64 protein-coding genes, 14 tRNA genes, 2 riboswitches and 1 other annotated feature are annotated in these 51,077 nt (G+C 42.1%); of the genes, 62 read left to right on the top strand and 16 right to left on the bottom strand.

The window, feature by feature from the left end:
- Positions 1-22: 22 nt before the first annotated feature.
- From JI665_RS24765 to JI665_RS24665, 21 genes are all read left to right on the top strand, one after another.
- Positions 23-99, top strand: a tRNA-Pro gene (locus JI665_RS24765).
- A gap of 21 nt (positions 100-120) precedes the next feature.
- Positions 121-196, top strand: a tRNA-Ala gene (locus JI665_RS24760).
- A gap of 18 nt (positions 197-214) precedes the next feature.
- Positions 215-291: transfer RNA gene (locus JI665_RS24755), tRNA-Met, on the top strand.
- A 23-nt stretch (positions 292-314) separates the two neighbouring features.
- Positions 315-407: transfer RNA gene (locus tag JI665_RS24750), tRNA-Ser, on the top strand.
- Between the two features lie 185 nt (positions 408-592).
- Positions 593-666 (top strand) — tRNA-Met (locus JI665_RS24745).
- 3 nt (positions 667-669) lie between these two features.
- A tRNA-Asp gene (locus JI665_RS24740) sits at positions 670-746 on the top strand.
- Positions 747-916: 170 nt separating this feature from the next.
- A tRNA-Phe gene (locus tag JI665_RS24735) sits at positions 917-992 on the top strand.
- Positions 993-1,014: 22 nt separating this feature from the next.
- Positions 1,015-1,098, top strand: a tRNA-Tyr gene (locus JI665_RS24730).
- 7 nt (positions 1,099-1,105) lie between these two features.
- Positions 1,106-1,179 (top strand) — tRNA-Trp (locus JI665_RS24725).
- Between the two features lie 11 nt (positions 1,180-1,190).
- A tRNA-His gene (locus tag JI665_RS24720) sits at positions 1,191-1,266 on the top strand.
- A gap of 28 nt (positions 1,267-1,294) precedes the next feature.
- A tRNA-Gln gene (locus JI665_RS24715) sits at positions 1,295-1,369 on the top strand.
- A gap of 7 nt (positions 1,370-1,376) precedes the next feature.
- Positions 1,377-1,450 (top strand) — tRNA-Cys (locus tag JI665_RS24710).
- A gap of 14 nt (positions 1,451-1,464) precedes the next feature.
- Positions 1,465-1,538 (top strand) — tRNA-Gly (locus tag JI665_RS24705).
- Positions 1,539-1,544: 6 nt separating this feature from the next.
- Positions 1,545-1,621: transfer RNA gene (locus tag JI665_RS24700), tRNA-Ile, on the top strand.
- Between the two features lie 354 nt (positions 1,622-1,975).
- Positions 1,976-2,116, top strand: coding sequence for a cytochrome c oxidase subunit 2A (locus tag JI665_RS24695; RefSeq protein ID WP_206845226.1), 141 nt, complete (start codon positions 1,976-1,978; stop codon positions 2,114-2,116).
- A 12-nt stretch (positions 2,117-2,128) separates the two neighbouring features.
- Positions 2,129-2,593 (top strand): cytochrome c oxidase subunit II, encoded by a 465-nt coding sequence (locus JI665_RS24690; RefSeq protein ID WP_206845224.1) that lies wholly within the window; start codon positions 2,129-2,131, stop codon positions 2,591-2,593.
- Positions 2,594-2,604: 11 nt separating this feature from the next.
- Positions 2,605-4,302 carry a cbb3-type cytochrome c oxidase subunit I gene (locus tag JI665_RS24685; RefSeq protein ID WP_206845221.1) on the top strand — a complete coding sequence of 566 codons (1,698 nt, stop codon included), beginning with the start codon at positions 2,605-2,607 and terminating at the stop codon, positions 4,300-4,302.
- Positions 4,303-4,361: 59 nt separating this feature from the next.
- A complete protein-coding gene (locus JI665_RS24680; RefSeq protein WP_206845219.1) occupies positions 4,362-4,994 on the top strand; it encodes an SCO family protein in 633 nt (210 codons plus the stop codon).
- A complete protein-coding gene (locus JI665_RS24675; protein WP_206845216.1) occupies positions 4,991-5,551 on the top strand; it encodes a hypothetical protein in 561 nt (186 codons plus the stop codon). The genes JI665_RS24680 and JI665_RS24675 overlap by 4 nt, the downstream gene beginning before the upstream one ends.
- 131 nt (positions 5,552-5,682) lie before the next feature.
- Complete coding sequence (locus JI665_RS24670) at positions 5,683-6,471, top strand: DUF2935 domain-containing protein (protein WP_206845213.1); 789 nt, start codon at positions 5,683-5,685, stop codon at positions 6,469-6,471.
- Positions 6,472-6,703: 232 nt separating this feature from the next.
- Positions 6,704-7,573 (top strand): cation diffusion facilitator family transporter, encoded by an 870-nt coding sequence (locus JI665_RS24665; RefSeq protein WP_206845212.1) that lies wholly within the window; start codon positions 6,704-6,706, stop codon positions 7,571-7,573.
- 37 nt (positions 7,574-7,610) lie between these two features.
- Here the strand turns inward: JI665_RS24665 and JI665_RS24660 are convergent, their stop codons facing one another.
- Entirely contained in the window at positions 7,611-8,030 is a 420-nt protein-coding gene (locus tag JI665_RS24660) for a hypothetical protein (RefSeq protein WP_206845209.1), read from the bottom strand.
- A gap of 228 nt (positions 8,031-8,258) precedes the next feature.
- Between JI665_RS24660 and JI665_RS24655 the strand changes: the two genes are divergently transcribed.
- Positions 8,259-8,795, top strand: coding sequence for a DUF3267 domain-containing protein (locus JI665_RS24655; RefSeq protein WP_206845207.1), 537 nt, complete (start codon positions 8,259-8,261; stop codon positions 8,793-8,795).
- A gap of 358 nt (positions 8,796-9,153) precedes the next feature.
- Here JI665_RS24655 and JI665_RS24650 read toward each other — a convergent pair whose 3' ends face one another.
- Positions 9,154-10,788: a bifunctional metallophosphatase/5'-nucleotidase gene (locus JI665_RS24650; RefSeq protein WP_206845205.1), complete on the bottom strand. Its 1,635-nt coding sequence runs from the start codon at positions 10,786-10,788 to the stop codon at positions 9,154-9,156.
- A 153-nt stretch (positions 10,789-10,941) separates the two neighbouring features.
- Here JI665_RS24650 and JI665_RS24645 point away from each other — a divergent pair, with 153 nt between their 5' ends.
- The 8 genes from JI665_RS24645 to JI665_RS24610 all read left to right on the top strand — a co-directional run bounded on the left by JI665_RS24645 (position 10,942) and on the right by JI665_RS24610 (position 18,010).
- Positions 10,942-11,226: a hypothetical protein gene (locus tag JI665_RS24645; RefSeq protein ID WP_206845203.1), complete on the top strand. Its 285-nt coding sequence runs from the start codon at positions 10,942-10,944 to the stop codon at positions 11,224-11,226.
- 188 nt (positions 11,227-11,414) lie between these two features.
- Positions 11,415-11,529, top strand: a riboswitch (TPP riboswitch).
- 127 nt (positions 11,530-11,656) lie between these two features.
- Positions 11,657-13,441, top strand: a complete 1,785-nt coding sequence (gene thiC / locus JI665_RS24640; protein WP_206845202.1) for a phosphomethylpyrimidine synthase ThiC — start codon at positions 11,657-11,659, stop codon at positions 13,439-13,441.
- A gap of 23 nt (positions 13,442-13,464) precedes the next feature.
- Positions 13,465-13,571: riboswitch (TPP riboswitch) on the top strand.
- 88 nt (positions 13,572-13,659) lie between these two features.
- Positions 13,660-14,268 carry a thiamine phosphate synthase gene (locus tag JI665_RS24635; RefSeq protein ID WP_206845201.1) on the top strand — a complete coding sequence of 203 codons (609 nt, stop codon included), beginning with the start codon at positions 13,660-13,662 and terminating at the stop codon, positions 14,266-14,268.
- Positions 14,268-15,407, top strand: a complete 1,140-nt coding sequence (thiO, locus tag JI665_RS24630) for a glycine oxidase ThiO (RefSeq protein ID WP_206845243.1) — start codon at positions 14,268-14,270, stop codon at positions 15,405-15,407. Before JI665_RS24635 ends, thiO begins: the two co-directional genes overlap by 1 nt.
- Complete coding sequence (gene thiS, locus JI665_RS24625; protein ID WP_206845199.1) at positions 15,404-15,607, top strand: sulfur carrier protein ThiS; 204 nt, start codon at positions 15,404-15,406, stop codon at positions 15,605-15,607. Before thiO ends, thiS begins: the two co-directional genes overlap by 4 nt.
- A gap of 1 nt (position 15,608) precedes the next feature.
- On the top strand, positions 15,609-16,376 hold the full coding sequence (locus JI665_RS24620; protein WP_206845197.1) for a thiazole synthase: 768 nt from the start codon (positions 15,609-15,611) through the stop codon (positions 16,374-16,376).
- Entirely contained in the window at positions 16,373-17,392 is a 1,020-nt protein-coding gene (locus JI665_RS24615; protein WP_206845195.1) for a MoeB/ThiF family adenylyltransferase, read from the top strand. Before JI665_RS24620 ends, JI665_RS24615 begins: the two co-directional genes overlap by 4 nt.
- 114 nt (positions 17,393-17,506) lie before the next feature.
- On the top strand, positions 17,507-18,010 hold the full coding sequence (locus JI665_RS24610; protein WP_206845192.1) for a VOC family protein: 504 nt from the start codon (positions 17,507-17,509) through the stop codon (positions 18,008-18,010).
- A gap of 50 nt (positions 18,011-18,060) precedes the next feature.
- Here the strand turns inward: JI665_RS24610 and JI665_RS24605 are convergent, their stop codons facing one another.
- Positions 18,061-18,438, bottom strand: coding sequence for a VOC family protein (locus JI665_RS24605; protein ID WP_206845189.1), 378 nt, complete (start codon positions 18,436-18,438; stop codon positions 18,061-18,063).
- Between the two features lie 142 nt (positions 18,439-18,580).
- On the opposite strand from JI665_RS24605, the gene JI665_RS24600 reads away from it, so the two are divergent.
- A complete protein-coding gene (locus JI665_RS24600; RefSeq protein ID WP_206845180.1) occupies positions 18,581-18,940 on the top strand; it encodes a hypothetical protein in 360 nt (119 codons plus the stop codon).
- A gap of 25 nt (positions 18,941-18,965) precedes the next feature.
- On the opposite strand, the gene JI665_RS29050 is transcribed toward JI665_RS24600, so the two are convergent.
- A complete protein-coding gene (locus tag JI665_RS29050; protein ID WP_280516127.1) occupies positions 18,966-19,097 on the bottom strand; it encodes a hypothetical protein in 132 nt (43 codons plus the stop codon).
- 246 nt (positions 19,098-19,343) lie between these two features.
- On the opposite strand from JI665_RS29050, the gene JI665_RS24595 reads away from it, so the two are divergent.
- Positions 19,344-20,399: a serine hydrolase gene (locus JI665_RS24595; RefSeq protein ID WP_244671316.1), complete on the top strand. Its 1,056-nt coding sequence runs from the start codon at positions 19,344-19,346 to the stop codon at positions 20,397-20,399.
- 115 nt (positions 20,400-20,514) lie between these two features.
- Here the strand turns inward: JI665_RS24595 and JI665_RS24590 are convergent, their stop codons facing one another.
- Positions 20,515-20,709 (bottom strand): hypothetical protein, encoded by a 195-nt coding sequence (locus tag JI665_RS24590; protein WP_206845178.1) that lies wholly within the window; start codon positions 20,707-20,709, stop codon positions 20,515-20,517.
- Positions 20,710-20,942: 233 nt separating this feature from the next.
- On the opposite strand from JI665_RS24590, the gene JI665_RS24585 reads away from it, so the two are divergent.
- From JI665_RS24585 to JI665_RS24525, 13 genes are all read left to right on the top strand, one after another.
- On the top strand, positions 20,943-21,611 hold the full coding sequence (locus JI665_RS24585; protein ID WP_206845176.1) for a response regulator transcription factor: 669 nt from the start codon (positions 20,943-20,945) through the stop codon (positions 21,609-21,611).
- Positions 21,608-22,972 carry a sensor histidine kinase gene (locus JI665_RS24580; protein ID WP_206845175.1) on the top strand — a complete coding sequence of 455 codons (1,365 nt, stop codon included), beginning with the start codon at positions 21,608-21,610 and terminating at the stop codon, positions 22,970-22,972. The genes JI665_RS24585 and JI665_RS24580 overlap by 4 nt, the downstream gene beginning before the upstream one ends.
- 324 nt (positions 22,973-23,296) lie before the next feature.
- Entirely contained in the window at positions 23,297-24,208 is a 912-nt protein-coding gene (locus tag JI665_RS24575; RefSeq protein ID WP_206845174.1) for an ABC transporter ATP-binding protein, read from the top strand.
- Positions 24,205-24,915, top strand: a complete 711-nt coding sequence (locus JI665_RS24570; RefSeq protein WP_206845173.1) for an ABC transporter permease — start codon at positions 24,205-24,207, stop codon at positions 24,913-24,915. The genes JI665_RS24575 and JI665_RS24570 overlap by 4 nt, the downstream gene beginning before the upstream one ends.
- The gene (locus JI665_RS24565; RefSeq protein WP_206845172.1) at positions 24,916-25,647 is read left to right on the top strand and encodes an ABC transporter permease; all 732 of its coding nucleotides are present in this window, start codon (positions 24,916-24,918) and stop codon (positions 25,645-25,647) included. It abuts the gene before it with no gap.
- A gap of 124 nt (positions 25,648-25,771) precedes the next feature.
- Entirely contained in the window at positions 25,772-26,437 is a 666-nt protein-coding gene (locus tag JI665_RS24560) for a Yip1 family protein (protein WP_206845170.1), read from the top strand.
- Positions 26,438-27,556 (top strand): efflux RND transporter periplasmic adaptor subunit, encoded by a 1,119-nt coding sequence (locus JI665_RS24555; protein ID WP_206845168.1) that lies wholly within the window; start codon positions 26,438-26,440, stop codon positions 27,554-27,556.
- A complete protein-coding gene (locus tag JI665_RS24550; protein ID WP_206845166.1) occupies positions 27,553-28,245 on the top strand; it encodes an ABC transporter ATP-binding protein in 693 nt (230 codons plus the stop codon). Before JI665_RS24555 ends, JI665_RS24550 begins: the two co-directional genes overlap by 4 nt.
- Positions 28,242-29,435: an ABC transporter permease gene (locus tag JI665_RS24545; protein ID WP_206845164.1), complete on the top strand. Its 1,194-nt coding sequence runs from the start codon at positions 28,242-28,244 to the stop codon at positions 29,433-29,435. Before JI665_RS24550 ends, JI665_RS24545 begins: the two co-directional genes overlap by 4 nt.
- Before the next feature lie 142 nt (positions 29,436-29,577).
- Positions 29,578-29,748: an EAL domain-containing protein gene (locus JI665_RS24540; protein WP_206845163.1), complete on the top strand. Its 171-nt coding sequence runs from the start codon at positions 29,578-29,580 to the stop codon at positions 29,746-29,748.
- Positions 29,749-30,093: 345 nt separating this feature from the next.
- Positions 30,094-30,321, top strand: coding sequence for a hypothetical protein (locus tag JI665_RS24535; RefSeq protein ID WP_206845161.1), 228 nt, complete (start codon positions 30,094-30,096; stop codon positions 30,319-30,321).
- Positions 30,322-30,642: 321 nt separating this feature from the next.
- A complete protein-coding gene (locus tag JI665_RS24530) occupies positions 30,643-31,161 on the top strand; it encodes a GNAT family N-acetyltransferase (protein WP_206845160.1) in 519 nt (172 codons plus the stop codon).
- A gap of 59 nt (positions 31,162-31,220) precedes the next feature.
- Positions 31,221-31,376 (top strand): DUF1540 domain-containing protein, encoded by a 156-nt coding sequence (locus JI665_RS24525; RefSeq protein WP_206845159.1) that lies wholly within the window; start codon positions 31,221-31,223, stop codon positions 31,374-31,376.
- Between the two features lie 74 nt (positions 31,377-31,450).
- Here JI665_RS24525 and JI665_RS24520 read toward each other — a convergent pair whose 3' ends face one another.
- Positions 31,451-31,720 carry a hypothetical protein gene (locus JI665_RS24520; RefSeq protein WP_206845158.1) on the bottom strand — a complete coding sequence of 90 codons (270 nt, stop codon included), beginning with the start codon at positions 31,718-31,720 and terminating at the stop codon, positions 31,451-31,453.
- A 254-nt stretch (positions 31,721-31,974) separates the two neighbouring features.
- Here JI665_RS24520 and JI665_RS24515 point away from each other — a divergent pair, with 254 nt between their 5' ends.
- From JI665_RS24515 to JI665_RS24500, 4 genes are all read left to right on the top strand, one after another.
- Positions 31,975-32,427: a GNAT family N-acetyltransferase gene (locus JI665_RS24515; RefSeq protein WP_206845156.1), complete on the top strand. Its 453-nt coding sequence runs from the start codon at positions 31,975-31,977 to the stop codon at positions 32,425-32,427.
- 21 nt (positions 32,428-32,448) lie between these two features.
- Complete coding sequence (locus JI665_RS24510) at positions 32,449-32,622, top strand: hypothetical protein (protein WP_206845154.1); 174 nt, start codon at positions 32,449-32,451, stop codon at positions 32,620-32,622.
- Positions 32,622-32,783 (top strand): hypothetical protein, encoded by a 162-nt coding sequence (locus tag JI665_RS24505; RefSeq protein WP_206845150.1) that lies wholly within the window; start codon positions 32,622-32,624, stop codon positions 32,781-32,783. The genes JI665_RS24510 and JI665_RS24505 overlap by 1 nt, the downstream gene beginning before the upstream one ends.
- 82 nt (positions 32,784-32,865) lie before the next feature.
- Positions 32,866-33,006 carry a hypothetical protein gene (locus tag JI665_RS24500; RefSeq protein WP_206845149.1) on the top strand — a complete coding sequence of 47 codons (141 nt, stop codon included), beginning with the start codon at positions 32,866-32,868 and terminating at the stop codon, positions 33,004-33,006.
- 102 nt (positions 33,007-33,108) lie between these two features.
- On the opposite strand, the gene JI665_RS24495 is transcribed toward JI665_RS24500, so the two are convergent.
- The 4 genes from JI665_RS24495 to JI665_RS24480 all read right to left on the bottom strand — a co-directional run bounded on the left by JI665_RS24495 (position 33,109) and on the right by JI665_RS24480 (position 35,324).
- On the bottom strand, positions 33,109-33,405 hold the full coding sequence (locus JI665_RS24495; protein WP_206845148.1) for a putative quinol monooxygenase: 297 nt from the start codon (positions 33,403-33,405) through the stop codon (positions 33,109-33,111).
- A gap of 21 nt (positions 33,406-33,426) precedes the next feature.
- The gene (locus JI665_RS24490) at positions 33,427-34,062 is read right to left on the bottom strand and encodes a nitroreductase family protein (protein WP_206845147.1); all 636 of its coding nucleotides are present in this window, start codon (positions 34,060-34,062) and stop codon (positions 33,427-33,429) included.
- Between the two features lie 36 nt (positions 34,063-34,098).
- Complete coding sequence (locus JI665_RS24485; protein WP_206845146.1) at positions 34,099-34,527, bottom strand: MarR family winged helix-turn-helix transcriptional regulator; 429 nt, start codon at positions 34,525-34,527, stop codon at positions 34,099-34,101.
- Between the two features lie 161 nt (positions 34,528-34,688).
- The gene (locus tag JI665_RS24480; RefSeq protein ID WP_206845145.1) at positions 34,689-35,324 is read right to left on the bottom strand and encodes a class I SAM-dependent DNA methyltransferase; all 636 of its coding nucleotides are present in this window, start codon (positions 35,322-35,324) and stop codon (positions 34,689-34,691) included.
- 248 nt (positions 35,325-35,572) lie between these two features.
- On the opposite strand from JI665_RS24480, the gene JI665_RS24475 reads away from it, so the two are divergent.
- Positions 35,573-36,499, top strand: a complete 927-nt coding sequence (locus tag JI665_RS24475) for a PLP-dependent cysteine synthase family protein (RefSeq protein ID WP_206845144.1) — start codon at positions 35,573-35,575, stop codon at positions 36,497-36,499.
- The gene (locus tag JI665_RS24470; RefSeq protein ID WP_206845143.1) at positions 36,496-37,623 is read left to right on the top strand and encodes a bifunctional cystathionine gamma-lyase/homocysteine desulfhydrase; all 1,128 of its coding nucleotides are present in this window, start codon (positions 36,496-36,498) and stop codon (positions 37,621-37,623) included. The genes JI665_RS24475 and JI665_RS24470 overlap by 4 nt, the downstream gene beginning before the upstream one ends.
- Positions 37,624-37,683: 60 nt before the next feature.
- Here the strand turns inward: JI665_RS24470 and JI665_RS24465 are convergent, their stop codons facing one another.
- Complete coding sequence (locus JI665_RS24465) at positions 37,684-38,070, bottom strand: DUF1259 domain-containing protein (protein ID WP_206845141.1); 387 nt, start codon at positions 38,068-38,070, stop codon at positions 37,684-37,686.
- A gap of 363 nt (positions 38,071-38,433) precedes the next feature.
- On the opposite strand from JI665_RS24465, the gene JI665_RS24460 reads away from it, so the two are divergent.
- Complete coding sequence (locus tag JI665_RS24460; protein WP_206845138.1) at positions 38,434-38,811, top strand: hypothetical protein; 378 nt, start codon at positions 38,434-38,436, stop codon at positions 38,809-38,811.
- Between the two features lie 31 nt (positions 38,812-38,842).
- On the opposite strand, the gene JI665_RS24455 is transcribed toward JI665_RS24460, so the two are convergent.
- The 3 genes from JI665_RS24455 to JI665_RS24445 form a co-directional block, all read right to left on the bottom strand.
- Positions 38,843-39,139 (bottom strand): 4a-hydroxytetrahydrobiopterin dehydratase, encoded by a 297-nt coding sequence (locus tag JI665_RS24455; RefSeq protein WP_206845137.1) that lies wholly within the window; start codon positions 39,137-39,139, stop codon positions 38,843-38,845.
- Positions 39,136-40,866 carry an aromatic amino acid hydroxylase gene (locus tag JI665_RS24450; RefSeq protein ID WP_206845135.1) on the bottom strand — a complete coding sequence of 577 codons (1,731 nt, stop codon included), beginning with the start codon at positions 40,864-40,866 and terminating at the stop codon, positions 39,136-39,138. The genes JI665_RS24455 and JI665_RS24450 overlap by 4 nt, the downstream gene beginning before the upstream one ends.
- A 91-nt stretch (positions 40,867-40,957) precedes the next feature.
- Positions 40,958-41,165: a binding site (T-box leader), on the bottom strand.
- A gap of 100 nt (positions 41,166-41,265) precedes the next feature.
- A complete protein-coding gene (locus JI665_RS24445) occupies positions 41,266-41,520 on the bottom strand; it encodes a YiaA/YiaB family inner membrane protein (protein WP_009335475.1) in 255 nt (84 codons plus the stop codon).
- Between the two features lie 304 nt (positions 41,521-41,824).
- Here JI665_RS24445 and JI665_RS24440 point away from each other — a divergent pair, with 304 nt between their 5' ends.
- The 4 genes from JI665_RS24440 to JI665_RS24425 all read left to right on the top strand — a co-directional run bounded on the left by JI665_RS24440 (position 41,825) and on the right by JI665_RS24425 (position 44,852).
- Positions 41,825-41,977: a hypothetical protein gene (locus JI665_RS24440; RefSeq protein WP_206845133.1), complete on the top strand. Its 153-nt coding sequence runs from the start codon at positions 41,825-41,827 to the stop codon at positions 41,975-41,977.
- Between the two features lie 374 nt (positions 41,978-42,351).
- The gene (locus tag JI665_RS24435; RefSeq protein ID WP_244671312.1) at positions 42,352-43,314 is read left to right on the top strand and encodes a DUF2268 domain-containing putative Zn-dependent protease; all 963 of its coding nucleotides are present in this window, start codon (positions 42,352-42,354) and stop codon (positions 43,312-43,314) included.
- Positions 43,315-43,332: 18 nt separating this feature from the next.
- Positions 43,333-43,932, top strand: a complete 600-nt coding sequence (locus JI665_RS24430; RefSeq protein WP_206845132.1) for a hypothetical protein — start codon at positions 43,333-43,335, stop codon at positions 43,930-43,932.
- Between the two features lie 212 nt (positions 43,933-44,144).
- Positions 44,145-44,852: a DNA alkylation repair protein gene (locus JI665_RS24425; protein WP_206845131.1), complete on the top strand. Its 708-nt coding sequence runs from the start codon at positions 44,145-44,147 to the stop codon at positions 44,850-44,852.
- A 47-nt stretch (positions 44,853-44,899) separates the two neighbouring features.
- Here the strand turns inward: JI665_RS24425 and JI665_RS24420 are convergent, their stop codons facing one another.
- Positions 44,900-45,511 carry a cupin domain-containing protein gene (locus JI665_RS24420; RefSeq protein WP_206845130.1) on the bottom strand — a complete coding sequence of 204 codons (612 nt, stop codon included), beginning with the start codon at positions 45,509-45,511 and terminating at the stop codon, positions 44,900-44,902.
- A gap of 474 nt (positions 45,512-45,985) precedes the next feature.
- Between JI665_RS24420 and JI665_RS24415 the strand changes: the two genes are divergently transcribed.
- Positions 45,986-47,437: a serine hydrolase domain-containing protein gene (locus tag JI665_RS24415; protein WP_206845129.1), complete on the top strand. Its 1,452-nt coding sequence runs from the start codon at positions 45,986-45,988 to the stop codon at positions 47,435-47,437.
- A 37-nt stretch (positions 47,438-47,474) separates the two neighbouring features.
- Here JI665_RS24415 and JI665_RS24410 read toward each other — a convergent pair whose 3' ends face one another.
- A complete protein-coding gene (locus tag JI665_RS24410) occupies positions 47,475-47,951 on the bottom strand; it encodes a VanZ family protein (protein ID WP_206845127.1) in 477 nt (158 codons plus the stop codon).
- A gap of 369 nt (positions 47,952-48,320) precedes the next feature.
- On the opposite strand from JI665_RS24410, the gene JI665_RS24405 reads away from it, so the two are divergent.
- The 5 genes from JI665_RS24405 (at position 48,321) to JI665_RS24385 (ending at position 50,945) form a co-directional block, all read left to right on the top strand.
- Complete coding sequence (locus JI665_RS24405) at positions 48,321-48,512, top strand: hypothetical protein (RefSeq protein ID WP_206845126.1); 192 nt, start codon at positions 48,321-48,323, stop codon at positions 48,510-48,512.
- A 22-nt stretch (positions 48,513-48,534) separates the two neighbouring features.
- Complete coding sequence (locus tag JI665_RS24400; protein WP_206845124.1) at positions 48,535-48,972, top strand: YfmQ family protein; 438 nt, start codon at positions 48,535-48,537, stop codon at positions 48,970-48,972.
- Positions 48,973-49,155: 183 nt separating this feature from the next.
- Positions 49,156-49,614, top strand: a complete 459-nt coding sequence (locus JI665_RS24395) for a LytTR family DNA-binding domain-containing protein (protein ID WP_206845122.1) — start codon at positions 49,156-49,158, stop codon at positions 49,612-49,614.
- Entirely contained in the window at positions 49,611-50,024 is a 414-nt protein-coding gene (locus tag JI665_RS24390) for a DUF3021 domain-containing protein (RefSeq protein WP_206845121.1), read from the top strand. The genes JI665_RS24395 and JI665_RS24390 overlap by 4 nt, the downstream gene beginning before the upstream one ends.
- Before the next feature lie 123 nt (positions 50,025-50,147).
- Entirely contained in the window at positions 50,148-50,945 is a 798-nt protein-coding gene (locus JI665_RS24385) for a hypothetical protein (RefSeq protein WP_206845120.1), read from the top strand.
- Positions 50,946-51,077 lie beyond the last annotated feature (132 nt).

Genomic DNA, 51,077 nt, shown 5'->3' with positions numbered 1-51,077 from the left:
TCCTCTCGGGCGCGCCATATTACGGGGAGTAGCTCAGCTTGGTAGAGCACTTGGTTTGGGACCAAGGGGTCGCAGGTTCGAATCCTGTCTTCCCGACCAGAGACACTTCTATTATTACATGGGGCCTTAGCTCAGCTGGGAGAGCGCCTGCTTTGCACGCAGGAGGTCAGCGGTTCGATCCCGCTAGGCTCCACCATAAATATATAATCATTTCGGCGGTGTAGCTCAGCTGGCTAGAGCGTACGGTTCATACCCGTGAGGTCGGGGGTTCGATCCCCTCCGCCGCTACCAATATGATTATTTTTTATTACATCGGAGGAATACCCAAGTCCGGCTGAAGGGATCGGTCTTGAAAACCGACAGGCGGGTCAAACCGCGCAGGGGTTCGAATCCCCTTTCCTCCTCCATATTTCATTTAATAATACTATCGCGGGGTGGAGCACGCCCGAATAAACTTCGAAGGAATTACTTCAGCGCACCGATTGAGCTGCTGCTTGAATAATCTTTCTGAAATCGGGGCGGTACTTCATTGAATAAGCTGCGAGATAAAATGCTAGATGTGAGCATGGAAAAATCACATTAATAATACTATCGCGGGGTGGAGCAGTCCGGTAGCTCGTCGGGCTCATAACCCGAAGGTCGCAGGTTCAAATCCTGCCCCCGCAATCTGGTCCGGTAGTTCAGTTGGTTAGAATGCCTGCCTGTCACGCAGGAGGTCGCGGGTTCGAGTCCCGTCCGGACCGCCATTTTTAAAAAATTAAAAATATATTGCTCAGTAGCTCAGTCGGTAGAGGATTTTAAAAGAAGGCAGCTGCGAAGCTTCAACATCATCGAATAGCATGCTTTTAAAATCTGCAACAAAGAACGCAGGGCTTTGAAGCACATGTATTTAGCTTTAGGGAAAAAAATATTATATGGCTCAGTAGCTCAGTCGGTAGAGCAAAGGACTGAAAATCCTTGTGTCGGCGGTTCGATTCCGTCCTGAGCCACCATTTCCTAAGTCTTTTCAGACTTGGAGGGGTAGCGAAGTGGCTAAACGCGGCGGACTGTAAATCCGCTCCTTCGGGTTCGGCAGTTCGAATCTGCCCCCCTCCACCATTTATATAGGGGTATAGTTTAATGGTAAAACGAAGGTCTCCAAAACCTTTGATGTGGGTTCGATTCCTACTACCCCTGCCAGTAGGATAGTGGCGGTTGTGGCGAAGTGGTTAACGCATCGGATTGTGGCTCCGACACTCGTGGGTTCGATTCCCATCAATCGCCCCATTATTCTTTTGACAGCATTATTTATTATTGGGCTATAGCCAAGCGGTAAGGCACCGGACTTTGACTCCGTCACTCGCAGGTTCGAATCCTGCTAGCCCAGCCATTTTTAAGGCAGCATAGCCAAGTGGTAAGGCAGAGGTCTGCAAAACCTCCATCCCCGGTTCAAATCCGGGTGTTGCCTCCAAACCATATTCATATGCGGGTGTAGTTTAGTGGTAAAACCTCAGCCTTCCAAGCTGATGATGAGGGTTCGATTCCCTTCACCCGCTCCAACATATGGGCCTATAGCTCAGCTGGTTAGAGCGCACGCCTGATAAGCGTGAGGTCGATGGTTCGAGTCCATTTAGGCCCACCATTATACATACCATTTTCAAACTAATTCCAATAGGAATTAGTTTTTTTTGTGTTTGATAACCCCTTTATAGAACCGTTATTGGATCAATTTATATATATTACATTTATATCTTTAAAGCCAGATTTAAGAGGATTGCGTGATTTTCTAAATCAGGTGAGTTTATGTGAACTATTTGTGAATCGTTATGCTTGCCAGTACAGAATTCAATGGAAGAAAGCCTTGATATTACTATGTTTTTGCTAGTATTTCAGCATTTTGCCTGCGAGATATTTAAAATTAGTGTGATTCATTTCACTTTTATGAAAACCCTTCTCAACTATGATGTAGGTAACAAAGCTAAGGAGCTGATGGAAGGTGGAAACGCGAAAAGTGGGCCAAAGCAGTTTAAAGGAACATAACTCTCTAAGGGGTACGTTCTTTTCAGTTACAGTTGTGGGACTTGGGATCTTTGTTACTTATTTAATTGTGTATGGTCTTTACATGGCCAGATTATAGGGGGGATAAAAAATGATGCATCGGTCGGAGAAGATATGGCTGATATTAAGCTTTGGAATGATTATTGGATTCATGCTGATTACGGGCTATCAGACATTCGCCCTGGAGATGGGGCCGCCAAGCTATGGAGAGCGAATTGATCCTCAAAAAGTGGATGAGACAGAGCCGTTTAATAATCCCGGGATTAAGAAGATAGGCGACAATGAGTATGAAGTGGTTATGACCCTTCAGGTATTCAGCTTTACCCCAAATGAAATTGAAGTGCCTGCAGGATCAACGGTTCATTTTACTATGACATCAAAAGATGTCGTGCATGGCTTTCAGGTTGCCGACACGAACTTAAATACAATGGTTGTGCCTGGCTATGTACAAAAGATCACTCAGAAATTTGATAAGCCAGGTGAATATTTGGTTCTTTGCAATGAGTACTGCGGTGCGGGCCATCAGATGATGAGCACCACCATTACGGTGAAATAAAGGGGGGATAGATGGTGGAAACTGTTATTAAGCAAACAGGAAAAACACAAGCTTTTAAGGATAAAGCAAATAAAGTTATGGGAATTAGCCTGGAGGATGCAAAAATAACGAAATCATATTTATCTGTTGCTTTCTTAGCCATCCTGCTGGGGGGAATACTTGGACTTTTGCAAGGGATGAACCGGGCTGGAATGCTGGAATTGCCGGCATGGCTGAACTATTATCAGGTTCTTACAGCTCACGGTCTGCTTCTGGTAGTCGTACTGTCGGCTTTCTTCACAATTGGTTACTTTTATGCTGGATTATCGCATACGCTGGGAGGACTGCTTCCTAAGGTAAGAATGATGGCCTGGATTGGCTTCTGGATGAAGATTTTCGGATTTGTCCTAGCTGTGATTCCGATTTTAATGAATGAAGCATCTGTTATGTATACTTTTTATCCGCCAATGGCTGCTTCACCTATTTTCTATATCGGCTTAGTCTTCATTGTATTGGGTGTATGGATGTGCGCCTTTGGTGCCTTTATTAATGTGGCTAGCTGGCGAAAGAGGAATCCCGGCCAGCATGTCCCTATTCTTTCTTTCTTTGCTACCGGTGTATTTGTTCTCTTATTCTTTGGCAGCATACCTGTAGCCATTGAGGTGTTTACCATTATCCCTTGGGCTTTTGGATGGATGGAGACAATAAATGTCATGGTTGCACGCACGCTGTTCTGGGCGTTCGGCCATACGCTGGTTAACATCTGGTATTTAACCGCGGTCTCTGCCTGGTATGTCATAGTGCCGAAGGTTATTGGCGGCCGAAGATGGAATGACCTTTTAACAAGAATTGTAGTTATTGCACTAGTAATTATGAATATTACCGGCGGTTTCCATCATCAGATTATTGATCCTGGTATTTCTGAACCTGTGAAATACATGCACGTGTTTATGAGTTTGGCGATTGGTTTTCCTTCATTAATGACTGCTTATGCTATGTTTGCGGTATTTGAGCGTACAGCGAGAAAGAAAGGAGGAAGAGGTCTTGTCGGCTGGTATAAGAAACTTCCATGGGGAGATGTTCGGTTTCTCGCGCCATTTATCGCGATGGCTGCTTTTATTCCTGCCGGAGCGGGTGGAATAGTACAAAGCACAAACCAATTGAACCAGGTTGTTCATAACACAATGTGGATTGTCGGTCATTTCCACTTAACACTTGGCATGTCTGTGGTCATGACGTTCTTCGGCATCAGCTACTGGCTCATTCCTTATGTATCAAAAAGAGTGCTTACACCGCAGATCAATAAACTTGGGGTTATACAAACGATCATATGGACGCTCGGTATGATCATCATGTCCGGAGCGATGCATTGGGTGGGTCTGCTGGGTTCTCCAAGAAGAACTTCCTATTCAACATACTTTGACAATGCGACTGCTTTAAGCTGGGATCCTTATCTGTTCTTCCTGGCTATCGGTGGTAGCCTTCTTATGATCGGTGTACTTATGCAGGTATATGCTGTATTCTACCTCATGTTCTTTGCACCAAAAGGAAACACAGAATTCCCTGTTGCGGAAGTGGAAGAGGATGAAGCGCCAACACCTAGATGGACAGAGCGCTGGGGATTATGGATTGTGTGTATGTTTGTCCTTGTCGGCATGGCTTACGTCATTCCATTGGTCGATTTTATAGTCAATGCACCTCCAGGTTCACCTCCATATAAAACCTGGTAAGGGTAGAGTGATAGCTCGGCTGCTGGGCTGTCTCTTTCTTTAAAAGGAAGTGAGGAATCATGTTTCCAAAAAATAGAACGGTGCTTTCAAGCTTGCTGATACTGGTGTTTGGTGTGGTCCTGTTTTACATTGGCACAGATGGGTTTCAGGCTTTCACTGCCGAAACAGCCAGAATTAATCAGTTAATGGATGATAAGCCTCAATTCCCGGATGTAACACTTGAAGATAATAACGGGAGGATCTTTTCTTTCTCAGAATTCGAAGAGAAATATGTGTTTATTACCTTTTTATATACTTCATGCGGTACTGTTTGTCCTGAACTGGAGGTTAATATGTCTGAAGTATATAAACGGACTCCGGAAGAGTACATCGGAAATGATATTCAGTTTCTGAGCATCAGTTTTGATCCGGAGAGGGATGATCCGGAAACATTGGATACTTACCGGAAGGCCTTTGGAAGTGACGGAGAAACCTGGAGAATGGCCAGGATTCCGGATCAGCAGGAACTTAAGTCTTTACTGGACGGATTTGGAGTCGTTGTCATTCCAGATGAATACGGCAATTTTGCACATAACTCGGCTTTTTATCTGGTGAATCCAAAAGGACAGTTAGTAGAAGTTATGGATTACACACTGATTGAAGAGGCGGCTGATCGGGTAACAGAGATTCTGCAAAGTGGAGGGGAAAAATGATGAAGCCATCAGTATATGGATTCCTGCTGCTTCTAACACTGATTCTCCCGCCAGTAGCTAATTTGCTGGAGTCCATTATGATTACCCATATGCATATGCAAATGCCTCTACTGGTGATCTCGGGTTTATTCATGGCGAAATTCTTTCAAAATCGCTTTCAGAAATTCTTTTCAAATTGGAATGAAAATGGAGTCCCTGGTATTTTGCTGTTTTCGATCATTATGGTTTATTGGTCTCTGCCCAGGACAATGGATGAAGCCTTGACGCTTACAAGTATTGAAGCTTTTAAATTTATTTCGCTTCCTTTTTTGGCTGGGGTTCCATTGCGGGACAGCTGGCCAAAGCTAAGTCCATTTTGGAAGCATGCTCTCATTATTTTCTTTACTATCTTATTTTTAGCCCTGGGATGGCTATATATCTGGTCCCCTGTACAGCTTTGCAATAATTATTTGGTCATCGAGCAGATTACGCTGGGATGGGGTTTTATCTCAACCGCGTTTGCAATGGTTATTTACTTGATTTATAGCTATTTCATGGATTTTTCAAAATATGAGTAATAGAATGACTGCTGGCGTCTTGGAAGCAGTTCGTACAATTTCAGCTGGTTTACCTGCTTCAATAAAATAGAATAAAGGCAGAAGATCATAAATATATATGAGAAGGAGTGAGTAATTGGGGAGGGGATGACATGGCGGATCCAATAGTCGTTAGATCGCTGGATGAAATTAAATTTTGGTCCAGGATTATGAAAGAACATGCACTATTTTTAAGTTTAGGGTTTACCTATGAACAAAAACAATTAATCGCCGAAGCACAGCAATTTATCGCTCTATTTGAAAGAATCGAGGAAAAGCTGGCCAGATTTACAATCAACTCAGAACTAAGCCAGGTTCGAGCATTTAATAACGAGGTTTATCAAGCAGCTGCTGCCATCTGGAGCTATAAGAGGAAAGTGCTGGGGCTGACACTAAGATGCGAAATCCGTTCAAATAATTTTCCATTATTGATTGACCATATCAGCAGAGAAGCTGCATACTTTGCAAATCGATTAAAAGACCTAAACTCAGGGATACTCGCACCAAAACCTGAAGCCATTATAGAAGAAAATGTATTCTTTCTCAGGATCATGGCAGATCATGCTAAGTTTATTGGCCATTTACTAGATCCTTCGGAAAGAAAGCTGGTAGAACAGGCAAGAGAGTTTAGTCATGATTTTGACCAATTGGTCTTTCAAGCTGTTGATCTTGACTCTATGCAGCCTGAATCAGAAACGAAACCAATACTTAGCCATTTTTTAAATGAGAATAAGGTATCAGTTGCTTCATTAAGGGACTTTAAGAAAACAGCCAGAGAATTAATAGAGGCGTGCCGGATCAAAAGCAATATTCATCCTCTTCTGGCAGACCATACGTTTAGAGAAGCAGAGAGATTTTTGGAAATTATCGATTTGTTTGAAGCGAGTCTTAAGAGGGCTTAGATTTTCTTGGAGGAAGGGCCGTTTCTTTCAGGTTGTTCAAATTTCTGTTATTCCCTTATGCACATTAAAATGATACAAATCAAGCCAGCCTATTTCAGGGCTGGCTTAAATTTTCACTAGTCCAACTTAATTGCACTTTGCTTATTTATTTAATAATAGACAAAAAGATTGCTCTAGACCCACCCGAATTCCGCTTGGTAATATAAGCAAGGGTAAAGTAGGAGGCTAGGGCATGGAAGAGGAAAAGTATCAAAACCTTAAGTTGGGTGAGCGTGCTGCGTTTATTAGTATTGCAGCTTATATATGTCTTTCTGTACTAAAATTAACAATTGGATATGTGAGTGATTCTGCTGCTTTGAAAGCGGATGGATTGAATAATACAACGGATATTATTGCTTCAATTGCAGTGCTTATAGGTCTTAGGATTTCCCAGCGTCCGCCGGATAAAAATCATGGGTATGGCCATTGGAAAAGTGAAACCATCGCTTCCATGGTAGCGTCCTTTATTATGGCTGCTGTGGGCATTCAAGTTCTGCTGAATGCTGTTTCATCTATGTTTGAAGGAGTTAATGAATCTCCTGATATCTTTGCGGCATATACGGGAGTTTTTTCTGGAGCGGTAATGTACTTTGTGTACCGCTACAACAAAAAATTAGCCATTAAAATTAACAGCAAGGCCGTTATGGCAACGGCTAAGGATAATATCTCAGACGCCTGGGTGAGTATAGGCACAGCCATCGGAATTTTTGGATCACAACTGAACATGCCATGGCTTGATCCGTTAACAGCCATTATTGTCGGGATATTAATATGTAAAACGGCATGGGATATTTTTGTACAAGCCTCCCATGAGCTTTCAGATGGATTTGATGAAAAAAAGATTAATCATTATCAGGATGTCATCAAAAAAGTAGATGGGGTAAAAGGCATAAAAGATATTAAAGGCAGAAGCTATGGAAACAATGAAGTTATCGATGTGGTCATTCTCGTTAATTCCACACTGGATATTAAGGAAGCCCATGATATTGCGACACATGTTGAGAAAGTGATGATGCAGGATTATGGGGTATATGATGTTCATGTCCATGTGGAGCCGAATTAAAAAAGAAATGCGTCTCTTGATGAGGCGCATTTTTTTTCTAGCTGAACATTTTATCCAATTCCCGTAAATGATCATAGGCATTTACGAGGTGTTCAGGAACTATTTTTCTTCCATAATCCCAGGAGTTTTTTTCTATTTCAGACATGAGCTGTTCTTTCTCGTCATCTTCTCCATACATTAGGGTTCTTATATCATGTTTGTTTTTCTTGAAATCCAGATAATAGCCTATTTCATGGTATAGCATCAATTTCAACAGGTTCTCATCGGGTTCTTTAATTTTAAAGTTGATTTTGGCTATGTAGCCGTTCACTTTCAGATAGTTAAACTTAATTGTATTCGTTGAGACGTTGTAGCTCATAGGTGCAGTAAGTGTATTGCTGAACTCGTAATTTATATTGAGGCGGTGTTCGTTTAATGTATGTAAAATAATCTTTTCAATATCCCAGATATATAGCACTTCCCTTATCACAGTCCTTTCACAGTGTTCTTGAATTGATTATACAAGGCTATTGATGCCGGTAACAGTGTTTTCGGGTACATTAGGTCCATTTGGGCACAATCGGTAAAAGTGAGAATTTGAGAATGAGGCAAAAGAAGGAGAGTAAAAGAATGGAAACATCTGAAACTTTTTAACTTTTTCTCCGTACATTTGTATATGGTCTTATTTCTTGAGGGGATGAGAAAGTTGGATAATAGAAAACAAACGGTTGTTTCCATTTCAATGATGAAATTGCAGATTTATTTATTCATTGCAACGATTGTGCTGGTATTTGGGGTGCTCTTTTTACATGCAGTGATTTATGGAGGAGGGGAAATGTCTTTTGATCTTATCGGTATGCTATTATTTTTAGCTGGTATGGTTGTTATAGTTGTTTTGCATGAAGCCATCCATCTGGCAGGTTTTCGCTATATTGGCGGTGTTCCATGGAGCGAAATGTCCTGGGGAGTCAATTTGAAATTGGGTGTGGCTTATGCTCATGCCAAACAGCCAGTGACTGTTCAGCAAATGAAAAAGGTTTTAATGCTGCCATTCATTCCGACTGGCTTGTTGCCCCTTGTTCTTGGAATTGTACTGAATATGCCTGGATTATCGATATTAGGAGCGATATTGACTGCTGGATGTTTTGGAGATCTTGTTTTGTATAAAAAGCTCTTAAAATTTTCAAATGATGCTCTAGTTATTGACCATCCGACTAAACCGCAATTTACAGTTTATGAATAGGCTGCAATTCCATATGTTTAAGAACTTTTATGTTTGTTGTCCCAGCCAATAAATATTTGGGTGAAAAAATAAGCAACCAGGGCCGCCAGTGATGATATGAGGAGGTTTCTCATTGAATCCAGTCCATAAAGCCGGATCCCTATCAATTTGGATGTATTTGTACACAATCTCCAGTTTTCAAAAACAATGGCTGTTTTATGGAAAAATGGAAAAAAGACGCCGAACAGCATGAGAAAATAAATATACTTTTTCATTATCCTATTCCTTTCTTTCTGATCCTAATAGAAGAATATGATGTCCGTCCTGCTATTAGTATTAAATGGACAAGAAAAAAGGACAGTCACGGGGCTGTCCTTTTTCAGTCTATTCTCTTTATGCGTCCATCAATCGCGGAGCTGAATGGCTGTGCTAAATTCTGTATATAGTCCACTAGTGCATCTATATCACTTGGACCGGTCACTCTGTTTGTCCCTTTTCGGAATACTGTAAAATTGTCTCCTCCATCAGCGAGATAAGTATTTACAGCGACCGAATAGTTTTTGCTCGGATCAAGTAATGTTCCGTCAGACAGATATATATCATTTATTTTTTCACCTCTAGGCTTGCTGTCATCCCAAGTATAAGTGAGTCCAGAGATCTGAAGAATTCTTGTTGTATTTGGCTTCCATTGCTGTTTGAGGACATCACGAATTTGGCTGCCTGTCAGGTTCATTTTGACCAGTTGATTGCTGAAGGGAAGGACGACAAATAAGTTTCCCCAAGTAACACGGCCGGCGTCAATGTCTGCCCGGATTCCTCCTGGATTGATGAAAGCCAAATCTGTGTTCATCGCTGTCCGCTGGGAATTGGCAATAAGATTGCCCAGGGCTGATTCACCGCTTCTGTTTTGTTCGGCTGTGATTGAGATTGCGGCAGTGCCGATATATCTGTTCACAGTGGATTCTACTTTTCTTTCATAGCGCTCGATCATCCTGGTTATGTCGCTTGCGGGCTGGATATTCTCTTGAAAAACATTTACAATTTCAGCGTGCTTGCGGACAATATCCTTTGTCTGGGGATCTATTTCTATATCTACATCAGAAAAGGCAGTGCCATATGAGTAGGCCTGTACAAGAAGCTTTCCATCCACCACACTGTTCAGATAGTCATGACTATGGCCTCCGAACATAATATCCACTTCGTCATCCACCTGATGGGCTAACTCTATTAACTGGCCTCTGGCATGCTCCCCATTGAGTTTTGATTTTCCAGGGACATGCGCCAGTACCACAATGGCTCTTACTCCTTGTTTTTTAAGTTCTCGGGCATACTTGTTGATGGCTTCAGCTTCATCGATAAAGATCAGTTCTTTCATACTGTCAGGTGCTGAAAGAGCCGGTGTTTCTTTCATGATGACTCCGATAAATCCAATTGGGATTCCGCTGACGTTTACTATTTTATATGGAGGAAGGAAGGGCTTGCCTGACTTTTGGCTGATTACATTGGACGCAATCCATGGGAATTGGGATCCGGAATAATCTTTTGCTGCTGAAGGGCTGCTGCCACTTAGCAGGCGAAGCAGTTCTTCAGATCCCCGGTCAAATTCATGATTGCCGATAGTGCCAATATCAAACCCCATCTTATTCAAAAATTCAATAGTCGGTTCATCCCGCAGAAGAGCGGATACTGGCGGACTGGCTCCAATCATGTCTCCAGCATGAAGCATAATGGTGTTTTCATTTTCAGAAGCACGCTGCCGCAAATAGGCAGCGAGGTAATCTGCGCGTCCTGCTGGTCTGCCGTTAACCTGCCGAGTGACATTCAGCTGTCCATGGAAATCATTAATGCCCAGCAATTGAATTTGCTTGTATGGTGCTTCTGTACGTTCTTCAACATGGCCGTGATATTCTTCAGAAAGACCCTGCTGATCCCATTGTTCTTTTTCTGCAGGCTGTCCGCCGTATAGAGGCATTCCCAGAAAGCTAAATAATATAAGGGAGAAAAGTATTTTCATAATTCATCCTCCAGTAATTGTGGCAGGGATAGTATTTGCAGATACTAGGGATTTAATCGGGTGATGGGCTATTAGAGATCAGAAAAGTTTGGCCTCCTGCCAAAAGGGTAAGGTCTTAAAGAAACATAATACTGCAAAAGGAGATGACAATACATGAATTATAAGAAGCTATGGCTATCAGTTCCATTGAGTGCAGGATTATTGTTGGCAGGATGCGGAACGGATGAACAGGATCCGCCTCCGGAAACGGAAGATGTGGAATTGGAAGATAATCAGATGGAAGAAAACAATAATGAAGATAGTGAAATGCAGGATCCTGGCACATCAGAAGAATCTGATATGGAGGAGCCCGGCATGAATGAAGAATCACCGCAAAATGAAGAGAGTATGGATCAAAGTGATATGGATATGAATGATGAGGAATCTGACGGGAACTAACCTTCATTAAATTACTTAAAACGGCTGCCGCTGGCAGGCGTTTTTGTTGTTCATTCACAAGTAAAAAGCCTGAATTAAGGAAAACGAGTTTAGGAGCAAAATAAAGACAACATTTTTTATCTGGCAGAATTCTGAAAAAATTCCTTTCCTTTGTTACCGCAATTCTGTATACTAAAATTGAATTTAATAGCAATAACTAGGGGTGCCCAATAGCTTGGGCTGAGAAAGAAACGCGCTAAGGTTTCTTGACTCTTTGGACCTGATCTGGATCATACCAGCGTGGGGAAGTTAGAATGTGCAAAAGTTTCTTTGTGCAAAGACATCTGCGGTTAAGCCGGTCCATCTTTATGTGGACCGGCTTTTTTACATATATGGCACTTCCTTGGTTCCAGGTCTCGTCCTTACATTTTTAATAAGGGAGAGATGATTAATGACTGCAAGTTCTTTAAATCATGAGAGTATTTCTATTATGTCAAGCTTTACTGGCAGCAAAAAAGTATATGTGAAGGGTTCCAGGGCTGATATAAAGGTTCCGGTGCGAGAGATAGAATTAAGCCCCACTGCCGGAACGTTTGGTGAAGAGGTCAATGAGCCGGTTCGTGTATATGATACGAGCGGACCATATACGGATCCTCAATATACGGCAGATCTAAAGAAAGGGCTTCCCGCTCTGAGAAGCCGGTGGATTCGGGAACGAGCGGATGTAGAAGAATATGATGGGCGGAAAGTAAAGCCCGAGGACAATGGCTACCTCAATGAAGGTGATCCGCGTGCCAATCATAAAGTCTTTCCTGGCTTAAACCGCAAGCCATTGATAGCGAAAAAAGGGAAGAATGTCACCCAGCTTCACTATGCCAAAAAGGGGATCATTACCCCGGAGATGGAGTTTATAGCTATTCGGGAAAATATGGAACCGGAATTTGTGCGGTCTGAAGTAGCAAGAGGGCGGGCGATAATTCCTTCCAATATCAATCATCCTGAGACAGAGCCAATGATTATCGGAAGAAATTTTCATGTAAAAATTAATGCGAATATTGGAAACTCGGCTGTTTCATCCTCAATTGAAGAAGAGGTAGAGAAAATGACCTGGGCTACCCGATGGGGAGCGGATACAATTATGGATCTGTCTACAGGCAAAAATATTCATACTACACGCGAATGGATTATCAGAAACTCTGCCGTTCCGGTCGGTACTGTTCCCATTTATCAGGCCCTTGAAAAGGTTAATGGCATTGCCGAGGATCTTACGTGGGAAGTATACAGGGATACCCTAATCGAACAAGCAGAGCAGGGGGTTGACTATTTTACCATTCATGCAGGTGTCCTTTTGAGGTATGTGCCGCTGTCGGCAAAACGCTTGACCGGAATTGTGTCGAGAGGCGGATCCATTATGGCTCAATGGTGCCTGCATCATCATAAAGAGAACTTTTTATATACGCACTTTGAAGAAATTTGCGAGATCATGAAAGCTTATGATGTGGCCTTCTCCCTGGGGGATGGACTGAGGCCGGGATCGATTGCAGATGCAAATGACGAGGCTCAATTTGCAGAGCTCGAAACACTTGGAGAGCTGACGAAAATTGCCTGGGAACATGATGTCCAGGTAATGGTCGAGGGACCTGGCCATGTTCCAATGCATTTAATCAAAGAGAATATGGATAAACAATTGGAAATCTGTAAAGAAGCACCATTCTACACACTCGGACCCCTTACGACTGATATAGCTCCGGGCTATGACCATATTACCTCTGCAATCGGGGCTGCCATGATAGGCTGGTATGGTACGGCAATGCTTTGCTATGTTACACCTAAAGAACATTTGGGTTTGCCAAATAGAAACGATGTGCGCGAGGGTGTCATCACGTATAAAATTGCCGCTCATGCTGCAGATCTGGCAAAGGGACATCCTGGAGCGCAAAAAAGGGATGATGCCCTGTCAAAAGCCCGTTTTGAATTTCGCTGGAGAGATCAATTTAATCTTTCTTTGGATCCTGAGCGTGCTTTGGAATTTCATGATGAAACACTGCCGGCTGAAGGTGCAAAAACAGCTCATTTTTGTTCCATGTGCGGGCCAAAGTTTTGCAGTATGAGAATTTCTCAGGATATCCGGAATTATGCAAAAGAACATCAGCTTGAAACAAATGAAGCGATAAAGAAGGGACTGGAAGAAAAAGCTGAGGAATTTAATAAGGCCGGGGGAAATATATATCAGTAGTCTTTTTATAGTTTAATAGAAATTAAATCCGCTGGGGGTGCCTGTTTGCAGGCTGAGATTAAAGCAAAAGCTTTAAGACCCTTGGAACCTGATCTGGCATGCCAGCGTAGGGAAGTGGAGTATCGGGTCTGAATTCCAAGGCCCCATACCGCCGCTTTCTATTTAGAAGGTGGTTTTTTATTTGCACAAAATCTAAAAATAGCACGGGAGCATCCGCAATGAAAAAACAGCTGCATGTTATATCAGATGGAAAGCTTTCTCTAGAGGCCTTTGCTGAAATAGCAGGTGAAGTGGAACCCTTTGCAGATAAGTTCCACTTGAGGGAAAAACATCGAACCGCAAGGGAGCTATATGAAGGAATTGAGCTGCTTTGTAATGAGGGAGTCCCCATTCATAAAATTGTTATAAATGATCGGGTGGATGTTGCATGGACATGTAAGGCAGGTGTACATCTTGCTTTTCACAGCCTTCCAGTCCATGTTGTCAAAATGCATTTTCCAGATATGCCCATCGGATGTTCCGTACATTCTCTTGAAGAAGCAGAAGAGGCTGCAAAACAGGGAGCTGGTTATATCCTGTTTGGACACATATTTGAAACCGATTCTAAGAAGGGAGCTCCGCCAAGGGGCACTGGGTCACTGGAGGCTCTCAAAAAGGCAGTAGAAATTCCGGTATTGGCAATTGGAGGCATTAAACCAGAAAAAGTCCCAGAGGTTTTGGAGGCGGGGGCAGATGGCATTGCTGTAATGTCAGGGATTTTGCAGGCAAAGGACCCTGCAGAGGCAGCAAAGCTCTTTTTAAATAAGTTAGATGAGGAGGGGAAATGATGAGGAAAATATTTGACGCCGTTATAGTTGGCGGCGGCATTAACGGTAGCTCCATTGCTTTTCAACTGGCTAAAAGAGGGTATAAAGTGGCCGTTTTGGATAAGGGAAAAATAGCCGGCAAGGCTTCCGGAGCGGCAGCTGGAATTTTAGGAGCCCAAACGGAACTGACAGAAGACGGCCCGCTATTCCAGCTGGCATGCAAAAGCCGCTCCATGTATCAGAGCCTGATTCCTGAACTGGAAGATTTATCTCAAGTGCATATTGGCTATCAAAATAAGGGTGTATATAAAGTGGCGGCTAATAAAGAAGAGGAGCTGGCATTAAAAAGCTTGATAGAAAGCCAGCAAAAAGCGGGTGAGCAGGCCGAATGGTTTTCGATCGATGACCTGATCAAACGTGAACCATTCGTATCAAATAAATTGAGGGGGGCCATGTATATACCGAATGACGGACAAGTACAGGCATATGAATTGTCCCTTGCCTTTGCAAAAGCTTCAATAGCCCTCGGCGCAGAAATATATGAGTATACACATGTATCAGATTTTATTTTAAAAGATAAAAAGGTTAATGGAGTCAGAACCAGCCTGGGAGAACTTCTGGCAGATTCCGTTATTGTTGCTTCCGGGGTCTGGAGCAGGGAGCTTCTTGAAAGAACGGGACTTTCGCTGCCCATTATTCCGGTTAAAGGCGAGTGCTTCTCGGTCAAGGTTGAAAAACCGCTTGTACAGGGGACGATCTTTTCACATGGATGCTATATCGTTCCAAAGCAATCCGGGAGGCTGGTAGTTGGAGCGACGGTTAAGGTAAATTCATTTGATGAGAAGGTGACCTTTGAGGGAATATCCTTGCTGATGGAAAAGGCTCAAAACCTGGTTCCGGACATCGCGAATGCGGAATGGGAAGGCGCCTGGACAGGAATTCGTCCGCAATCGGCTGATGGGCAGCCTTTTTTGGGACAACATCCAGCATGTGAAGGGTTATACATTGCAGCTGGGCATTTTCGGAATGGGATCCTCCTTGCCCCGGCAACAGGAGAACTGATGGCAGACATCATGGAAGGCAAAACGGAGCAGCCTAATCCATTTGAGCTGTCCCGCCTTGAATGTTTAGTCCATTCGTCAAAAGGGGTGCTTTTATGAATATTGTCATTAACGGAGATGCTATTGTGCTGCCGGAAACAGTTAATTCTGTTTCACGCCTGCTCGAGCACTTTCATTTGGAGCAAAAGGTAGTCATTGTCGAGCTAAACCAGAACATTTTGGATAATTCCACACATGCTGAAACCATACTGACAGACGGGGATCGAATCGAAATTGTACACTTTGTAGGAGGCGGATGATTTGTTGAAAATTGGACCCTATGAATTTAATTCACGGCTGCTGCTCGGAACAGGAAAATATCCAAGCTTTGATGTGCAGAGGGAAGCTGTAGAAGCTTCGGAAGCAGAGGTGCTTACGTTTGCAGTACGCCGTATGAACATTTTTGAAGCGAACCAGCCCAACTTTTTGGAAAAGCTGGATTTAAAGAAATATAAATTACTCCCAAATACGGCAGGAGCAAGTACAGCTGAGGAGGCTGTTCGAATAGCAAGGCTATCCAAAGCTTCCGGGCTCTGCGACATGATTAAGGTTGAGGTTATTGGATGCAGCAAAACACTTCTTCCCGATCCAATAGAAACAATAAAAGCAGCGGAGATTCTATTAGACGAGGGATTTATTGTTCTTCCTTATACCTCTGATGATGTCGTCCTTGCCCGAAAACTAGAAGAAATAGGCTGCCATGCGGTCATGCCATGTGCTTCGCCAATTGGTTCAGGGCAGGGAATCATTAATCCTATTAATCTTCAATTTATTACAGAGCAGGCTGCTGTTCCGATTATTGTGGATGCTGGAATTGGGAGCCCGGCAGATGCGGCATTGGCAATGGAGCTGGGAGCAGATGGTGTGTTATTAAATACGGCTGTCTCCTCTGCCGATGATCCTGTTAAAATGGCAAAAGCAATGAAACTCGCCATTGAAGCAGGAAGGCTGGGCTATGAAGCTGGCCGGATGCCCCAAAAGCGTTATGCATCAGCAAGCAGCCCGGCGGAAGGAATGGTTTTTAGTTGAATCAGCGATACTCCCGCCAGATATTATTTCCTGCGATTGGCAAAGAAGGACAGAAAAAGCTGAGGGAAAAACACGCTTTGATTGTAGGGGCTGGTGCATTAGGGGCTGCAAATGCAGAAACCCTCACAAGGGCAGGCATCGGCAAATTAACCATTGCCGATCGGGATTATGTGGAGTGGAGCAACCTGCAGCGCCAGCAGCTTTATAGTGAAGAAGACGTTGTTCGTAAAGCTCCAAAAGCGATAGCAGCGGCTAAACGCCTGAAAGCCATCAATTCAGAGGTTCAAGTTATTGCCCGTATAATGGATGTAGGAGTACAGGAGATTGAAGAGCTGATTGAGGGTGTTGATTTAATCATTGACTCAACAGATAATTTTGACATTCGCTTTCTTATCAATGATATAACTCAAAAGCACCGGATTCCCTGGATATATGGAGGGTGTGTGGGGAGCTATGGTTTAAGCTATACCATCTTGCCTGGGGTGTCACCGTGCCTGAATTGCCTGATGGACAAATTGCCATTGGGAGGTGCCACTTGCGATACGGGAGGTGTTATTCAGCCGGCTATTCAAATGGTTGCGGCTTACCAGTCTGCTGAAGCATTAAAGATATTGGCAGAAGACTTGGAATCCTTACGCGGGACACTTGTTTCTTTTGATGTATGGAAAAATCATTTTAGTTCTGTTAATGTTACTTCCTTAAAGAATCCGCAGTGCTTATCGTGTGGGACTAATCCAGTTTATCCCTTCCTGGACTACAGAAATCAGACAAAAACAGCACTGCTTTGCGGGAGGGATACTGTTCAAATCAGGCCTTCAGCCCTTCAGGACATGGATTTTACTTTTTTGGAAAAATCCCTGGTCTCTCAAGGAATCATGGTAGAGAGCAATCCTTATTTGCTCTCATTTTCGATCGATGAGGCAAGAGTGGTTGTATTTAAGGATGGAAGAGTGCTGGTGCATGGGGTAAGAGACATTCTCCAGGCAAAGAACCTGTATCATCGTTTCATGGGATAATGAGTTTTGCCTGTCGCTAAGTGTGACAGGATTTATTGACTAATAAGCATTAAATATCAAACTCAAAATTAGGCTAAAATGAAGATGAAGAGCATCTAAACAGGAGTTGATATCATGAAAAATAAAATCCAAAAAATCACACCAAACTTATGGTTCAATACAGAAGCTGAAGAGGCAGCAAACTTTTATACTTCGATTTTTAAGGACTCAGCTATCAGCAAGATTACCCGCTATGGGAATGAAAGGCACGAACTTAGCGACATGCCAGAGGGAAAGGTTATGACTGTGAAATTTCAGCTGGAAGGGCAGGAGTTTACTGCCCTGAATGGCGGACCAAAATTTAAGTTTAATGAGGCAATTTCATTTATTGTTAATTGCGAGAATCAAGAAGAAATAGACTATTATTGGGAAAAGCTCTCTGAAGGCGGGGATGAGAAGGCACAGGCATGCGGCTGGCTGAAGGATCAGTTTGGCGTATCCTGGCAAATCGTACCTGCAGAGTTAAGCGAAATGATCAGCAGCCATGATTCTGAAAAAACAGAGCGAGTAATGAAGGCATTGCTCCAAATGGAGAAAAAGATTGATTTGAATACTTTGAAGAAAGCATTTGAAGGCTAAGAGAAAAAAGACCTGTCCACTCAGCATTTGAAGGACAGGTCTTCTTGGAATTATTTATCCTCTCTTAATAAATAGTTATTTCCATCCTGGTCTTTAAACGTAAACATGGTTCCAAAAGGCATTTTTAGCATATCCTCAACTTCCACGCCATTTTGTTTCATTTGTTCATAAGCAGCTTCAATATCAGATGTGCTGAAAAGGATGGATGGGTGGGCAACTGCAGATGGATTTTGCTGTTCCATGGCTGCCTTTGAATAGAGAACTAAAGTTGTAAATTCATCATTGCTTGGACCAACTTCAATCCAGGCAGCATTTTGTCCCATAGGCTGTTCGAACTTTAGAACAAACCCCATTTTATTCAGCCAGAACTCTTTTGCCTGTTCCTGGTCCTCAACGTATACTGTGATTTTTCCGATTTTATTGATCATATTAAGTTCTCCTTTGATTTCATTCTTATAAAAAGGATTTTATCAGTCCATGGCGGCAAAAACAATTTCAGTATTGGAAAGGTTCGCGTGAATTCACTCCTAATTGGAGATAATTACTGTAACCATTGAGAGGAGAGGGATTATGTACATAGAATCCATACGGTTCACCGATTCTCCTGTCCATCATCAATTTCCGACATTATATGAGAATTTGGGTCTTCCCGAGGTTTCTTCCTTTATTGAGCAAAAATATGAATTTGATTTCACTGCAGGAAAAACAAAAAGAACTGGGCATGGAAGCATTCGAATGTATAAGCAATATGGAGAGCTTAAGGTGATAATCTCTGAAAAAATGACCGGATTCGGACCAAAAAGGCTTGAAAAGCTGGAGAGTCTGCTTATGGAGGAGGTTAAAGAACGATTTATCAGCAATATTGAAGCCGAAACTAAAACACGAAAAGTGTACCACATGCATTTTGGCCGTAATGACAGGGGTAAATAGGGACAGTTTAACTGTCCCATATGGCTTACTTGGTGTTGTCTCTTTGGGCTTTTAAAGCGATTCTTTCAAGACCATTTTCTCTGTCATCCGCATATTCTGTTTCTTTTGGAAGTGCATTATTCTTATGATCTGATTGGCTTTTCTTTTTCTTTGCCATGATTTTCACCTCCTTTATAGTGATTAAGGCATCTGCGTTTTTAGTTTGCATTCTTTTTATTAGGCTATGCCTTAAGTTTTTGAACCCCCAAAAATTCAATCAAACGTTTGATTGAAAGGTATGCCAGCTCATCTTGCGCTGTACTGAAGTGCGAATTAATAGGATTTTTTCTATATGATGAAACCTCCATGATTACCTTTCGTATTTAAATAGTACAGCGTAATCATGGAGGTTTTCTTTTTGAAAATGATGTGGTTAATCACTGGAATAGTTCTTATTTTGGCAGCAGCAGCTTTGGCCCTATTCATGTATCTAAAGGGGAAAAACAGCGGTGATCCTGAGTCAGTCATCGGGTATGTGCAGGAACACAGGCATACAGACAATATGGCCTTGGTTATTCGGCATAATGATGAAGAGTGGGTTAAAATCAATGAGGATGTGCCGCTTCCTTTAGCCAGCACGGTTAAAATTATGGTGGCAATTGAATATGCGCGTCAGGCAGCGGAGGGAGAAATAGACCCAAAGGAAAAAGTCGATTTAAAGACCATGGAAACGTATTATGTTCCTAAAACAGATGGAGGAGCCCACCAGGCGTGGATTGATAGCCTTTCAGAAGAGGTGGAGAGTGTTCCTCTAAGTGAAGTGACAAATGGGATGATCGCTTACAGTTCGAATGCAAACACCGATTACCTGCTGAATGTCCTGGGAATTGAAAATGTAAATAGACTTGCTGAAGATTTGAAGCTTGCCAGTCATGAAAAGATGTATCCGATTGTCAGTGCCCTTTTTATCCCGATGGAGCTGATGGAGGAAGAGGGTTTCACAAAAGAAGAGGCGCTTAAGGAATTGAAGGGCATGAGTCTTGATGAGTATCGAAGCAGAGCTATAGACATTCATCAAAAATGGGACAGCCATCCGCCACTCGAAAAAGGTAAGAAGGAACTATTGAAGGTTCTCGATATGGATTTTCAAAGAATATGGTCTGACAGGCTTCCGCGTGCTACTGCTGGTGATTATGCAGAGCTGATGAGCCTATTAAACAGGAAAAACTATTTTTCCAAGGAAGTCCATTCTTATCTTGACCCGGTTATGGAGCAGCTGCTGAAAAATCCCCGCAACCGGGAGTGGCTTCAGCATGCAGGGCAAAAGGGAGGATCAACAGCCTTTGTTTTTACCATCAGCATGTATGCAACCGATAAAGAGGGCAATCGTACAGAAATGGCTTTCCTTGCAAATGATCTGAGCAATGCGCAGTTTAAGGAGCTTTCAAGGAATATGACAGTTTTCAGCTTCAATTTCTGACAAACAGCGAATTCCGGAACTCTGTAAGGGAGGAGCTGAATTAAGAGTTCGAAAAAGCATTCGCTGTTAATGGCGAATGTTTTTTACATAGTAAAAACCCCGCTAAAGAGCGGGGCTAGGTAATGCTTTCTCTCCTCTGGCCGACCCACCAGTCGATGTGATCCAGGTTGAAGACATACAAATTTCCGTAAGGTCTAAGATGCGGGATGTCCTTATTCTGAATCAGATGATGGATTTTTTCCTCTGTGAGAGGATAGCCAATAGATGCTAAATAAGCGAGCAATTCCTCAATTCGGTAAACTTTTCTCACTTCATCACCTCCCGCTAAAACTCTTTTTGGAAGAATACTTAGTGGCAGGCAATAAGGTATTGAAAAGCTTAGTTAGTATGTACCCTGTTTATAGAGAAGTAATCATGGCGGGAAAAATGAATCCTATCAATAATAAGTATCGTAGAATAGCAGGAAGTATTTGTTAGATTCGGGAACTTATAAGATGATGTTCAAAAGCAGATTCGTAAAAGATTAATTAAAGGGTGGAGAGTATGGTTCGAATTTTATACATAGAAGACGAAAGTGATATTGGCAGCTGGCTGAAAAATGATTTAGAGGAAAGAGGCTATGAGGTGATCTGGCTGCAGTCTGGAGAAGGTATGGAAAATTATCTTTCTGATGCCGATATTGCCATTTTAGATGTGATGCTTCCGGGGCTTGACGGGTTTTCGCTTGGGAAGCGGATTAAGAAAGTAAAGAGTGACATGCCAGTACTTATGCTATCGGCAAGGACGGCGGTAGAGGATAAGCTGGAGGGCCTGAGCTTTGCTGATGATTATCTTACAAAGCCTTTCCAGCCGGATGAGCTCGCTGCGAGGATTGAAGTGCTGTTAAGGCGATTTCAAAAGAATGATCAGGTGCTGGAGCTTCACCACTTACAGGTACATACAAAGGACCTGAGGATTTTTGATCGGGATGCAGACGATGAAATTCAATTGACAGGCAAGCAGTATCAGCTGTTTCAGCACTTCATTCGCCATCTGAATCAGATACTGACAAAAGAGCAGCTTTATGAAGGCGTCTGGGGAGAAAAATATATGGAGGGCGACAAAACCCTGATGGTTCATATCCGCTATCTTCGTGAAAAACTCGAGAAGAACCCTTCGCGTCCTGAAATCATTGAGACCATTCGCGGAATCGGCTACAGGGTGAAGATATGAAAAGGTTTTTCCAATCGCTGCAGGCGAAGTATATGGCGATTATTCTGGTTGCCTTATTTCTGTTTCAGGCAGCTTATTTACTTGTGGCTATGCTGGCTATGGGTCTCCAAGAGGACATTTCAGGAGAAAAAAACAAGAATGAATCCGATCCCAGTCATATTGAAGAAAAATGGCATGCGGATGCAGCAGAAGTGGAGAATGCCTCAAGTGAAAGCATTCATAAGCTTTTTTCGAAATGGAAAAAGGACTATCCTGAAGCCTCAATGTTTTGGGTGGATGAAAAGGGAAATGTACTGGAGCAGCTGGATGTGAAGGGGGACCTGCCTGCTAATTGGACTCCTGCCTTTACAGCGAAGTTTATTAAGGAACGGTATGGCGGCGATCCGTTTACAGTTATAAGTTTTATTGGCGGGGATGAAAAGAACGGTTTTATCGTTCTTGAAATACCGAGGAATTTATTTCTTCCACCGATTGTGGAGGTAACAGAGAAATATGGACTTTTCTTAGGAGCCGGTCTGCTTTTGATCATTTCCCTGTTTATTATCGTCTCTTTTTTATTTTTCCGTGGCATCCGCAAAAGACTGCTTCAACTCCAGGAGGCGATGGAAAGACGGGATATGGATAATAATCTCCCGATCGGCATTGATGTGCAAAACAATGATGAAATCGGCCAGCTGGAACGGACTTTTAATGAGATGATCCTTGAGCTCAAGGAAAGCAAGCAACGCGAGCAGGAGGAAGAACAGCTGCGGAGGGAGCTGATCGCCAATCTGTCCCATGACCTGCGGACGCCTTTAACGAAAATCAATGCGCAAACATACTCGATTGCAAAGGAAAATCTGTCTCCAGCAGGAAAACAGGCGGTCAAAGCGCTGGAAACTTCGATTGTCAATATTGATAGACTGATTGAGAACTTAATGAGCTACACGCTTTTGATGGCGAGCAAGCATAAGCAGGAGCTGATCGAGCTGGATGCTGTCCGGTTTGTTCGTGAAAGTTTGGCATCCTGGTATCCGGTTTTTGAGAAAGAAAGTTTTGAGGTGAACATCGAGTTAGAGCCGTTTGAAGTGAAATGGCTGACCGATCCAATGTGGCTGGGCCGTATTTTTGATAACATTCTGCAAAATATACTGCGGCATGCGAAGGATGGACTTTACCTTAAAGTGGCGACTGAATCCACCGATGAGTACGATGCGATTGTTGTTATCGATCATGGAAAGGGGCTTAAAAACAGCTCCAATGAAAAAGGAGCCGGAATCGGTTTATCCATCGTTGATATGATGGTGAAGGGCATGAAACTGGAGTGGGATATCGATTCCGGTGACGAGGGCACAATCATAAAAATCTTAAGAAAACATTAGGAGCTGCCTTATCAGGAGCTCCTTTTTTGTTTTAAATTCCATAATGCTATCAATTGGTAAATGCCAAAGAGGACTGCCAGAATAACGAGGATAACCCAGGCATAAGTGTGTGGAATAAAAAAATATACGAGTAAACAGGCAAGCAGGAATACAGCGTAGCCAATGTTAAAAAGCCTTTTAAACGTCATAAGGTTTTCCCCTTCCCAAGGTGCTTACTGTATTAGACGATTTAGGAGGAAAAAAGTATCATTTAAACAAATTTTAAACTTCCCCCTACCTTTGTTTTAACCTTGCCTGGCTAAGATGGAAAGTGAGGTGAGAGGAATGGAGTATGTCGTAAGAACGGAAAATTTATCAAAGCATTTTGGTCAGGAGAAAGCGGTGTCAGGTCTGGAAATGAAAATACCCAAAGGGGAAATCTACGGATTTCTGGGTCCGAATGGTGCAGGGAAAACGACAACGATCCGGATGCTTTTGGGGCTGATGAAGCCTGATTCCGGCAGGATTGAAATTTTTCAAAAAGATTTAAAGAAAGAAAGACTAAATATATTAGGACGGGTAGGCTCGCTTGTAGAATCACCTTCATATTACCCGCATTTAACGGCAAAAGAAAATCTTGAAGCAATGAGAAAAATACTTGGTGTGCCAAAACAGAGAATCGCTGAGGTGCTGGAGATTGTCCGGCTGACTGATGCTGGTGATAAGAAAGTAAAGGGCTTCTCACTCGGCATGAAGCAGCGGCTTGGAATTGCTGCTTCGCTGCTGAATAACCCGGAATTGCTGATTCTGGATGAGCCGACAAACGGATTAGATCCTTCAGGTATTATTGAGATCCGCAATTTAATTAAAAGCCTGCCATCTGAATGCGGGATGACCGTGTTAATTTCCAGTCATTTGCTTTCAGAGATTGATCAGATGGCGACAACAGTAGGTATTGTCACGAAAGGGAAAATGATTTTTCAGGATTCAATTGAATCGATGCGCATGTTTGCACAGCAATCCGTTTTATTAAAGGTCAGCGAGAGCGACAAAGCCTGGCGCTCCCTGCTGGGAAGAGGAATGAAGGCTGGTTTGGATAGCGGCATCATTTCGCTGCCGCAGCAATCGGATGAGCAAGTGGCTGAGGCTGTGCGCGGACTTGTAGCAGATGGATTTTCCGTTTACCGGGTGGAAGAAGAAAAGCGATCATTGGAAGACATTTTCCTTCAGATGACGAGCGAGGAGCAGGCCGGATGATGGAGAAATTACTGGCAGCTGAATTTATGAAGATTAAGCGGAAAGGAATCTGGTTCCTGACCGTACTGGGTCCAATTGGGGTAGTAGCCATGCAGATGGTCAATTACGGGGTGCGCAAGGATTATTTGTTCGGACAGAATGATGACCGGTGGGGGTATTATTTGGATAATATCCATTCGTTCACACCGCTGGCGATTGTGCTGGGCATCGTAATTCTGACGTCATTTATGTCAAGTATTGAAAATGAAACGAACGCCTGGAAACAGCTGATTGCATTGCCAGTTTCGAAAATGAGCGTGTATTTAACGAAGTTCACGGTGCTGTCGATTCTGCTTCTAACTTCTTCTGTGCTTTTGATGCTATTCGCGCTTGCTTTTGGATTGTTTCTTGATTTGGGCGGGGAGATTCCGTATAAGGGTCTGCTGGAATACAGCTTTTATCCTTTTTTTGCGGCTTTGCCAGTTTTGGCGCTGCAGCTTTGGATAGCGACTGTGAGTATAAATCAGGGTGTGCCAATCACTCTGGGAATTCTGGGAGTGATTCTGACATATGCTGGCTTTACTTTGCCGGATTGGCTGATTTGGAAATGGCCGCTGCTGCTGAATGAGTGGAATGAACCGCTTATCAACGTCCTGCTTGGAATTGGAGCCGGCTTTTTACTATACACAGCCGGCATGATTGATTTTGCGAGAAGGGATGTGAAATAGATGCTGTCTATCTTGAAGTCGGAGTGGTTTAAGCTGCGTAAATCAAAGATCTTCGGCATTCTTTTAGTGGGACCGCTGATTGGGCTGGGCGCAGGGATTGGGGCGAATACAGCTGAAACGGCGGGGGTGATGAACGAATGGTACCTGCTTTTGATTTATATGAATTTGCCTTATTCGGTACTCTTTTTGCCGTTAGTCACAGGGGTTCTGGCAAGCCTTGTCTGCCGGTATGAGCATCAGGCCGGGGGCTGGAAGCAGCTTTTGGCGCTGCCTGTCACAAGGGGAAAAGTGTTTGCAGCTAAGTATGCGCTGATCCTGCTATTGGTTTTGCTTATCCAATTATTCTATTTAGCTGCCATTTTTGGTGCAGGATTGTATAAAGGTGTAACCGATCCATTTCCGGCAGCGATTGTCTGGAAAAGCATATTGGGAGGCTGGGTCGCGACTTTCCCATTAGTCGCTCTGCAGCTGTGGATGTCCGTCTGGTTCAAAAGTTTTGCGGCACCTTTTGCGGTCAACGTCGTTTTTACGCTGCCATCCATACTGGCGATGAATTCCGAGAAAGTGGGCCCTTATTATCCTTGGGCACAGCCCTTTGCAATGATGTATCCAGCGACAGACACTGGCGATATATTCTTTATCCCGTGGGAACAGCTTTTGACTGTTATCGGCGGATTCTTTTTATTGTTTTATCTTGGCGGCTATTTTTATTTTCAGCGGAAGGCTGTGTAGACAGGATACCAGGGGAGTAATCTTCTGGTATTTTCAATGGGTCAATTGTAATTATTTGAAACTTTTTCTATATTATTCCGTAAAGCTATAGTGGAATCATTTTAATAGAATAGGAGTGTTCTTAATGGAACAAGAAGTAAAAACAAGCAGCGCAAAACCGAGTATGCTTGGGATGATTTGGAGTCCTGGAGAGCAGTTTGACCGCATCCGAAAAAACCCTAAGATTTGGGTGCCGCTGATTTTAATCAGTATTCTGTATGCCGTGGGCATGTTCCTGATGGCAATGTCTATGGATGCATCTTACCTTGGGCTTGATGGCATGAGTGAGGCCGAGGCAGAGATGGTAATGATGTTTTCGAGAGTTGGTGTGGCAATAACAGGAATTTTCACACCTGTAGTGGTTGCCCTCATTTCCGGTGGCATTTATATGATTTTCATTAAAATTGCTGGATCAGATGCAACGTTCAAACAGATATTTTCCATGAATATTTATATTCTTGTTATTGGCGGGATCGGCCTTGTGGTCAATATGGCATTAAGAGCAGCTATTGGAGGAAATCCGGAAATATTTATTACTAGTTTAGCAGGATTGATGAACAGCGAGAAACCAGGGGTCCTGGGTTCTTTCGAGTTATTCAGCATCTGGCAGTCTGTTGTAACGGCAATTGGCCTTCATCGGGTTGGAGGATTATCAAAAGGCTGGGCCTGGGGCATTGCGATTGCCTTCTTCATCATCGGCATTGTCTTCACTTTAATCAGCAATACCCTTTCAGGAATGACTGGTGTCTAAATGAAAAAGAAAGTTTGGATAGCACTCGGGGTTACGGCTGTGTTTTTGCTGCTGGCTGGCGTTAGCGTCTACAGGCAGGCGTTTGCGAAAGGGCCTGAAGTAAAAACCGCCCATCCGGTTCAGGAAGAAATTAAAGAGCAGATCATGATTCCAGGAACGGCAGAGCTGGTGAATGAGCAGAAAATATATACATCTCCTGAAAAAGGCGAAATAAAGGAATTCCTGGTAGAAGAAGGGGATTCTGTTAAAAAAGGAGAGGTGCTGGCCAAATTTGATGGCCAGGCATTGGAGCTTGAATGGGAAAAGGTCAAACTTCAGGCTGAATCAGGCTATATAAAAATCAACCAGCTGGAAAAAGAGGAAGACCAGCTGGGGGATAAGGAAAAAGAGCTGCGCAAACAGGCTGGTGATAAGGAAGCTGATAAACAGATACAGCCTGAAAGGGATCAGTTGAAACTGGAAAAGCGATTGGCGAATCTGGAATTAAGCCAGGTGCTTTTACAGAAGAAAGATATTGAAAAGCGCCTTGGAGAATTAGAGGTTAAAAGCACAATAGATGGAGTGGTGCTTCAGGTGAACAAGGGAGCCTCCTCTGATCCGGCTTCGGCAGGAAAACCTGTCATTTATGTTGGCGATTTAAAAGCAATCGGCGCATCAGGCTTACTTTCAGAATTCGATTCATTAAAGGTAAAAGAGGGGCAAAAGGTGACTCTCCTGTCCGATGCAATTCCTGAAAAGGAATGGAAAGGCGAAGTCAGCGAAGTAGCTGATATGCCAGAAGAGAATCAGGGAATGAATCCTGCCGAAAATAGTGCGCCACAGTATCGGGTGGAGGTCACGGTGAAGGAAATGTCCCTGAGGTCAGGCTTTCAGCTCATAATGGAAATCGAAACAGATAAGAAGAAGGCGCTGACTGTACCGGCCAACTCGGTTATAACTGGAGACAGCAGCGTATATGTATTCGTGGTCAGGGATCAGAAAAGCTATAAACAGGAAGTAGAGACAGGTGTCGCTTCCGGGAATAAAATCGAGATAACAAGCGGCCTCAATGAGCAGGATTTGATTATTACTAATCCATCAGATCAGCTGAAAGACGGCATGGAAGTGGATGTGAAATGATTGATCTTAAAGGCATAACCAAGTCTTATCAGGCGGGAAAAGAAAGAATTGAAGTATTAAAAGGGATTAATCTGAGCATTGAGCAAGGGGATTCTGTGGCGATTATGGGGCCATCCGGATCGGGAAAGTCCACGCTTATGAATATTATTGGATGTCTCGATCTGCCGACAGAAGGAATATATGAATTGGATGGTGAGAACATATCCAATTACTCGGAAGCAGAGCTGGCAAAGGTCAGAAATCAATCGATCGGGTTTGTGTTTCAGCAGTTTCACCTGCTTCCGAGACTGACGGCCATTCAAAATGTTGAGCTGCCTATGATTTATAGCGGCCTTGCAAAAAAGGAAAGATTGGAACGGGCAGAAGCAGCACTGGTTAAAGTGGGCTTGGCCGATCGGGTGGAGTATCTGCCGAATGCTTTATCAGGAGGGCAGAAGCAGCGGGTTGCCATCGCCAGAGCGATTGTGAACGAACCGAAAATCATATTGGCGGATGAGCCGACAGGTGCTCTTGATACGAAAACAAGCGCCTCTATTATGGAACTGTTCAGGGAGCTGAACCATGAAGGGTCAACGATTGTAATGGTTACACATGAACCAGAGGTTGCAGAATATGCCCATCACACGATTATGGTGAGGGATGGGCTGATTGTGCCCGCAGACCTTTCCCGCAGGGGGGCGCCTACATGAGTTTTTTAGAAAATATCAAAATGGCGCTTAGTTCATTGAAGGCGCATAAAATGAGATCGATTTTAACGATGATTGGGATCATTATTGGTGTTGGGGCTGTCATTATTGTTGTCGCAATCGGCCAGGGCGGAGAAGCAATGCTGAAGACGCAGCTGACAGGTCCCGGCAATACAGTGGAGCTGTTTTATCAGCCCTCTGATGAGGAAATTCAGGCAAACCCGAACATATTTAATGAAGCTCCTTTTGATGGGGAAGATATCAAAGCACTGGAGCAGATTCCAGAGATTAAAAGAGTAGTTGCTTCAAGCTCACAGTTCTCACAGGCTTCATTTGGAGAACAGACAGCTGAAACATCCACAACAGGAGTAGGCCCTGCTTATTTTGAGCTCAACAATGTTGAACTGGAAAAAGGGCGATCGTTTACGGCTGCGGATTTTCTTGGCGGACGCAGGGTAGGGCTTGTCAGCTTTTCCATGCAGGAGGAGCTTTTTGATGGCAAATCGCCGGTTGGCGAAGTAATCCGGATTGGAAACCAGCCAATTGAAATCATTGGCGTCATGAAAAAGCCGACAGGGCTCTTTTCATTCGGTGTTCTTGAGATCTATGTGCCTACTAAAACATGGCAGACTATTTATGGGAAGAGTGACTTTACCCAGGTGACGCTTCAGGCAGAATCCGCTGATCAGCTTCAGACTGCCGGAAAGAAGGCTGCCAGCTTACTTAACAAGATGCATAATACAGAAGAATCGTATATGGTCATCAACATGGAAGAAATGGCAGAAGGAATCGGCCAGATTACAAAGGTCATGACGTTAATCATCGGCAGTATCGCCGGTATCTCGCTGTTTGTTGGCGGAATTGGTGTCATGAATATCATGCTCGTATCTGTAACCGAAAGGACGAGGGAAATCGGCATCCGTAAAGCACTGGGAGCAACCAGGGGGCAAATCATGGGACAGTTTTTAATCGAATCTGTCACACTGACCTTGATCGGCGGAGTGCTGGGAATCCTGCTGGGCTGGGGTTCGGCATCTCTGATTTCATTATTTGCCGGATGGCCATCGCTCATTTCCTGGCAGGTCGTCGCAGGAGCACTTTTCTTCTCAATGGCGATCGGGATCATCTTCGGACTGCTGCCGGCTAATAAAGCTTCGAGGCTGAGTCCAATTGAATCTTTGCGATATGAGTAATTCATTATAAGGCTATCTTCGGCTGAGGCTGGGGGTGGTCTTTTTTGCTGGCTGGGAATGCACTGTAATTAGTTTTTTTAAGGTATCCTATTCCTGGTAATAAAGTAAAATAGAACTATTGCATAATAAGGGTGTGCATAGGATGACCATGCGGGATTTTCTTGATTTTTGCAAGGATCATATGGAAGCTGAAGGGATTGAAAACCGGGAGGGTTTTGATTGGCTTCGGAACAAGGGATACCAGCTTTTTCAGGGATATCTGTTTGGAAAACCTGCGCCGATTGCAAAAAAAGATAAGGTATCAGTAAAGTAATGAAGAAAATGCCTGTATTTTGCAAATCTGAACCAAACTCTTATTGTTTTTTTCCATCTGGAAAGATTTATGTGCGGATAGCTGAAAAATATATGCACATAAAATTTTTTCTGTGCGGATAGAAAAGATTTGTGTGCGGATAGAAAAATTTATGTGCGTTCAGCTTTTTTTGAAGGTACTTCCTGCATCATGGCCAGAGGCTTTTTCATGGTTGTCGTATACGGACTGAAATAATTGTTATGTAATCTATCCGCAATATATGTAACCTTTCACTCATGTTTATATTGCGGACCCAGGGGAATAGTCTACATAGAAACATAATACTGCAAGAGGAGATGATAAAAAATGAAGTATAAGAATCTGCTTTTATCAATTCCATTAGGAGCAGGATTAATGTTAGCAGGCTGTGCTTCTGAGCAGGATCCGCCTCCGGAAGATGAGGAAAACATGGAAATGGATCAGCAGGAAGATAACGAAGAGCCAGATTTAAGTGAAGAGCCAAGCGAAGAGGAAATGGATGAAGAAGAACCTGATATGGATGAAGAGCCTTCTGAAGAAAATAATAATCAGTAAATAAACTATATCTGAAAATGGCATCCCATGCGGATGCTATTTTTGTGCATAGAAAAAGTCAGCATAAAAGATGCAAAGGCGATACCTTTTGCACCAGTTAGATTAAATTAAGATTTAGTGACCTAAGAAGCTGTCATGGTTATCAGTAAATCAGCTTAATTTTGCCTGCATCAAGCCTGATACCATATGACTTTGCCTCAGTTTAAGATAGTCCAGTTTCCTCCAAATTAGAGTGAAGTAATGAAATTTTCCAGAATTTAGAGGGGATTTTTCCAAAAGAGAAGAATACTCTCTTTATAAATTTTAATAGGGGAAAAGACGATGGACATTAAAACAAAGAGATTAACCGTAAGAAAGTTCAAGTCAGAAGACTGGCAGGCAGTTTATGAGTACACATCAAATCCAGAAGTAATGAAATACATTCCAGGTGGTATTTTTACAGAAGAAGCTGCTAAAGAGTTTATCCGCATGAATACCGAAAAAGCAGAGCATTTTCCCGTTCTTTTAGAAAATGAAGAGGTACTGATTGGCCATGTCGCTTTTCATAAGTATTTTGGCGATCATACATATGAAATTGGCTGGGTTTTTAATCCGAAGTATTATAATAAAGGCTACGCATCAGAAGCAGCATATGCAGTGCTGAAATATGGCTTTGAAGAACATGGCCTGCACCGGATTATTGCAACCTGCCAGCCTGAGAATCCGCCTTCTTACCGGGTGATGGAGAAAATCGGCATGAGGCGGGAAGGTTTTTTCAAAAAGTGCATTCCACATGGCGATGAATGGTGGGATGAATATTATTATGCGATTTTAAAGGAAGAGTGGAACATGGATAAATAAACAAGCAAGTATATCACCATCCTGAATGGCAAAAATAATAAAATCAGGAGGTGATATACATGGCTAAAGATGTTCTTTGTGAAGTAAATAACTGCACCTTTTGGGAAAAGGGAAATAAGTGCAGTGCAGATGCTATCTATGTTGTCAGCCATACAGGCAAGCAGGCGTCCAACAGCAAAGAGACAGACTGTAAAACCTTTGAACCTGAAGTTTGATCCAAGGGGTAACCGATTTGGTTACCTTCTTTATCTATTATTGATAATAATTATCAGTTTCATTCAAAAAAATTTTACCATGCTGATTCTTTTGTTTTTCGAAGTGGAGTCAGTTTTTTCATGTTCTTAAAGATTTTATAATGGGCAGTAGCTACTTTTTCTTCTACATAATCCAATGAATAATCACCCGATGGATCAGATAGTTCCCCAATCGCACGTGATAGGTGATCAATGACTGTTCTGTATGATTCATTCTTCTTATGGTCTTCCTTTGAATTCATTTCTACCATAATGTCGTGAGCAAGGCTTTGAATTCTCCGTAAACGAATTTGCTTCGCTGGCATATATCGCATCCTCCCCTTTTTTTGCTGAATCAATATATTATATATGGCCTTTTCATAGAAAAAATAACTGAAATCCGATGTGCGCATTTATTGGAATATTATAGTATAATGAGTGAGTCTTATTTTTTCTGACAATTTAGTAAAAGGAGGCGTTCAATATGCTAAATAAAACTTTAGTCATTATGGATCAAAGTAAGGGGAGAACGCCTAATTAATTTCAGCGTTTCCCCAAAATGTGAAAAGGGGAAATTTAAATGAATACTGGGAATGTGAGAATAGAAGAAGTAACAGCAGATAATTGGTATGAATGCTGCCTGCTCGAACTTGCAGAGGAACAAAAAGCCTATTTGGAGCCGAATGCTTTTTCCATTGTGCAATCTAAATATGAATCGGCGCTGAGACCGTATGTGATTTACTTGGAAGATAAAGCTGTCGGCTTTTTAATGTTTAATACATGTATAGAAGAATTGGATGCTTACTGGATCTACCGGATTATGGTTGATAAGTCGCACCAAGGCAAGGGAATAGGCAAAAAAGCGACGGATCTGATCATTGCGGAGATGGCAAAACTGCCGAATGCGAAAAAAATTGCAGTAGGCTACCATCCTGAGAATCGTGGGGCACACAAGCTTTATGCAAGTTTGGGGTTTGCAGATCATGGCCACCGATTTGGGAAGGAAATGGCGGTTGTGAAAGATTTAGGCTAAGGAACAGGAGGAAGAAGCAGAATGAAAGTGGGAATGGCCCCGTTTATAGGAGGGCTGATTTTGCTTATGTCCTGCATCTTTCTGTCTGCCTATTGGACAGTCGCCGGCAGTTTCATGGGGATCTTCGGAGGCATGATGATGGGAAGCTCTTCTTATTTCCTTGCGAAACCGGACAAAAGGCAGGTTAAGCGATAATGGAATTTATGATTTTTTTATTTGTATTCTTTATTTTTCTGGCAATCAGTTCTGTAATGAATGTGTTATTCAAGATGACCGAAAAGAAACATTGGGGTATGTCACTGCTGCTGAGTCTGGTGTTAACAGTCATTGCCATTGCCATTTTGGGGATTAAATAAAGATTGAATCCGGGTATTTTTGGTATAAAAATGCTTGGAAAACACAAACTTTAAGTATCCTATTACGAAAAGGTGATGAAAAATGGATAAACAATATCATTTTGCAAGTTTGTCCGACGGAGATCTGCAGCAGGTGCATAATCTGGAAAAGCGGTTAAGTGAGGAAAAGGGAGAAGAAGTCATCCTCATTGCTTATCATGATCAAAAAGAGAACAATGAATAAAATGAGTAGAAAACCCCAGGCAGAGATTGTAAATCAAACTGTATATCCAGAAAAAGACGCTTGGGAATTTTAAATCCCAAGCGTCTTTTTCTGGATAATTTATTATTTATCTACAGACAGTGCATCATACACCTTCACCTGAGGAGGTGCAGAAAAGTATTGTGGAGCCTTTGCTGTAAATGATGTAAAATGTTCTGTCTGATTGTGGAACTTCACAGCGTCCATATCCTTCCACAATTCCATCATGGTATAGGAACCCGCTTTTTCTGTATCTTTTACCAGGTCATAAGAGATATTGCCTTCTTCTGCTCTGGAAGCCTCGATCAGCGGACGAATTTCAGCAAGAAAATCATTTTCTTTATCAGTTTGTACTTGGAAGCCAGCATGAATAATGATCATGTTATATTTCTCCTTTATGAGTTATTTCCATTCCGTGATATCTTCAACAGGCAGGCGGACAGATTTATACCCCTGATCAGCAGCTTTGCCGATTGAGATAAGCATGACAGGGTAGTAGCGTTCCTTATCCAGATGGAATGCTTCAGCTATCCTGTCTTTTTCATAGCCTCCAATTGGATTTGTATCATAGCCATGGGCACGAGCTGCAAGCATTAGCTGCATGGAAACGAGACCAGCATCGATCAGGTTCATTTCTTTCTTTTGCTCGAATGTCATATTTTCCACTAAGCCTTTGATGGATGGCACCTGGGTGTCTCTTACATCAGCAGGCATGTATCCTTTTTCAACAGCTGTATCATAAATTTTTTCAATGTATGCTTCACTCTTCATATCAACAAAGACAGCGATGACAGCTGCTGATGTCTCAACTTGTCTTTGATTGAATTTTGCGAGCGGTGCCAGTGTGTCTTTGCCTTCTTTTGAATCAATGACCACAAAACGCCATGGCTGCAGGTTTACGGATGAAGGAGCTAAAGATGCTTCTTCCAGGATTTCAGCCATTTCTTCTCTGCTGATTTTGACTGTTGGGTCATAATTACGGATGGAACGTCGGCCTGTGATGATTTCTTTATAGTCATTGATAATGGTTTTATTCATGATGAACTCTCCTTTATGTTTTTCTGGATGTGAAAATTAAATATTATCTACATTTTCCTGGATGCGTGTGAGCATATTTAGTAGTGTGCTTCGCTCAAGTTCCGAAAAGCCGTTCAGGATTTTGGAAATAAACCGCTTCTTTTCTTCGCAGTAAGCAGCAATTTTCGTTTTGCCTTCCTCTGTCAGGCTGACGTAAGTAAAACGGTTATCTTCAGGATTTTTCCTGCGGATCACCATGCCCTTTTCTTCCAGCTGTTTAAGGTGTCTTGTGACAGCAGCATGATCAATATTCACTTTTTTCTGAAGCTCCCGCTGCGTAATTTCTTCCGCTTCAAAAAGCTCCCGAAGAATCTCAAGCCGTGATTGGCTGATGCCTGTACAGCGTTCAAACTTTGGCATTGTCTGTTTGCTGAGTTCAAACAGCCGGGCAGCAATTAATTCTTCTTCCTTTGAACATTTGAACACAGCATCCCCCGCCTTTTAGATAATTGATAGGTCAATGATTGATACGTCAATTAATATACTGCAAAATATTTTAGAAGTCAAACTGGATGCTTAAGGCAAAGAAAACCCTGCTGAACCAACTTATGGATCAGCAGGGTTATCAGTCATTGAGCTTCGTTTTCCTAAAGTTTCTCTGCTTCTATCAGCCATACATATCGATTGAGCTGCTTAAACTCAACAGAGAATTCATTGGAATGAAACATGCTTTCTAATATGGGGATGGTTGTATAGTGTTCTGTTTCCAGGTCTTGTGCCAGGCTGAGGTAATGATTGTTTTTAGCTTCCTGGATAAAAGTCTCTTTTTCGCCCATGCTTCCAAAGACAGTATCGGCAAAAACGACTTTCCCGCCAGTTGAAAGGAGGGTGGCATATTTAGAGATGGCATTGGCTTTTTCGCTGTCTTCTAAATGATGGAATGCGTACGAGCTGACAAAGGCATCTATGGGACCAAACAATTGAAAGTTTAAAAAATCACCATCTAATAATGTAAGATGAGGCATTTTTTTGCCTGCTATTTTTCTCATGGCAGCAGAAGGTTCCACTCCGATTATTGAACAGCCTTTCTCCAGTAGCCTTTGAGTTAGGTTGCCGGTACCTGTACCGAATTCCACCACATTTCCATTCACAAGATTGGCAACCTCTTGAAGGATATGTTCATAATTCAAAAACACCTCTTGATATTCAATGTCTTTACCCGTTACAGCCTGATCATAGGATTCTGCCCAATGATCAAACAAATCTACAAATTCACGGCCCATTGTAAAAATCACCCCTTCAATTCTTATAATACTTATTGGTATAGTATGAATTAATATCTCACTTGGCAACTTTGCAATCATCCTTAATTCTCAGTTGCCAGCGGATTTTTCAGCTGACAATTGACAAAAATAAACTTAAAACATACTATGCAAGTAGGAATAATAGGAATTAAAAGAAACGTAAGAAATATCCAAAAAACGCAATGAAGAAGAGTAACCATTCTTTCTGAAAAACAGAGGTGCTGACGATGAATTATTACAGCAGTGTGAATGAATTAATTGGGCGTACCCCTCTTGTGAAAATTAAACACTATGCTATTCCGCAGGGAGTAAATGTTTTCGCAAAGCTTGAATATTTTAACCCGGGAGGCAGTGTAAAGGACCGGTTAGGACAGAACTTGATTCAGACAGCTATTGAGGATGGGCTGGTTCCGGAAGATGGGGCTGTAATTGAACCGACTGCAGGGAATACAGGAATTGGCTTAGCGCTTGCTGCTATTGGAACGAAGATCAAAATCATCTGTGTCGTACCTCAAAAATTCAGTGTTGAAAAACAGAAGCTAATGAAGGCGTTAGGGGCAGAAGTTATTAATACCCCGACTGAAGAAGGAATGAAAGGCGCTATTAGGAAGGCGGAGGAACTGCTGCTGAAGATTCCTAATTCCTATAGTCCTCAGCAGTTCAGCAATGAAAATAACCCGCAAACGTATTATGAAACATTGGGACCTGAGATTTTCGAAGCATTAGATGGGAAACTTGATATTTTTGCAGCTGGAGCAGGGACTGGCGGTACGTTTATGGGCTGCGCCAGATATCTTAAAGAAAAGAACCCAAAGATAAAGACAGTTATCGTCGAACCTGAAGGCTCCGTTTTAAATGGCGGAAAGGCAGGGCCGCATCGAACCGAGGGAATCGGGATGGAGTTTTTGCCGCCGTATATGGAAATAGGCTTATTTGAGGCCATTCATACCATTTCAGATAAAGATGCCTTCAAACGAGTGAAGGAGCTGGCATTGCTGCAAGGATACTTAGTTGGAAGTTCGTCAGGAGCTGCTTTTGAAGCAACGCTGAGAGAAGCTGAAAATGCTCGGCCCGGCACGAATATTGTCACCATTTTTCCTGACAGCAGTGAGCGGTATATAAGTAAATCAATTTATGAGGAGGATGAACAATGAGAAGGAAAACACAAATGATTCACGGCGGTATTTCCAGAGATGATTATACAGGTGCCGTCTCCATACCTGTCCACCATGCCAGTACCTTTAAACAAGATGGAGTGGGCAATTTCGTTTATGAGTATGCAAGAACCGGAAATCCGACCAGGCATGCTTTAGAGGAATTAATAAAGGATCTGGAAGGCGGATACCGCGGGTTTGCTTTCGGTTCCGGCATGGCAGCTATTTCTTCTGTAATGCACTTATTTTCAACAGGAGATCATGTTATTTTCACAGATGATGTGTATGGCGGGTCCTATCGATTAGTGACAAAGGTTTTGACGAAATATAATGTAGATGTAACCTTTGTGGATACAAGTGATTTGGCTGCTGTGGAAGCGGCAATACAGGAAAATACAAAAGCCATCTATGTTGAGACACCGACGAATCCATTGCTGAAGATTACAGACCTGGCCGGAATTTCCAAACTGTCCAAATCCAAGAATTTGCTTATGATTGTGGATAACACCTTCAGTACACCATACTGGCAAAATCCAATAGAACTGGGTGCTGATATAGTCTTGCACAGTGCCACCAAATATATAGGCGGACATAGTGATGTGGTTGCCGGGCTGGTTGTGGTGAATACTGAACAGCTTGCAGCAGATATGCACTTCATCCAAAATTCAATTGGTGCTGTTCTGGGACCGCAGGATAGCTGGCTATTAATCAGGGGAATTCGGACACTGGCCATTCGGATGGAGGAAATTGAAGAAAATGCGAAAAGGGTGGCAAATTTTCTTACCAATCATCCGCAGGTTTCAAAGGTTTATTATCCAGGATTTAAAGATCAAAAAGGCCATGACATTCACTCAAAGCAGGCACGGGGATTTGGCGGAATGATTTCCTTCGATGCCGGAAGCGGTGAAAAGGCAGAAGAGGTGCTGAAAAAAGTAAGATATTTTACCCTGGCAGAAAGTTTGGGTGCAGTTGAAAGCCTGATTTCCCTTCCAGCCAAAATGACGCATGCATCGATACCGAAAGAACGCCGTCTGGAACTGGGAATTACAGATGGCCTGATTCGAATTTCAGTTGGCCTGGAGGATGCCGAAGACTTAATTGAGGATTTGCAGTCAGTGCTATAAGGAAAAGCCCCATTTAGTTACAACATTCTAAATGGGGCTTGCTTTTTTTATATAATATGATTAACTTCTTAAAGCTCTTCTGACTTTCCTTGCAAAATTGATTGGATGATCAACAACCTGGATATTCACATAAATGAGGCTGGGCTGATCAAATAGCCACTCATTGTGTACGGACGAAACGGTTATTCCCTGTTTAATAATGGCACCAGCAAATCCATCAACTTCCTTTTGCAAAAGGGCCACCCTGCCCAGACACAATGCCCGTCCTGACCTGGTATCCATCGATTCAAATGAGAAAGAAGTTGTTACGTTAAATGGTTTTCCCATAATGGTGACTTCCAGTTCATCCCGATTAATCGTTGCAACACACTTCCCGCCGGCAAATCCTTCCTGGCCGCCGATTGTTCTTGCAAACTGCTGACACAGCGCTTCTTCATTAATAGCCATACCTTTATACCTCCCCGTCACTTATTATTAGTGACCTGCCCTAACAACTTTTGCTCTAATGTATGATGTTGGGCTCTGGAGTGTTCTGGGCATCAGTATCAAAACAAATAAGCTATATTAATTATTAGGGTTAATGTGGTAATATAAGGTAAATGGAAGGAGTGATGCCATATTCAGCTTCCCCATGAAAAAGGTTTAATACCTAAGTTATTCAGCCTAAGCCTGATTTACATTTTAAGTGTAATCCCCATTAGCATCATTTGTGTTAACTTCATTCATATATTCTACTTTCATCCTCAATTCTTCTTAGCATTTAGCACCTATAAGCTATCTTATGTGATTTTTAGTGCAGGATTTTTTCTTTTGTTCGCTGTTGCCGGGCTTTTTCTGTATTCCAGGGAAATGAATTCTTCAAAACGGCTGACATTAACAGCTGTTTTCTTGTTTGGCCTGTCTCTTTTCATATTCTTTATGTCTTTTGATGTGTATACCTATTTGGATGAAAGCGGAATTCATATAAATAGCGTATCCAATATAAAGGCAGTTGAAAGCTATCAGTGGGAAGAGGTAGAGTCGGTCACTCAGCTAAACAAGAGAGGGCTGCCAGCTCAGCTTGAGATTGCTTTAGAAGGTGATAAAAAGATTTTGCTGAATCTGCATTCAGACTGGTATGCAAAGAGAAGGGCGTTTTACGAGGTGCTTCGGGAATATGAACTTCCACTTGATACAAGGGAAAAATAAGTGCCTGTCATCTCAACAGGCACTTATTTTCTTAATTATGGTCTGCAAGAAAAACATCATCTATCTGCCGGGCTAGCTTAAAATCCAGACCTGTCAGCCCATTTTCACTCCAGGAAGTGAGGGAGACGATCACCATTTTGTATTGAATGGCGATAAAAGGATGATGATTTTCGTTTTCAGCAAGAGATGCAATTTTATTTACGAAGGCGATACCGTCTAAATATTCTTTGAAGCGATAGCGCCGTTCAATCCATTTGCTGTCTTTTCTTTTCCAGTCTGGCAGCTTGGATAGTTTCCGGGCTATTTCTTCTTCACTTATTTTTGTCATACTGTGACATGCCTCCAATCAAAGATGACATCGAGTCCGTTTTGAATCAGGCGGACATAGCGTTCTTCCTTACTTAACTTTTCAAGCTGGTCCAGAAGCAGTTTTTTCAAAGGCGATTCTTTGTCATGCTTTTCAAGCAGTTCCAGAACTTCCAGCTGAAGCAGCCATTCTTCCGGGAACTCATCAAGAATTTTTCCGATAACACTGTGAAGAAGGACATCCTGAGGGAAATTCGTTTCCCGGATTTGTCTTACTTCCGCATATAATTCTTCCAGAGGGGTTAGGGCTTTTCCTTCTTTTGGGCTATCTTCATTCATAACAGATTCTCCGTGGAATGCAGCGTAATCCGCTGCGATTGGACGTGCAGAAACAATCTGGCTGCCCACAGCTAAATCATAGATGCCCCAAGTGGGGTGGAACAAGATTTCATCTTCCTTTTTGACGAGACATTCTTCAAGTGATATTAAAACAAGGGAATCATGATTAAATAACAGATTCGTCACATGGCCGGAAATTTCTACTCCGCTTTCGAAGGTGATTTGCATCATTTTATTCATCTCGATGCCAAGTTTTTTCAGGCTCTGTTCTGTTTGATTTTCAAGCCTAATGCCTCCAGCCAATTTTCCGATCGGCGCTCCAAAGCCGTCATGGTGAATATCAGGCCCATGATGATTAATTTGTTCATTTTGAATCGAAAGGGCACTCGGACCTGTCGTTTTGACATAGATGGCTTCACCTTCTGCATCCTTTATGATATCAGTGAAAAGACCAGTAATTTGAATGCCTGAATTGAGTTCGATGTGCGCAACCTGGCTTGAAGCGATCGCTTTTTCGATAGCCGCTGTTCCACCTTGCCTGAAGGCCATGGACTCGCCGAATCTCGTCACTTCCTCTATCAATTGTTCAAAGCTTTCGCAAACAAATAGCTGGGTCTGCATAGATGTAACGTCATAGCTGGTGTTAATAGCATCTTCAATTGTGAACCGGCGTTTCTTCACCTGATCGGACAGGCAATGCTTGCTTTCGCCCACAGATGACAGCAGTCCTGCACCAAAGATTTTGGGCTTCTGCAGTTCGCCAATCAGGCCAAATTCGACCGTCCACCAGAAAATCCGGGAGATTTGCTCAGCTTCAGAAAGTCCTTTTACTTGCCGCTGTTTTTCCATTAATCGCTGTTTGGCTGCTTCAATTTCTTCTTCAGTTGAGGCTGGACTTTCCATGACAATCGATAAATGCCTGGTTGCCTCAAACACCTCATGTTCTTCTTTTGTCGCAAAAGCGTTAGCTCCGATATTCCCTATTAATTTAACAAACTCTGAGTAGGTTTCATCAAATAAAATCGGTGCATGCCCCGCCGCTTCATGGAGAATGTCAGGAGCGGGTGTGTATTCGATATTGGTCTTCTGGCGTATATCCGTTGCGATAGGAAGGATGCCATGCGCTTGAAAATCAAAAAACGCTGTGCCGGGAATCAATCCGTCGACAATGACAGCCCCCCAGCCGATTTTATCTAAATGATCGTTCATTTCACTTACCCGTGGAATGCTGTCGATGGAAATGCCGGATGACTTCAGACCTGAAGTGAATGCATCATGGGCGATGTCCTCAAGGAAATGATGATTTTGCCTCATCACATATCTCCAAACCGCATGGTCAATGGGACTGTAAGCATTGTAATGCTGCTGGGCTGTAAAAGGGCGTAAGTGCAGGGGAATCGATTTCTTCATTTGGTAGGTCTCCTTTTATTAGTTTTCATGCTTAAACGCTTTTGAGTGCGAAAGTAAATGGATATAAAAAGTCCCTGCTGAATTTTCATTCAGCAGGGACGAATTTATTCGCGGTACCACCCTGATTGTAAGTATATAACTTACCACTTCACAGAATAACGGCTAAACCGTCTTATTTCAGAAAAGAAATAAGAAGCTCCAGAAACGTAATTCATGATCTCCTTTGTACTGGTTTTCAGCACCACCAGCTCTCTGTAACAGGGAGGATACCACTACTTCAATTCCTTCAAAGCATTTAAGTATTAGGATGCTTTATATCTTAAACGCTTTTAAGTGTTAAAGTCAACACATTTTATTTAATAAAAAGAAAAAGCCCAGAAGCATTTCTGAGCTTGTGTATTATTGTTCAATTTTAGCTGATCTGCGCTCCTGCTCTGCCATGATTTCCGCATCTTCGGCATTGTCCCGTGTCACTTTCTGAGTCAAAATGGATCCGACCGCCACCAGAAGCATGACGGCAATGTAGTACCCTTTTTCATTAAGCTCCATATCAGCATTGTAAAGTCCGATAAGAAACAGACCAACACCGGCAATCAGTGTAAAGTATGCTAAAAATGTAAAAGCTGGCGTGTTTCTCCTTCTATACTTTTGCATATGTTTCAATCCCCTTTTTCCATAATATATTCTCTCGCTATAAGGTCTGCCATCAATTCAGCAGATGTAACATATTATTCTTTATGACTTAAAATTATCCTTTTTTGTAAAAAAATGCAACAAAATAATCTAAGTGTTTTTACTATTTTTGGTGTGAGTTTTTTAGTTTATTGAAAATCCACTTAAATTTTAGAAGAAAAGTTGGTTTAGATAGGTTAGTATTTAATTTACAGTATTTGGATGGTGTTGGGGTGAAGAACTGTTTCTATCGATATATAAGAAATAACGGTTAGGAGGTGGCAGAGTGCGCTATATTTTATTAACTGCAGTAATAGGTTTGCTGATATATATTCTTTTTCGGATGTTTAAGTCCAGAAGAGACATATCAGGCAGTAACTATACCCCAATTGATGACTTGGATTATGGGCTGGTGGGGAAAAGCAGCAAGGAACCATAAAATTGAAGCCAGAAGTGAAACTTCATTTGAAGATAGAAAGGAGAAATAAATCGGGATACTATGAATAATACAGAAGTATATAATGATCCAATTTTATATGATAAAGAGCCCTGCGGTATGTTTTACCTAGAGAATGGAACGGCTTCTATTGAATAACGGAATGGGGATTGTCCATGTATTTAGCGATTGGATGGAGACACCTGTCACATCTGATAGCTATGGAATGGTTTATGTTTGCATAAAGATGAGTGAAGTCCAGGGATTTATGCTGCCTGCCTCCGTAAATGAGGGCAGGTTTTTTTATGAGAGTCACCTAGTGAATGTCCATATTATGGTAAAATTAATTTAGGAATATTTGATCAGGAGGGGTTGGTTTGAAAAGAGTTTTGTGTTTTTCAAGATTTATAGTGATGCTGACGATACTGTTCACATTGGCTTCCTGTTCCGAAAAGGATAAATCGAGCAATGTACCTGATGAAAACCAAGTTGAAGAACAGATTGTTTATTCATTTGAACATCCGGAGACAAAACAGAAATACAAAGTCGTACACGCTTATAAGCTATATACTTCTCTGATTGATCAGCTCGAAAAAAATCCTGAAGCTGCCGGTGAAGTTTATCAGAATAATATAATAAATAATGTCTACAGCACCTGCTTTAAGGACGGAGAACACCTCCACATGGTAGATAGCCTGCTGAATTGGACTCCTGAAAACCCTGATTCAATTACGAAAGTTCTGAACGAAATCGATGAAGAAAAAACAAATGCTGTCATTAAGGAAGCACTTTTTAAATCCTCAGATTATTTACCTTCGGAGAATGAAACAGCAGTTTGCGTTTTTCCTTCACATCCCGGAGATGCCAATACAATGGTCGCGGCAGGAGCTGGAAAGATTACTGTCTTTTACAATGAATTTTACACAGAAGATATGATTAGAGCAGGCATAGCGCATGAATATCATCACAGTATCTGGACTGAGAAACACTTAAAGATGGGTATGTCTTTTTCTGTGCTGGATACTCTCATTTTTGAAGGGAAAGCTGTGATGTTTGAAAAACTCGTTTATCCAGATATCACCTTTTCTCATGTGGACCCAATGTTTAATAAAACTTTTTGGGCCAAAATTGAAGGGGATCTGGATACATATGATCTAAATCGCTCTCTGGAGATCTTAATGGGCGGTCAGGCCCTTCCCCGTCATTATGGCTACAGTGAAGGCTATAAGATGATAGAATCTTATCTCAAACTGCATCCGGCTACTACTCCGGAAGAGTGGACAGCCTTGAATGCGGAAAGGATTTTTCAAGAGGGGCAGTATTTAAAAAATTATCAGTAGCACGAAGGAGGAGTTAGGGTGAAAAGAATGCCGTTTGAAAGACCTGCAGAGCATTATGATGAAAGACTGTTATCCATTGACGAGAAGATCTGTTCTTTGCTGAAGCAGCGGAAGGAATTATCTGATAACCCTGGGTATCCGCGGCTTGAAGTGATTTCGGATTGGGCAGAAAAGTATGGCCTTTATGAGGATTATCTAAGGTCATTATTCGGACTGCTTGAAAATGATGAGCATTTCCGCCCGCAGGTCGAGCCTGTAAATTTCCAGAAGTATATCCCGATTTCGAGGTCAGTTGAGAAAGAAAAGTCTATATACTCAGTCAACTTTATTCGGCAATATGAGAATTCGAGTGTTGTGAATTTTAATATTGATTGGGAAGCTGACGCAGAAGATGAAAGAGATCGGTTTTTTCGTCATAGTTTCTGGAGTCTTGAAATAAGTGGTGAATATGATACAAGAGAAACGGGCGGAGGAGGTTCAAGCGGACATATCAATCACAATTTCGTTGTATCTCCTCCTCTGCCAGATGATATATCCGGGCTGGAGTTTATTTTCAAAGAGTATAAAACTCCTTTTAAGAAGCAGCCCACAGACCTGGAGATAAGGATGGATCTATGAACCAAAAGAATGATGTCACCTCGTTAATGAACTTAATGGGCATCAGCTCTTCGGTTGTAGCCTATTTTATTTTGTATATAGTTCAATTCAGCTTTGTAGAGGAATTAATTGAGTAAATAGGAGGCTAATCTGAGAATCACTCAAAGTTCCTGCTTAATATTAATGATCAAGGTCCATAATGAAGAGGTGGCTATTTGAAAGGGAGAGAGAATATGACTTACGAAGAAATCATGCAAAAGCTTGAGGAGCTTGGTACAGAGCAGACCAAGCGGATCTTTATGAATCACGGGGCGAAGGAGCCCTTTTTTGGCGTGAAGGTTGGAGATTTAAAAAAGCTTGTGAAGTTTGCAAAGAAGGATCATGGCCTGGCACTGCAATTATATGAATCAGGAAATCATGATGCGATGTATTTGGCAGGACTATCTGTCAATCCGAGGCTTATGACAAAGGAGACTTTACAGGAATGGGCTGAAAAGGCATATTGGTACATGGCTGCGGAGTATACAGTTGCCCAGGTGGCAGCGGAAAGTGATTATGCTCTTGAACTGGCCCGGGAGTGGATCAAATCAGAGGATGAAATGGTTTCGGTCTGCGGCTGGAGCACTTATTCCAATTATGTATCAATCACATCTGATAATCAGCTGGATGTCAGCGAAATAAAAGCATTATTGAGTAAAGTTAAAAATACCATTCATGAGGAAAAAAACCGAGTACGGTATGTGATGAATGGCTTTGTCATCTCAGTGGGCTCTTATGTACCGGACCTGAATGCGGAAGCGAAGAATGTCGCTGAACATATCGGAAAAGTGCATGTAGACGTCGGAAACTCTGCCTGTAAAGTTCCTTTGGCAAAGGAATATATTGAGAAGGTGGAGTCGAAGGACCGGGTTGGGGTTAAGCGAAAGACTTGTATATGCTAAGAGAATCTAAGAAGGCAGGCATGGTAATTTCCATGCCTGTGAAACCATCAATAATAATACATGTGCTGAGGGAAATATTGCTGGGTGTATTGATATTGCTGGTTTGGTTCAGGGCTATTAGCATTTCTGCTGCAGTCTTTTGCCGGTCCGATAAAGGTTGAAGGCTGGACAGGTGCTACGGTCTTCTTCCATTGCTTTTCATCCATACAATAAGTGTGCGCCATTATATTTGAAGGTGTTAATTTTAGAATGTCAGATCCCAGGATGACTTCAGGAGAAGGAGCATTAAAGATGGCCAGCAGATGAGTGCTGTCGGTATTAGCTACCTCATAATGCCACCAGCCTTGAGGGACATTGGCTACTTGCCCGGGTGTAATGTAATAGTTCAGGATTTGTTTTGTAAATGGATTAAGTAATGAAACCGTTGCAGCTCCGGATATGCAATAAACCAATTCAGCAGCGTTTTGGTGATAATGAGGTTCTATTACATTATTTTTGCTAAGATAGATGTCCAGAAGCGAGACATCTTCCAGCGTGTTTAATTGCTGAATGCCCAAAACATTTATTAAATTCCGGTTATCTTTTTTCATCAGATTGCTTTTGTTTACATCAAAAAAGTAATTTAAAGACGGAGAGGTGTAATCCAAATATTTAACCATTGCTGCTCAGTCCTTTTGTGAAATTGAATTTCTCAGATAAAGTATGCATAGGCACCCAATCAGTGCATGTACTAAATAACGTGGTTGTGTTTGAAAAAGAAGGAGAGCAATAAATGAAAAAAAGGCAGTAAGGTTCGCAGCTGGTATGGAATAGTAAAATCATCATTCCATCAGTTCTATAGGCAAAAGAAATCTAAGCACTGCAGTCTCGTTATTTGTTTCCCTGCCCCATGTGTATCCTCCATCATTCCACATTAACCTGCATTATTTTCCATGTTATCTATTTTGATGAAAAGAGTCCGATCTTCTACTGCGTCTCAAGTCCTATTTGAAAATAAAGCTGAGGCTCATTATATAGATTTCCAAATACAGGCAAGATGAAATCAAGAAAGGGAATGTGCCTATAGATATTTTTTAGCATCCCAGCAACGGGACAAACCGTTAATCAAGAACACTGGCAGAGGGAGAGGTTATATGGCAGTCTTGCCGTCCAGTTTATTAAAGATATTATTGGTTCTTTTCTTGTTCACTTCATTTAGTTATTTGCTTGTAAACTCGGCTTCAGCTGAAGAAGGCATCGAAGCAAAAATTGAGAAGGCAATTAAGGATTACCTGGTAGAATATCAAGTTCTAGGAGCTTCAGTTGCCATCGTTCATAATAATGAGCTGTTTTTTTCACATTCATGGGGCGTTACTGGAGAATCAGAGGAGGATGTTACAGAACAAACTCCTTTTACGATTGGCTCCATAAGCAAATCATTAACGGGAATGGCCATTATGAAATTAGCTGATAATGGAACCATCCGTCTGGATGCCAGCATTCAAGAATATCTTCCCTGGTTTAAACTGAAAAATGGGAAAGCTGCCGAAATAACAGTGGAGCAATTGCTCGCGCAAACAAGCGGGTTGAGTACCTATGACGGGCTTGCACTATCAGATAAAGAGTTTACAGGCAGGAATGATATTAAGAATCAAGTCAAGAAATTGTCAGAAGTTGAACTGACTGCTGAGCCTGGTGAGAAGCATCAATACAGCAATGCCAATTTCTTAATTTTGGGTGCGATTCTTGAAGAACTAACAGGAATGTCCTATGCAGAGTATATGGAACAGCAGATCTTTCAGCCTTTAGGGATGAAAAATGCTGCAGCCAATAAAGAGGGAGCTTATAAGAGAGGATACTTTAGCGGTTATCAATCCTGGTTTGGGATGCCGGTGAAAAGTTCCGTAGCCTATGATAATGCCGGGGCACCTTACGGTTACATTACGGCCAGCTCTGCAGATATGGCCCAATTTGTAAAATTATTGAGCGGGAAAGGGCCAGATCATTTTATCAGTGAAAAAACACTGGATTTATTTATGACTCCTCAGGTTCAAACAGGAGAGGACCGATATTATGGCTTAGGAATACGCATATCAGGCCCTGATACTCCCAAAGAAATGATCTGGCATTCTGGTTCTACCCCTGATTCGCATGCAGAAGTCTTTTATATTCCGGATACCGGCTGGGGCGGCGTGATTCTGACAAATAAGAATCATATTTTAGAGGAAGATGGACTTTACTATCTGAAGGATCATATTATTAGTCTATTAAATGGCGATGAGCCTGAAAAAGTACCTAATCATAGTTTGACCATACAATACATTTTGCTGGGATGTGTATTGCTGCTAGTAATTCTTGCAATCTATTTATGGAAAAGATTCCGAACCCGGAAGTTTTTAAAAAAGGGGACGGGACTTTTCTTAGGGCTGATTTTTATTGGCCTGTCAGCTGCACTAATCCCTCTTTTCACATCCAGCACATCTTCTCCTTGGCATTCTGTCTCTGTCTTTGCACCGGATATCTCGCTTTTAACAATTTTGGCTGTAATTATGCTAGCAATAAATGGGCTGCAGCTGATTAGATTAATTTTTAATAAAGCAAGATAATGGAAATGCCTGTCTATATCAGTTAGACAGGCATTTATTATACGTTCACTGCATTTTTCCTTGCTTTCCGGGCTGTCATGGCTTTCCATAATCCAAACCCTATTAAAGCTCCAATGATATTTAGAATAAAGTCATCAATATCCAAACTGCCTCTTTTTGAGACCAGCTGAATAATTTCCACACTAAGGATCATGACAGTCATGGTAATTGTAAATGACTTAAGTCTGTTTAGCCTTCTAATATAATAGGGCAGAAAAATTCCCATTGGCAAAAATGCAGCCACATTACCGGCTAGGTTTTTTATAGGAATGATTAAATTCATGCTTCCATTGGGAATTGCCATCACATACCCATTAATTGTTTTAAAGGGCACAAAGTTTGAGGAATGCTTCATATATTCCATTAAAGGCATGTCTGACCAATATCCTCTCGATATAAAGAACAGTAATACGGTTAAGGCACATAAGTAAGAAAGAAAGCTAATTCCCATGATCAACCTTATTATCTTTTTCATTATTATCCCCGCTTAAAAATAGTCTTTGATAATAATAACATAATTTTTCCATATTCTACTCAAAAAACTATACTGTCAGCTATTTTAAAGTACTAGCCGTGAACGAGCTGCCAGATGATTTGAGGGAGTATCTTATGAAATTGCCTCATTAGATTAATAGTGATATTTTGGAAGCTGGGGAAATCTCTATGCCTGATAAGCAGAATCCAAGAATAGTATGCTGTACCCATTATAAGCTGTGAGCGGCATTTTTATATGGTTAAAGTGGATGGTTAAATTTAGATCTAAGTGGATGGTTAATTATTGGCTAGTATGCGATATTATTTACTTATAGAAGTTTATTAATATGTAAAAGAAGAGGTGCGCAGCATGGGAATAATGCTTGGGCTGGTTCTAATTATTTTAATTTTTGCTGTGGTTTCGACTTTGCTGCTGACAGGCAAGGCTGACGAGAACTATGGAAGTTCAACAAAACGGAACACAACCAATTTAACCTTAATATATGTGGTAATTATTTTTATCGGATTAGCTTCTCTAGGAATTTATATTTGGCTGATCTAAATACAGATGGAGATGAAAAAAGATGACCTGGGCAGTAGTGGTTCCTATTATTCTCGTTAGTCTGCTGAAAATCGTGCTGACCTGTATGCCGACAGGCACGGTTAATTGGCTGATTCGGAAATTTGAAACTCATTCCAGGCTTGATGAAAAAGAGGTTACAGTCACAATTGGTGATAATAGGCTGGAAGATGAGGAGAAACTTCAGTTTATCAATCAGTTCAATGAAGGAATATTTATTAAGAAACATTATATCCATCCTGGCAGGGAACAGCTTTTTTTACGGCCGGAGATCAGTGGAACACCTATAGTTATCGAGTTTCTGGAAAAAGAGGACACGCTGTTCGTATATAGCTATAAGGACCGAATTGATGTGGTGAAACAGCGCGGAAAAAAGGTCATAGCATACAGCCTGATTTCTGATAGCCTTCAAAGCAGTTCACTGGCAATTAAGGCCGGTTAAAATAAGAACATTAAATTGACGCCTAGATCCAGAGTGATTTAGGCTTTTTTATGTCTGCAGGAGGGATGTAATTAACTGCTGCTTACCATGCTGATCTTGCATGCTGCCTTAATTCTGGTGACAATTGGAAATTAGCCATCTATACTAAATTTATAAAGCTGATGGAAAGGAGGAGCGTCCTTCATGAAAATCGTACTCGACATCGACCCGCGCAACGAAGAAACCTCGGTGATAATCCATTGCAAAGAAATCACCCCGGCTATCCAGGAAATCCTCGAGTACCTCAAAAAGAATGAAACCGGACTGATTGTCGGAAAGGATGGAGAGAATCAGCACTTAATAAAGCCTGATGAAGTTCATTATTTCCGTTCAGAAGGAGACACAGTAACAGCCGCCACCTCAGAAGGAACTTTTAAAGTAAAGGAAAAACTTTATGAACTTGAACAATCCCTCCCTTCCCACCGTTTTATCAGGATATCCAAGTCAGTCATAGCGAACCTTTACGCCATGAGCCATTTTGAGCCATCCTTTAACGGAACACTCTGTGTTCACTTTAAATCGGGGGAGAAGGAGTATGCTTCACGCCATTATGTGGGACGGATAAAGGAAATTTTAAGAATGAACAGGAGGGATACGAAGTGAGGGCATTTTTGTACAGAAGCTTGATCGGCATATTCTTTGGGGGATTCATTTCTACAGCGGCAGCTATAGCCTTAATTTATTTCGGCGGTCAACCCACGTTAGATGGGCAAAAGTTTATCATAAATGCATTGGGCTTTATTATCAGCGGCTGGCTGTTTACGGTTACTCCGCTTTATTTTGAAATCCGCTCACTTCGTCTGCCCATGCAGACTGCCCTGCATTATCTTACAGTCACGATTGTTTATTTCACATTAGGGCTTTGGATTGGCTGGATTCCGATCGGAGTAAAGAACTTTTTCATTTATCTTGCAATCTCACTATTGGTTTACGCGATTGGCTGGATCGGATTTTATCTATACTTTAAAAACGAATCGAAGAAGCTGAATAAGGATCTGGAGTGCCTCGAATGAGGGTGTGCAATTACGAATTGTAAGTGCAAAAACGGTCATACAGGCGGCTATGCCATTCGAGAAGAATATCATGGGCGTTTCGCAAATAGACATAAGGGAAAACAGTTTTTGAGGTGAGGATTCATGAAGATTAAGGCAATTAGTATTGCCGCTTTCCTGATTATTCTTTCAGCCTGCACCAGTGAACCTGCCATGACGGAACAAACAGACGATGGAAAAGTCCAGAGCAGCAATCAGGAAACTGGAAACACGGAGACTGAAAATCACGAAGAAGCTCACGAGCGAGCATTAACTCCTGAGGAAGTAATAGCTGAAACGGAAAAGCAATTGAGCACGGATGTTCCAATTAAGATGCCTGATACGCTGAACGTGAACCAGGGATATCATTTAACAGCCAAGACCGTCTCTGATCGAGATTCTTACCAAGTTATTTTCTTTCAGACAGAAGATGTAATTCCTATAAACAATGCTAAATTGGATCAGTTGAGTGACGACTCTATTCTAGCCGTTCTGTCTGGACAGAATTTTGACAGCAATGAAGCTGCATCTGAACAAATTTCATACCAGAATTTTGAGGAGATCGGCGGAAATCCGGTTGATCTTGGATATTCCATCACAGGCTACCAGGATGCAGGTGCCGGTTCCGTATACCTTAGCTGGAATGAGGGAAGATGGGCATTTACATCACGGGCACGAACAGAAGATCCTGATAATCTCCTGACTGACTCCAAAAAAGTAGTTGAATTCTTAGAAAGCAGTACGCTGCCGCCTCCTAAGATGTATGGAACCGGCAAATTTGACACAATCAGTGAGCATTCCCGGAATCAAATGCTCGTCTGGCAGGAGGAACGAACCGTCTATAAGATTGAGAAAGCCGAGGGAGCACTAAGGACATTGGAAATTGCAGCTTCTATCAAATAGAAAAAATGCCTGTTCACTTTAACATAAGTGGTGCAGGCATTATTTTTTAAAACAGCCTTCACTGACTGATAATGGAATTTGCAAGTCGGAGGCTAATATGTGCATCTTATCATACTCATCCTGCGTGTCGCA

Origin of the sequence: Bacillus sp. NTK034 (genome assembly GCF_017303275.1) — a bacterium.
Lineage (GTDB): Bacteria > Bacillota > Bacilli > Bacillales > Cytobacillaceae > Cytobacillus.
Note: the sequence above shows the minus strand (reverse complement) of the source record. Positions and strands in the feature narration are given on the sequence as shown.

Bases quoted from the DNA above. Each gene is read 5' to 3' on its own strand.
- JI665_RS24420 (WP_206845130.1), bottom strand. From the start codon at position 45,511: ATGGTTAAATATTTGGATTACACCTCTCCGTCTTTAAATTACTTTTTT.
- JI665_RS24520 (WP_206845158.1), bottom strand. From the start codon at position 31,720: ATGCCAGCGAAGCAAATTCGTTTACGGAGAATTCAAAGCCTTGCTCAC.
- JI665_RS24545 (WP_206845164.1), top strand. From the start codon at position 28,242: ATGAGTTTTTTAGAAAATATCAAAATGGCGCTTAGTTCATTGAAGGCG.
- JI665_RS24575 (WP_206845174.1), top strand. From the start codon at position 23,297: ATGGAGTATGTCGTAAGAACGGAAAATTTATCAAAGCATTTTGGTCAG.
- JI665_RS24495 (WP_206845148.1), bottom strand. From the start codon at position 33,405: ATGATCATTATTCATGCTGGCTTCCAAGTACAAACTGATAAAGAAAAT.
- JI665_RS24470 (WP_206845143.1), top strand. From the start codon at position 36,496: ATGAGAAGGAAAACACAAATGATTCACGGCGGTATTTCCAGAGATGAT.
- JI665_RS24540 (WP_206845163.1), top strand. From the start codon at position 29,578: ATGACCATGCGGGATTTTCTTGATTTTTGCAAGGATCATATGGAAGCT.
- JI665_RS24405 (WP_206845126.1), top strand. From the start codon at position 48,321: ATGGGAATAATGCTTGGGCTGGTTCTAATTATTTTAATTTTTGCTGTG.
- JI665_RS24580 (WP_206845175.1), top strand. From the start codon at position 21,608: ATGAAAAGGTTTTTCCAATCGCTGCAGGCGAAGTATATGGCGATTATT.
- JI665_RS24565 (WP_206845172.1), top strand. From the start codon at position 24,916: ATGCTGTCTATCTTGAAGTCGGAGTGGTTTAAGCTGCGTAAATCAAAG.
- JI665_RS24665 (WP_206845212.1), top strand. From the start codon at position 6,704: ATGGAAGAGGAAAAGTATCAAAACCTTAAGTTGGGTGAGCGTGCTGCG.
- JI665_RS24400 (WP_206845124.1), top strand. From the start codon at position 48,535: ATGACCTGGGCAGTAGTGGTTCCTATTATTCTCGTTAGTCTGCTGAAA.
- JI665_RS24500 (WP_206845149.1), top strand. From the start codon at position 32,866: ATGGATAAACAATATCATTTTGCAAGTTTGTCCGACGGAGATCTGCAG.
- thiO (WP_206845243.1), top strand. From the start codon at position 14,268: ATGAGGAAAATATTTGACGCCGTTATAGTTGGCGGCGGCATTAACGGT.
- JI665_RS24410 (WP_206845127.1), bottom strand. From the start codon at position 47,951: ATGAAAAAGATAATAAGGTTGATCATGGGAATTAGCTTTCTTTCTTAC.
- JI665_RS24555 (WP_206845168.1), top strand. From the start codon at position 26,438: ATGAAAAAGAAAGTTTGGATAGCACTCGGGGTTACGGCTGTGTTTTTG.
- JI665_RS24690 (WP_206845224.1), top strand. From the start codon at position 2,129: ATGATGCATCGGTCGGAGAAGATATGGCTGATATTAAGCTTTGGAATG.
- JI665_RS24595 (WP_244671316.1), top strand. From the start codon at position 19,344: ATGATGTGGTTAATCACTGGAATAGTTCTTATTTTGGCAGCAGCAGCT.
- JI665_RS24610 (WP_206845192.1), top strand. From the start codon at position 17,507: ATGAAAAATAAAATCCAAAAAATCACACCAAACTTATGGTTCAATACA.
- JI665_RS24510 (WP_206845154.1), top strand. From the start codon at position 32,449: ATGAAAGTGGGAATGGCCCCGTTTATAGGAGGGCTGATTTTGCTTATG.
- JI665_RS24570 (WP_206845173.1), top strand. From the start codon at position 24,205: ATGATGGAGAAATTACTGGCAGCTGAATTTATGAAGATTAAGCGGAAA.
- JI665_RS24505 (WP_206845150.1), top strand. From the start codon at position 32,622: ATGGAATTTATGATTTTTTTATTTGTATTCTTTATTTTTCTGGCAATC.
- JI665_RS29050 (WP_280516127.1), bottom strand. From the start codon at position 19,097: ATGGCAAAGAAAAAGAAAAGCCAATCAGATCATAAGAATAATGCACTT.
- JI665_RS24480 (WP_206845145.1), bottom strand. From the start codon at position 35,324: ATGGGCCGTGAATTTGTAGATTTGTTTGATCATTGGGCAGAATCCTAT.
- JI665_RS24680 (WP_206845219.1), top strand. From the start codon at position 4,362: ATGTTTCCAAAAAATAGAACGGTGCTTTCAAGCTTGCTGATACTGGTG.
- JI665_RS24530 (WP_206845160.1), top strand. From the start codon at position 30,643: ATGGACATTAAAACAAAGAGATTAACCGTAAGAAAGTTCAAGTCAGAA.
- JI665_RS24385 (WP_206845120.1), top strand. From the start codon at position 50,148: ATGAAGATTAAGGCAATTAGTATTGCCGCTTTCCTGATTATTCTTTCA.
- JI665_RS24675 (WP_206845216.1), top strand. From the start codon at position 4,991: ATGATGAAGCCATCAGTATATGGATTCCTGCTGCTTCTAACACTGATT.
- JI665_RS24560 (WP_206845170.1), top strand. From the start codon at position 25,772: ATGGAACAAGAAGTAAAAACAAGCAGCGCAAAACCGAGTATGCTTGGG.
- JI665_RS24550 (WP_206845166.1), top strand. From the start codon at position 27,553: ATGATTGATCTTAAAGGCATAACCAAGTCTTATCAGGCGGGAAAAGAA.
- JI665_RS24395 (WP_206845122.1), top strand. From the start codon at position 49,156: ATGAAAATCGTACTCGACATCGACCCGCGCAACGAAGAAACCTCGGTG.
- JI665_RS24455 (WP_206845137.1), bottom strand. From the start codon at position 39,139: ATGACAAAAATAAGTGAAGAAGAAATAGCCCGGAAACTATCCAAGCTG.
- JI665_RS24450 (WP_206845135.1), bottom strand. From the start codon at position 40,866: ATGAAGAAATCGATTCCCCTGCACTTACGCCCTTTTACAGCCCAGCAG.
- JI665_RS24515 (WP_206845156.1), top strand. From the start codon at position 31,975: ATGAATACTGGGAATGTGAGAATAGAAGAAGTAACAGCAGATAATTGG.
- JI665_RS24490 (WP_206845147.1), bottom strand. From the start codon at position 34,062: ATGAATAAAACCATTATCAATGACTATAAAGAAATCATCACAGGCCGA.
- JI665_RS24475 (WP_206845144.1), top strand. From the start codon at position 35,573: ATGAATTATTACAGCAGTGTGAATGAATTAATTGGGCGTACCCCTCTT.
- JI665_RS24425 (WP_206845131.1), top strand. From the start codon at position 44,145: ATGACTTACGAAGAAATCATGCAAAAGCTTGAGGAGCTTGGTACAGAG.
- JI665_RS24535 (WP_206845161.1), top strand. From the start codon at position 30,094: ATGAAGTATAAGAATCTGCTTTTATCAATTCCATTAGGAGCAGGATTA.
- JI665_RS24685 (WP_206845221.1), top strand. From the start codon at position 2,605: ATGGTGGAAACTGTTATTAAGCAAACAGGAAAAACACAAGCTTTTAAG.
- JI665_RS24415 (WP_206845129.1), top strand. From the start codon at position 45,986: ATGGCAGTCTTGCCGTCCAGTTTATTAAAGATATTATTGGTTCTTTTC.
- JI665_RS24650 (WP_206845205.1), bottom strand. From the start codon at position 10,788: ATGAAAATACTTTTCTCCCTTATATTATTTAGCTTTCTGGGAATGCCT.
- JI665_RS24445 (WP_009335475.1), bottom strand. From the start codon at position 41,520: ATGCAAAAGTATAGAAGGAGAAACACGCCAGCTTTTACATTTTTAGCA.
- JI665_RS24645 (WP_206845203.1), top strand. From the start codon at position 10,942: ATGAATTATAAGAAGCTATGGCTATCAGTTCCATTGAGTGCAGGATTA.
- thiC (WP_206845202.1), top strand. From the start codon at position 11,657: ATGACTGCAAGTTCTTTAAATCATGAGAGTATTTCTATTATGTCAAGC.
- JI665_RS24635 (WP_206845201.1), top strand. From the start codon at position 13,660: ATGAAAAAACAGCTGCATGTTATATCAGATGGAAAGCTTTCTCTAGAG.
- JI665_RS24525 (WP_206845159.1), top strand. From the start codon at position 31,221: ATGGCTAAAGATGTTCTTTGTGAAGTAAATAACTGCACCTTTTGGGAA.
- JI665_RS24670 (WP_206845213.1), top strand. From the start codon at position 5,683: ATGGCGGATCCAATAGTCGTTAGATCGCTGGATGAAATTAAATTTTGG.
- JI665_RS24585 (WP_206845176.1), top strand. From the start codon at position 20,943: ATGGTTCGAATTTTATACATAGAAGACGAAAGTGATATTGGCAGCTGG.
- JI665_RS24605 (WP_206845189.1), bottom strand. From the start codon at position 18,438: ATGATCAATAAAATCGGAAAAATCACAGTATACGTTGAGGACCAGGAA.
- JI665_RS24465 (WP_206845141.1), bottom strand. From the start codon at position 38,070: ATGGCTATTAATGAAGAAGCGCTGTGTCAGCAGTTTGCAAGAACAATC.
- JI665_RS24600 (WP_206845180.1), top strand. From the start codon at position 18,581: ATGTACATAGAATCCATACGGTTCACCGATTCTCCTGTCCATCATCAA.
- thiS (WP_206845199.1), top strand. From the start codon at position 15,404: ATGAATATTGTCATTAACGGAGATGCTATTGTGCTGCCGGAAACAGTT.